A 45,591-nucleotide genomic window follows, 5' to 3' on the forward strand; every position below is an offset into this window, starting at 1 on the left:
GGCTGCGCCGGGGCAGCCGGGGCCGACGGCTGAGCCGGCGTCGCCGGGGACGGTCGCTGCGCGGGCGTGGCCGCCGCGGGCGCCTGCGTGGGCACCCCGGCCGGGGGGCTCACCGGTGCCCAGGCGGTCTGCCGGACGGCCGGCTGGCCACCGGGCGCGCCCCCGACCACCCCCGACGGCTGCCCGGCCTGCGGCGCGCTGCCCGAGCCGTCAGAGGGTGGAAATGCCATTGAGAACACTCTCCAAGACGCTCAGGGACAGGCCCGAGTGGTTGCTGCCGTGACCCGTGTGGACGTTGAGCGGGGTCGACGTGTGGACGGTGATGTAGTTGTCCTCCTGCAGGTCCGCGACGAGCACCTTCGTCACGCCGAGCGGCAGGCGCAGGAGCGCGGAGAGCTCGGCGATCGAGACGTACGTGTGCGCGGCGTGCTGGAGGATCGAGCGCTTCTCGGGCGGGAGCCCGAAGCTGTTCACTGCGCCCGGCATGACCTCGACGAGCGCCTCGAGCGGGAGGTCGGACGTGGCGGACCGGACGCGACCGCCGGTGACCGCGTACGGGCGGACCGTCGCCGCCTCGTACCCGTCGTGGGCGCCCATGCTGCCGAAAGGTACGTTCGTCATCGATCAGTCCTCATCCCACCGGGGCTCGCGTCGCGCCGTCGACGGGAAGGCTACCCCGCATCTCCGAGATGAGCTGCGGCGTCAGGGTCGCCTCGGTGCGCGAGACCAGGAGCGCCATCTCGTAGCCGATGAGGCCGATGTCGCAGTTGGCCTCGGCGACGACGCCCAGCACCGACCCGTTCGACACGTTCATGAGGAACAGGAAGCCGTTGTCCATCTCGATGATGGCCTGGCGGACGTTCCCCCCGTTGAGCTGGCGGGCCGCACCGCGGGTGAGGCTCGACATGCCCGAGACGATCGCCGCCAGCTGGTCACCGCTCGTGCGGTCCAGCTGGTCGGACATCGCCATGAGCAGGCCGTCCGCCGACACCACGAGCGTGTGCCGGCTGCCCGGGACGGTACGCACGAAGTTGTCGAGCAGCCACCCGAAGTTCGTTGCCTCGGTGCTGAGCGCGTTCACTCTTCCTCCTCGTCAGTTGCCGCAGACGGCAGTGGGTTACCGCGCCTGGGGCGCTGAATCAGGGACATAATCCACGGCCTGGGGGTCCCACGTCGAACTCGTCTCGTCCTGCCCCTCGACGCGGCCGCGTGCCGTCGCCGACTGGAACGCCGACAGACGGGCCCGCAGCTGCTCCGGGTCGCGGTCGATCCGCGCCGTGAAGCGGTCCACGTAGCCCTCGCGCTCCTCGCCGCGCGAGCGCCGGGCGAGGCCCGACGCCGTCGTCGCGTCGACCTTGAGGGGCTGGTAGATGCCGTCGTTCGAGTCCGCCAAGGTCGCTTCCTGGAAGTCGGTGCTGCCCTGCAGCAGGGTGGACATCTCCTCGTACAGCACCGCGGACGCCATCCAGTCCGACCGCGCCTCGACCGAGTCGCTGATGTACCCGGGCTCCAGAGGCTCGAGCGTCTCCGACACCGGCCGGCGCACCAGCGGGCTCGGCGGACCGTAGCCGGCCGGCTCCGTGGCGTCGGCCGGCTCCGGCGCCCAGGAGTCGCGCGCAGGGGCGGGCTCGCGCCCGGCCTCCGACGGCGCGACGTCGGGAGCGTAGGCCTGCTCCGGCGCCGCGTAGGACGGCTCGTACGACGGCTGCGGCGCGGCGGGCGCCTCGGTCGCGGAGTAGGCGGTCTCGAGCGGGGCGTACGCGGCCTCGTGCGACGCGGGGACCTGCTCCTCGGCCGGCGTCGTCGGCGGGGCGAACGACGCCGCGGGCGCGGGCTGGTCGGCGCGCGGCGCGAACGCCGAGGTGCGTGCGGGGGCCGCGGGCTCCTGCGGTGCGACGGGGATCGACGGCGCGACCGGGGCCGCCGTGGGCGTCGCCGCCGCAGCGGGGGCCGCCGGTGCGGGTGCCGACGGTGCGGGTGCCGACGGTCCTGCGGGTGCGGGCGCCGTCGCAGCGGGGGCCGCGGACGCGGACGTGCCGGCGGGACGCGCCTGGGGCGTCGCCGTCGTCCGCGGACGGCGGCCGAAGAGCCCGCGCTTGCGCGCCTGGCTCTCGCGCAGCGACCGACGCGTCGGGAGGTCCGCCATGAGCTCCTCGAAGCGCGGCAGCGCCTCGAACGTCAGCTCTGCCGGGATGTCCTCGGCCGGAGCCGCGGCGTTCGCGCTCTCGACGACCGGGACATCCTCCGCGGGCCGGGCCTCCGGAGCGGCCGGGGCGGACACGGCGGGCGCACGCTCGGCGAGCGGGACGCGCGCGACGGTCGCCTCCTCCGCGGGCTCGGCCGGGACCGGCGGCACGACGCGCGTCGCGTCCAGGGACTCGTCGCCCACGGACGACGGCGCCCAGGTGTCCGCGGCCTGCGCGGGCGCCCAGGACTGCTCGGCCGGCTGCTCGGGCGCCGCGGGGGGCTGCTCGGCCGCGACGGCAGGCTGCTCGGGAGCCCACGCCTGCTCCGGGGCCCAGGCCTGCGCCTCCGGCGCCGGCCAGGCCTGCGCGACCGGCTCCTCTGCCGGGGCGGGCTGCGGGCTCCACGCGTCCTGCGGGACCGGCGCGGAGCCGGTCGGGACCTCGGTCACGAGAGGGATGTCCGTGGCNCTCCGGCGCCGGCCAGGCCTGCGCGACCGGCTCCTCTGCCGGGGCGGGCTGCGGGCTCCACGCGTCCTGCGGGACCGGCGCGGAGCCGGTCGGGACCTCGGTCACGAGAGGGATGTCCGTGGCGGTCACGTCCGGGGCGGCCGGCAGCTCGACCGGGTTCTCCGCCGGGCGGTCGCCCATCGGGCGGAAGCTCGAGAACAGCGCGCTGCGCGTGCTCACGTCGAGCACCGGGATCTCGGCGGAGACCGGCTCGACCGGCGTGGCGGCCGGGCGCGCACGGCTCGGGAGCGCCGAGCCGGCGTCGGCGACCTCGGCGGGCGGGGTCCACGCCTCGTCGGCCGCGGGGAGCTGGTCCGGCAGCGCGGGGGTCGCGAGCGGCGGCAGGACGATCGCGCCGGTCTGCGGGCCGGACGCGAACGACGCGCTCGGCGCCGCGGCGGCCGGGTCGACCGTGCGCGAGCGACGGCGGGGCATGCCCGTCTGCGTCGTGCCGTCGGTCAGCGCGTCGATGTCGACCGGCACGGCCGCGGGAGCCTGGGGCTCGACCGCGGGGAAGGAGGCCGTCGCCGCGGGCGCCGCGGGCGCCGCGAACGGGGCCGGTGCCTCGGGCGCGGGGAGCGCAGGCGCGGCCGCCGGGCCCGCGAGCTGCTGCGCGGCGGCCTGCGTGCTCGTCTCGAGCGGGTCGGTCGGCTGCGGGAGCGGGACGCTCGAGTCCGGGACGAAGAGGACGGCCGGGAACGACACGACGACCTCGGTGCCCTGCTCGTCGCCGCCGGCGCTGAAGCGGACCTTCGCGCCGAGGCGGTCCGCGAGGCGGCCGACGACGAAGAGACCCAGGCGCTGCGCGCCGACGACGTCCGACGCCGCGTGCGTCGCGACCTTCCGGTTCGCGTCCGCGATCTCCTCGGGCGTCATCCCGAGGCCGTGGTCGCGGACCGTGACGTAGACGAAGTTCTCGTCCCGCCCGGTCGTGACCTCGACAGGCGTGTGCGGCTCCGAGAACATCGTCGCGTTCTCGAGGAGCTCGGCGAGCAGGTGCGCGGCGTTGAGCGCGTTGTGCCCGAGCATGAGCGGGTCGACCACGAGGTTGAGGCGCACGCGGTCGTACAGCTCGATCTCCGACGACGCCGTACGGATGACGTCGGAGGCCGGCATGGGCTGGCGCACGCGACGGCCGGAGTCGATGCCCGCGAGGACGAGGAGCGACTCGGCGTTGCGGCGCATTCGCGTCGCGAGGTGGTCGAGGCGGAAGAGGTTGGACAGCGTGCCCGCGTCCTCCTCGGAGCGCTCGAGGTCGTCGAGGAACGCGAGCTGGCGGTTGAGGAGCACCTGGTCGCGGCGGGCGACGTTGACGAACATCTCGGCGATCGAGCCACGCAGCGCGGCCTGCTCGCGGGCGACGCGGATCGTCGTCTCGTTCACGTCGTTGAACGCGGTCGCGAGCTGGCCGACCTCGTCCGTGGACTCCACGGCGATCGGCGCCAGGTCGATGCCCGGTCCCTGACCCGGGACGGCGACCTGCTCGACGAGCTTCGGGAGCTGGTCGCGGACGTCCTCGGCCGCGTCGGTGAGGCGGCGCAGCGGGTTGACGATCGCGCGGGCGATGAGGCCCGCGACGAGGACGGAGAGGATGACGGCGGCGAGGGTCACGAGGATCGTCACGACCGCGCGGGTCGTCGCGGCGGCGGCGAGGTCGGACGCCTTCTTCTCGGTCTCGACGCGGACCGCGTCACGCACCGGGGCCGTCTGGTCGCGGTCGGCCTGCGAGAGCGCCGGCCACTCGGCCGCCTGGCTCGCGGGGGTCGCGCCGGGGCGCGAGCCCATGAGGTTCTGGCGGATCTGGTTGTACGTCGCCGTCGGGGTCTCGAGGCGGAGCTCGCCGGGGAGCTGGCGCACCGCGGTCTGCGTGCGCTTGGCGAGCTCGTCACCGGTCGTCACGAGGACGGCGGCCTGCTGGTTGGTCGCGGTGCTCTCCTGGCCCACCTGCGCGGCCTGGAGCACCGCGCCGGCCACCGGCTGCTCGAGCGCCTGCTGGGCGAGCAGCTCGTCGAGGAGCACGTACGTGTCGAGGTACTGCGCGAGGCCGCGGTCGGGCGTCGTGTCGGCCAGCGTGCGAGGCACCTCGAGCGCGTCGTCGATGAGGTTCCCGTACAGCGAGTTGCGCTGCAGCTGGCCGAGGCCGGAGCGGTCGATGGCCTGGCGGACCGACTGCAGGTCCGAGCGGTCGGCGATCGTGTCGGCCAGGGCCTCGCGCACGCGGGGGTCGAGCGCCGACGTGTCGAGCCGCTCGTACGCGCGGTCGCGCACGTCGAGCGCCTTGTCGGTCTTCTCGCGCTGCGCCATCATCTGCGCCTCGGCGTCCTCGGTCGCGCCCCGCGCGTCGAGGAAGGCGTACGTGCGCTCGGCCGCGATCTCGGTCCCCGCGACGTCCTGCGCGGCGAGCGCCGCGACGAGCGCGCTCGTCTGGCTCGCGTCGCGCGCCGTCGAGATGGCCTGCGCGGAGATGATCGCGGCGGCCGCGAAGAGGACGAGGACAGGCACCGCGAGGGCCGCAAGGATCTTCCCGCGAACGCTCAACCTGCGGAGCATACGAACCTGCCTCCATCACCCTGGTCCACCCGGTTCGGCAGCGCGGTCGGCGCGCGGCAGCGGCGCCTCCCGGGCTCCGGTCCCCGGTCGTGCGTACTAACTATCGGTGCACATCTCCCGGACACCTAATCCGTGAGCAGCACGGCCACGCGTGCCGTTCCCCACGGCGCCCCCGTCGGCGAACCGGCGCCCCCGGGCCGCCCGCGTAGTCTCGGCGATGTGCGAGGCGTCACGATATCGGGCCCCGGTGGCCCTGAGAAACTAACGGTTTCCACGCTCCCTGACCAGACCCCCGGGACGGACGAGGTCGTGGTCCACGTCGCTTCCGCTGGCGTGAACCGCGCTGACCTGCTACAACGCGCCGGTTCGTACCCGCCGCCGCCCGGCGCGCCCGAGTGGCCGGGCCTCGAGGTGTCGGGGACGATCGCGGCCGTCGGCGACGCCGTGACGGGGTGGTCGACGGGCGACCGCGTCGTCGCGCTGCTCGACGGCGGCGGGTACGCGGAGCAGGTGCGCGTCCGCGCGACCCAGGTGCTCCCCGTGCCCGACGGCGTCGACCTCGTCGACGCGGCGGCGCTCCCCGAGGCGGTGTGCACCGCGTGGAGCAACCTCGTGGACGTCGGCCGCCTCACGTCGGGCGAGTGGCTGCTCGTGCACGGCGGGTCCGGCGGGGTCGGGACCGTCGCGGTGCAGCTCGGCGCGGCGCTCGGCGCCCGCGTCGCCGTGACCGCGGGCGGGCGCGCCCGCGCCGACCGGTGCGTCGCGCTCGGGGCGAGCGTCGCCGTCGACCACCGCGAGGAGGACTTCGTCGCGGCCGTGCGCGAGGCGTCGGGCGGGCACGGGGCGGACGTGGTGCTCGACGTCGTCGGCGCCGCGTACCTCCCGCGGAACCTCGACGTGCTCGCGACGGGCGGCCGGCTCGTGGTCATCGGGATGCAGAAGGGTCGACGGGCGGAGCTCGACCTCGGCCTGCTCCTGGCCCGCCGCGCGACCGTCGCCGGCACGACGCTGCGCTCCCGGCCGCCCGCCGAGAAGGCGCGGATCGTGCACGACGTCCTCACGCACGTCTGGCCGATGGTCGAGGACGGGCGCGTGCGCCCGGTCGTGCACGCGCGACTCCCCCTCGACGAGGCGGCGCGGGCCCACGAGCTGCTCGACTCGGGCGAGGTCTTCGGCAAGGTGCTGCTCGTCCCCTGACGCTCGCGCGGTCCGGGCGGCGCGCAGGCACCTCGCCGCGGCCACGTCGCCCACGGCCCGCGTCGGTGCGCGCGTCGGCGGCGCGCGCCAGACTGGACCCATGGCTGACGAACCGCGCGACCCCCGCCCCGACGAGCCCACCCCGCCCGACCCCCGGTCGGCCCCGGACGACGCGCCCGAGCGCGACGACCCCGGCCGCGCCACCGTCGTCATGCCGGACGGGACCGGGGTCGGCGTCGAGGGTGCCCCCTCGCAGGACGACGACGGCCCGACGACGGTGATCGAGGAGCCCGCCAAGGTCATGCGCATCGGCGGCATGATCAAGAAGCTCCTCGACGAGGTGCGCGACGCGCCGCTCGACGAGGCGGCCCGCTCGCGCCTCGCCGAGATCCACGAGCGGTCGCTCACCGAGCTCGAGGAGGGGCTCTCGCCCGACCTGGTCGACGAGCTGCACCGCATCACCCTGCCGTTCTCGGACGACGCGGTCCCCACGGACGCCGAGCTGCGCGTCGCGCAGGCCCAGCTCGTGGGATGGCTCGAGGGGCTGTTCCACGGGATCCAGACCGCGCTCGTCGCGCAGCAGATGGCCGCGCAGGCCCAGCTCTCCCAGATGCGCCGCGCGCTCCCGCCCGGGTCGCTGCCCGGCATGGCGCCCGGCGGTCCCGGCGGGATACCGGGCCAGCAGGGCGGGCGCCCCGACGAGCACGACGGACGGCCGTCGCCCGGCCAGTACCTCTGAGAACGGGCGGCGGCCCGGTCCCGCGCCTCAGGGGAGCGGCGGGTCGGGCGGGGCGTCGCCCGGCGGCGCCCCGCCCTGCCGCCGGTCCCGGGGCGCTGCCGTCATGGCGATCGCGCCCGAGACGAGCAGGAGGCCCGCCACCTCGGGGAGCGTCGGCACCTGGCGCAGCACGACGGCGCCCACGACGGCCGCCGACGCGGGCAGGAGCGCGAGGAGCACCGAGAACGTCGCGGCGCTGACGCGACGCAGGACGACCTGCTCGAGCGCGTACGGCACGACGGACGAGAACAGCGCGATCCCCGCGACGGCGGCCACGTGGCGCCAGTCGCCGAGCACGGGCAGCGCGTCCGGCGCGAGGACCGGGGCGAAGACGAGCGCGCCCACGGTCATCGCGACCGCGAGCGACGTGACGCCCGAGCCGGCGACCGCGACGCGCCGCCCGAGGAGGATGTAGGCCGCCCAGCAGGCCGCGGCCACCGTGATCGCGGCGAGGCCGTGCACGGCGTCCTCGCGCGGGAGGTCGGACTCGATCGTCACGCCCGCGAGGAGCACGACCCCGGCGCACGCGACCGCGATCGCGCCGCGCTCGCGCCACCCGCTGCCCGTGACCGCCGCGACGGCGACGGGGCCGAGGAACTCGATCGCGACGGCCGTCCCGAGCGGCAGGTGGTCGATCGCGACGTAGAACGCGAGGTTCATCGCGGCGAGCGCGACCCCGAAGACCGCGACCCCCACGAGCTCACGGCGCGTCCACCGTCGGCGCCACGGACGGCGCCACGCGAGCAGGAGCACCGCAGACGCCGCGATCCGCAGCCACCCGACCTCGATCGCGCCCGCGACGGCGAACAGCCCCACGGCGATCGCCGCGCCGAGGTACTGCGTCAGCCCCGAGACGACGAAGAGGACCGGGACGGGCACCCGCTCGAGAGCGGCGACGGGGCGACGGGACACCTACGAACTCTAGGCACGCGCGGGTCGACGTCCGCGCACGACGACGGCCCGCCCCCGGAAGGGGACGGGCCGCGTCAAGCGGTGCGCCGGGTCAGCCCTTGACGGAGCCGGCCAGGAGACCGCGCACGAAGTACCGCTGGAGCGCGACGAACACGATGAGCGGCACGATGATCGAGATGAACGCGCCGGCGGTGAGGATGTGCCAGTCGCCGCCGCGGGAGCCCGCCATCTCGGCCACGCGCACGGTGAGCGGGTAGGACGACGTGTTGGCGAACGTCAGGCCCACGAGCAGGTCGTTCCACACCCAGAGGAACTGGAAGATCGCGAACGACGCGATCGCGGGCACGAGCAGCGGCAGGAGCACCTGGAAGAAGATCTTCACGTGCCCCGCGCCGTCGACCCGGGCGGCCTCGACCAGCGACCGCGGGATGTCCTTCATGAAGTTGTGGAGCAGGAAGATCGCGAGCGGCAGCGCGAAGATCGAGTGCGACAGCCAGACCGTCCAGAACGTGCCGTTGAGGCCGACGGTGACGTAGTCGCGCAGGAGCGGGACGAGCGCGACCTGGAGCGGCACGACCTGCAGCGCGAAGATCGCGACGAAGAGGATCTCGCGGCCCTTGAACTCGATCCACGCGAACGCGTACGCCGCGAGCAGCGCGAGCGTGATCGGGATGACCACCGCGGGCAGCGTGATGACGAACGAGTTGACGAAGTACGTGGAGAGGTTGCTGCCGCTCCCGTACAGCGCCTGGTCGTAGTTGTCGAGCGTGAACTCGGCCTCGCCCGTGAAGATGCCCGGGATGACCGTCCACCAGCCGCTGCGGCGGATGTCGAGCTCGGGGCGGAACGACGTGACCAGCAGACCGACCGAGGGGATGGTCCACAGGAGGGCGATGAGGATCGCGAGGAACGACGCCCACGGGGAGCTGAGCTTGCCCTTGGCGGCGATCGCGCGCTTCTCGAGCCGGGTGAGCTTGCGGGGGCCTCGGGGGCCCTCGAGCTCCGCCTCGGTGGTGAGGTCGGTGTCCGGGACGACCGGGGGGATCGGCGTGCTGGTCATCGGATCTCCTCCGCGAGGCGCATCTGCCGGACGTTGTAGACGATGATCGGGATGACGAGCACGAACAGGATCACCGCGAGCGCGGAGCTCAGGCCCTGGTTGTTCTGCCGGAACGCCTGCGTGTAGAACTCGTTCGCCACGACCTGGGTGCCGAACTGGCCGCCCGTCATGGTCCGCACGATGTCGAAGATCTTGAGCGTCGCCATCGCGATCGTCGTCAGGACGACGACGAGGGCCGGGCGCACGCTCGGGATCGTGATGTAGCGGAACATGCCGAAGCCCTTGAGCCCGTCGAGCCGCGCGGCCTCGACGATGTCGTCGGGGATCGCCTTGATCGCGGCCGAGAGGATCGTCATCGCGAACCCGGTCTGGATCCAGATCATGACGACGATGAGGAAGAACGTGTTCCAGGGCTGGCCGATGAGGAACTGCTGCGGCGGGAGCCCGAGCCACACGAGCACCTGGTTGAGCAGGCCGATCTGGTTGACGCCCGGCTGGTCGGGGCGGAACTCGTAGACGAAGCCCCAGATGATCGACGCGCCGACCATCGAGATGGCCATCGGCAGGAAGACCAGCGCCTTCGCGAACTTCTCGAAGCGCGAGCGGTCGACGAGCACCGCGTAGACGATCCCGATGAACGTCGAGAGGATCGGCACCACGACGACCCAGATCGCCGTGTTGCGCAGGACGAGCTGGAACTGGTCCGTGGTGAACGCGGTGACGTAGTTGTCGAGCCCGACGAACTCGTTGCCGCGGCGGTCGAACAGGGAGTTCCAGATCGTGATGATCGCGGGGCGCACGAGGCCCCACGCGAGCCCGAGGACCGCGGGGCCCACGAACCCGAGGACGACGACCCAGCGCGGGATGCGCTTGGGGCGGTCCACCGCGAGCAGGATCGCGCCCATGACGACGACGAAGAGCAGGATCGCGAGGAACATCAGCCCGAACTTCTCCACGGGAGAGCTCGGGTCGGTCAACCAGTCCATGGTGGCCTCCGGTCTGGTCGCCCACGGCGTCGGGGGCGAACGTGGTCTACATCCTGGACCCGGGAGCGGGGGGTCCGCCACAGTGGGCGGACCCCCCGTCCGGTCGTGCGTGCGTCAGACGGGCTCGCGCCCGTCCGTCCGGGTCAGGACGACGGCCAGGACGCCTCGATCGTGTCGACGACCTCCTGCGTGTCGGAGCCGGTGAACCAGTTCACCATCCCGGTCCAGAAGGTCCCCGCACCGACCTCGCCCGGCATCAGGTCGGACGCGTCGAAGCGGATCACGGCGTCGGGGTCGGCCAGGATCTCCGCGGAGAGCTGGTCGAACGACGTCGCGAGGTTCTCCGGGTCGAGACCGTTGTTGGCGCTGACCCAGCCGCCCTGGGGCGTGGTGAGCGCCTTCGTGTTGGCCCAGTCCGCGCTCGAGAGGTAGGTCTGGAAGGCCTGCACCTCGGGACGGTCGTTGAAGGCCGCGACGAACTCGCCGCCGCCGAGGACCGGCTTGATGTCGGTCTGGTCGGTCGGCAGGTAGAAGGCGTAGACGTCGCCGTCCTCGGCAACCTCGGTGCCCTCGGGCCACTGCGTCTGGTAGAAGTTCGCGGCGCGGTGCAGCCAGCACGTGCCGTCGAGGATCGGGTAGCCCGCGTCGGTCCACGCGGTGGTCGCGATCGAGTCGACGCCGCCGAGGCCCGCGTTGACGAAGTCGGGGTTCTTGAGGATCTCGCCGGCCGTGTCGAACGCCTCGACGATCTGCGGGTCGTTGAACGGGATCTCGTGCGTGTACCACTGGTCGTACACCTCGGGACCCGCGGTGCGCAGGACGACGTCCTCGATCCAGTCGGTCGCGGGCCAGCCGGTCGCGTCACCGGACTCGACGCCGGCGCACCAGGGCATGCCGCCGTCCTCGACGATCTGCGCGGAGAGGTCCATCATCTCGGTCCACGTCGTCGGGACCTCGTAGCCGGCGTCCTCGAACATCGACGGCGAGTACCAGACGTACGACTTGACGTTCGACCCGAGCGGCGCGGCGTAGAACGTGCCGTCGACGGTGCCGTACTCCTTCCACGACTCGCTGAAGAACTCGTCGACGTTCGCGACGGTCTGCTGCGGCGCGGGGACGATCTGGTCCGGGAAGTCGTTGACGATCGTGTTGAGCAGGCCGGGCTGCGGCAGGTACGCGATGTCGGGGGCGTTGCCCGCCTGGATGCGGACGAGCAGCTGCGCCTCGAACTCGCGCGAGCCCTCGTAGTTGATCGTGACGCCCGTGCACTCCTCGAACGGGTCGTACGACGCCTCCTGCGTCGCCTGCTCGGGCTCGACGATCGACGTGTAGACGGAGACCTCCGTGCCCTCGAGGTCGCCGAACTCCTCGTAGGCGGAGCAGTCGATCTCCGGGGTCGCGGCGTCGCCGCCGCCGTCACCGCCGTCGCCGTCCCCGCCGCCGCCACCGCTGCACGCCGCGAGCACGAGCGCGAGGCTCGCCCCGCCGGCGGCGACCGCCAGCGTGCGGCGACGTGCCGCGCTGGTCCTCGTGGTCCTGGTCATCTCAGCCTCCACCTCGTCGTAGGTCCGGACGTCGGCCGCCCCGGTCAGGTACGGACCGGGCGCATCGCGACGTCGCGAGCGCGGGTGCGCTCTCGCCCCACCCCCCATGCAAGCGATTGCATCGCGCTGCCGCAAGCACAGCAGGGCGCGTTTGCGTAACGATTCCGTCACGCGGGGCGGGTGCGCGCTCTCTCGGGGCCGATCCCCTGGTCACGCTCCCACGGGGCGGGTCCGAGCGCGCGTCGAGCGGACGGACGGCTCCCTACGCGACAGGCCGCGGCGGCGCGGTCGAGCGACGGCGCACGAGCTCCGTCGGGTACGTGAGGCTCTCCGGCACCGGGGCTCCGTTGATCATGTCGAGGAGCAGCAGCGCGGCGTCGAAGCCCTGCTGGTAGGCGTCCTGGGCGATCGTCGTCAGGCCCACGAGCTCGCCGAGGTCGTGCCCGTCGACCCCGACGACGGAGAGGTCCTCGGGCACGCGCAGGCCCCGGTCGCGCGCGGCGAGGATCGCCCCCATCGCCATCTCGTCCGAGGCGGCGAAGACCGCCGTCACGTCCGGGCGCCGCCGCAGGAGGTCCGTGGTGGACTCCCGCCCGCCCGCGACGTCGAAGTCGCCGTTCACCTCGAGCCCCGGGTCCCGCGCCAGGCCCGCGCCCTCGAGCGCCTCGGCGTACCCCTGCGACCGCTCGACGGGCGGCGACCACGACGAGACGAGGTCGGGCACGCCCGTCACGTGGCCGATCACCCGGTGCCCGAGGTCGAGCAGGTGCTGCGTCGCCGCCCGGCCCGTCGCGACGTCGTCGAGCCGGACCGTCACCTGGTCGGCCGGGCCGGAGCCGACGAACGCGAGCGGGCGGCCGAGCCCGACGAGCGAGCGCACCTCGTCGTCGTCGAGCGGGAGGCCCACGACGAGCGTGCCGTCCACGCGGTGCCGCAGCACGCTCGGGTCCACGCGGCGCCGCGCCGCCGTGCGCCGCACGTCGAACGTGTAGAGCAGCACGTCGTAGCCGAGGTCGCGCAGGGCGCGCTCCGCGCCCTCGATGACGTTGGCGAAGAACCACCGGTTGACCCACGGCGTCAGGAGGCCGATCGTGCGCGTGCGGCCCGTGGCCAGCGACGACGCCGACGGCGTGGGGACGTAGCCGAGCCGGGCCGCCTCCGCGAGCACCCGGAGGCGCGTCGGCTCGGAGACGTTCGGCAGGCCGCGCAGGGCGCGCGACACGGTCGCCGTGGACACCCCGGCGGCCTGGGCGACGTCGTCGATACCTGCCACGACGGGTGATGCTGCCACGCCGACCGGTGCGTGGCGAGGCACCGTGCCACATCGTGAGCAGATCGATGCAAGCGCTTGCCCCCTCCGGGGGCCGACGGCGCCCCGCGCCCCGGCGGCGGGCCGGGCGGATATCGTGGTCGAGCCTGCGCGCCGCACGACCCGTGCCGCCGGGCGACACCACCACGAGCCGGAAGGACCACGATGATCGAGCTGAGGACCCCGCGGGAGATCGAGCAGATGCGGCCCGCAGGACGGTTCGTCGCCGACGTCCTCACGACCGTGCGTGCCGCGGCGAAGGTCGGCACGAACCTGCTCGAGCTCGACGAGATCGCGCACGCGATGATCCGCGAGCGCGGCGCGGAGTCCTGCTACATCGACTACCACCCGTCGTTCGGCGCGAGCCCGTTCGGCAAGGTCATCTGCACGTCGGTCAACGACGCCGTCCTGCACGGCCTCCCCCACGACTACGCGCTGCGGGACGGCGACCTGCTGAGCATCGACTTCGCGGCGTCCGTCGACGGCTGGGTCTCCGACTCGGCGCTGTCGTTCGTCGTCGGGACGCCGCGCGCCGGTGCGCTCGGCGAGGCGGACGCGAAGCTCATCGAGACGACGGAGCGAGCACTCGAGGCCGGCATCGCCGCGGCGCAGCCCGGCAAGAAGGTGGGCGACATCTCCGCCGCGATCGCCGACGTCGCGCACGCCGCGGGCTACTCGGTGAACACGGACTTCGGCGGGCACGGCGTCGGGCGCACGATGCACGGCGAGCCGCACGTGCCCAACGACGGCCGCCGCAAGCGCGGGTTCCCTCTCAAGCCGGGCCTCGTCATCGCGATCGAGCCGTGGTTCCTCGAGACGACGGACGAGATCTTCACCGACCCGGACGGCTGGACGCTGCGCTCCGCCGACGGCTCGCGCGGCGCGCACAGCGAGCACACCGTCGCGATCACCGAGGACGGCCCGGTCGTCCTCACGGCACGCGAGCCCCGCGACTGACCCCCTCCCCCCCGGCGAGGGAGTCCCCGGCACCGCGAGGTAGGGCCCCGGTCCGCCGAGGTAGCGCCCGGGTACCGCGAGGTAGTGGCGTGGTCATGACCACGCCTCTACCTCGGCGGAAGAACCTTCCGGAAGAACGCCGCCGACTCGTCGTAGCCCAGAGCCGCGTAGAACGGCGCGGCGCGCCGGGTCGCGAGAGCGACGTACGCCGCCCCCGCCGCGGCGGCCCACTCCTCGGCCGCTTCCATGAGCAGGCGCCCGGTCCCGCGGCGGCGCGCGGCGTCGTCGACCATGACCTCCTCGACCCACCCGACAGGAGCGTTGGCGAAGAGCGTCGCGTGTCGGTGCGCCACGAGGTAGCCGACGACGTCGTCCCCCACCTCGGCGACGAGCACCAGCGCGTCGTCGTCCGCGAGGAGCGACACGAACGACGCGTCGAAAGACGCACGCTCGGGGACGAACGACGTCGCGAAGGCGACGACGAGCCGCCAGACCCCGTCCGCGTCGTCGGGCAGCGCAGCCCGGACGGCCACGCCATCGAGTCGACGTCGAGGCCCGGTCACGACCACGCCTCTACCTCTCGGTACCGAGGCTCTACCTCGCGGTACCTGGCTTCTACCTCGGCGACCACGGCGCTGCCTCGCGGTCAGGGCAGGAGGCTGCGCAGGACGTCGGCCGCGCCGTCGTCGTCGATCGTGCCGGTGACCTCGTCGGCGGCCTCCTGCACGGCGGCGTCGGCGTGGCCCATCGCCACGCCGCGGGCCGCCCACTGCAGCATCTCGACGTCGTTGTGGCCGTCCCCGACGGCGACGGTCCGGTGGGGCTGGACGTGCAGCGCTCGCCGGACGAGCTCCAGGCCCGTCGCCTTGGTCACGCCGAGCGGCGCGAGGTCCATCCACGCGGTCCAGCCGACGGCGTACGTGACGTCGTCGAGGCCGAGGTGCTCGACGAGCTCGTGGAACTCCTCGCTCGTCGAACCCGGTGAGCGGACGATCACGCGCGTGACCTCGCCCGACCACAGCTCGTCGAACTCGACGACGCGGTGCACGCCGTCGAGCTCGCCGTCGGGGAAGAGCTCGTTCATGCGGAACCCGACGCCCACGTCCTCGACGGCGTACCGCGCGTCGGGCAGGTGCTCGCGCAGGAGCCGCAGGGCCGGGCCCGGGTCGAACGTCACGACGTCCTCGAGCGCGTACCCGTCCGGCTCCTCCGGGTCGAGCCGCGCGGTCACCGCGCCGTTCGACGCGACGACCCAGCCGCGGTCGATCCCCAGGATCTCCGCGACGGGCGTGATCGCGATGAGCGAGCGCCCGGACGCGAGCACCACGTGGTGACCCGCCGCGCGCAGGCCGGCGACGGCGTCGCGCACGTCCTCCGACAGCTCCTGGTCGTACGACATGAGGGTGCCGTCGATGTCGAGCGCGACGAGCATCGGCCCGGGCGCGTCGTCCGGGACGAGGGGACCCGTCACGCCACCACCGGCTCGAGCACCTCGAGGCCCCCGAGGTACGGACGCAGGCCCTCCGGCACGCGGACCGAGCCGTCGGCCTGCTGGTGGTTCTCGAGGATCGCGACGATCCAGCGCGTCGTGCCGAGCGTGCCGTTGAGCGTCGCGACGGTGCGCGTCTCGTTCTTGCCGTCGACCTCGACGCGCTCGCGCACGTTGAGGCGGCGCGCCTGGAACGTCGTGCAGTTCGACGTCGACGTGAGCTCGAGGTAGCGCTGCTGCGTGGGCAGCCACGCCTCGCAGTCGAACTTGCGCGCGGCGCTCGACCCGAGGTCGCCCGCGGCGGTGTCGATGACGCGGTACGGCAGGTCGACGAGACGCAGCATCTGCTCCTCCCAGCCGAGCAGGCGCTGGTGCTCCGCCTCGGCGTCCGCAGGGTCGCAGTAGGAGAACATCTCGACCTTGTGGAACTGGTGCACGCGGATGATGCCGCGCACGTCCTTGCCGTGCGAGCCGGCCTCGCGGCGGTAGCACGCGCTCCAGCCGGCGTAGCGCAGCGGCCCGGCCGACAGGTCGACGATCTCGTTCGCGTGGTAGCCCGCGAGCGCCACCTCGCTCGTCCCGACGAGGTAGAGGTCGTCCTTCTCGAGGCGGTAGATCTCGTCCGCGTGGGCGCCGAGGAACCCGGTGCCCTGCATGACCTCGGGCCGCACGAGCGTCGGCGTGATGACCGGCGTGAACCCGGCCGCGACCGCCGTGTCCATCGCGGCGTTGAGCAGCGCGAGCTCGAGGCGCGCGCCCACGCCCGTGAGGTAGTAGAAGCGGGCGCCCGAGACCTTGGCGCCGCGCTCGGTGTCGATCGCGCGCAGGCCCTCGCCGAGGTCGAGGTGGTCGCGCGGCGTGAAGCCCTCCGCGGCGAAGTCGCGGATCGTGCCCTCCTCGCGCAGCACGACGTAGTCGTCCTCGCCGCCCGCGGGCGCGCCCGCGACGACGTTCGAGATCTGGTAGAGCAGCGCGCGCAGCTCCTCCGCCGCGGCGTCGGCGTCGGCCTGGCGCGCCTTGACGTCGGCCGCGAGCTGCTTGGTGCGCGCGAGCAGCTCCTGCTTCTCCTCCCCCTGCGCCTGGGCGACCTGCTTGCCGAGGGACTTCTGCTCGGCGCGCAGGCTCTCGAACTCGCTCAGCGCGGCGCGGTGGCGGGCGTCGGCGTCGAGGGCGGCGTCCACCAGCGCGGGGTCGTCACCACGGGTGACCTGGCTGGCACGGACGATGTCGGGGTTGTCGCGCAGGAGGCGGAGGTCGATCACGCCAGCAGCCTAACGAACTGCGCGCTCCGAGGCCGCAGCCCTTTCCCGCCCCGGCCCCGCTACGGTGTCGCCATGTCCTGGACGCTCTGGCTCGCGATCGCGGCGCTCGCCGTCGCGGTCGTGGCACTCGTGGTCGCGCTGGGCCTGCGCGCGCAGCAGACCCGGCAGCGCCGTGCGCACGGCGACGCGCCGCCCGCCGGGGAGGCCCCGGTCGAGGACGACCCCCGCGAGCTCGTCGCGTTCGTCGCCAACCCGTCGAAGCCCGACGTCGCGGGACTGGAGACGGTCGTCCGTGCCGCGTTCGCGGACGCGGCCCTGCCAGACCCGCTGTGGTTCGAGACGACGGTGGAGGACCCGGGCGTCGGGCAGACGCGCGCGGCGCTCGCGCAGGGCGCGGACGTCGTCGTCGCCGTGGGCGGGGACGGCACGGTCCGTGCGGTCGCCGAGGGCATGGTGGGCAGCGGCCGCACCATGGGCCTCGTGCCCGTGGGCACGGGCAACCTCCTCGCGCGCAACCTCGACCTCCCGGTGGGCGACGCGCGCGCCGCGCTCGCCGTCGTGATCGCCGGGACGGACCGCCCCGTCGACGTGGGCTGGGCCACGGTCCTGCGCTGGGCCGAGGATCCCGACGGTGCCGAGGGGGCGGAGCCCGGGTCCACCAGGGACGTGCGCAAGGAGCACATCTTCCTCGTGATCGCGGGCCTGGGGTTCGACGCCGCGATGGTCGCCGACACGGACGACGACCTCAAGGCGAAGGTGGGCTGGGTCGCCTACTTCGTCGCGGGCATCCGGCACCTGCACGGGCGCCGCATGCGCGCGCAGCTCCAGCTCGACGACACGCCGCCCGTCGACGCGCGCCTGCGCTCGCTCCTCATCGGCAACTGCGGGCGGCTCCCCGGTGGCCTCACCCTCCTGCCCGACGCCGTCATCGACGACGGGATCCTGGACATCGCGGCGATCGACACGCGCGGCGGGGTCGTGGGCTGGGCGCAGCTCTTCGGGGAGGTCGTCATGCAGGGCCTCGGCGTGCGCAACGACCTCCCCGCCAAGATCGGGCGCATCGACCACGCGCGCGCCCGCCGCGTGCGCGTGCGGGTCGAGGGCGGCGAGCAGGCGCAGGTCGACGGCGACGTGCTGGGCCTCGCGGTCGAGATCGAGGCGCGCGTCGACCCCGGTGCCCTGGTGGTGCGCACGGCCTGACGCTCTGCGACGGGGGACGACGCACACCCGGTCCGCGCCGCGCGGTCGGTCCACGCGGTCAGTCCCCGCAGGCGGTCTCCGCGTCGATCGCCGACCGCATGACCGCCGCCGGGGGGACGACCTGCTCCCCGCCGACGCGGGTGAGGGCGGCGAGCCCGACACCGACCATGAGCAGGCGCCCCGCCGCCTCCCGGCGTCGCGCGTCACCCCGGTCGCCGAGGGCGTCCGCCAGGACGTCGGTCAGGAGCCCGAGCGTCTCCACGTAGGCCCGCGCGACGACGGGCCGCAGCTGCGCGTGCGCCCCGGCCTCCGCCCACCGGGCGAGCGCCTGCCCGTCACCCGCGGGCCCGAGCAGGTCCTCGAAGAAGAGCTCGAGCGCGGCGCGGGCGGTGCGACCACGGGCCGCGTCCTCGAACCGGACGATCTCGACGTCCGCGTACCGCCGCCACGCCTCGGCGACGAGCTCGTCCGTCGACGCGAAGTGGTGGTGGATCTGCCCAGGGGACCCGCCGAGCTCGTCGGCGACGACGCGCGCGGTGACGGCCCCGAGACCGTCGCGGCGCACGACGGCCGCGGCTGCGGCGACGATGGAGTCCCGACGCTCCGCGCGCGGCAGGTAGGCCATCAACGACTCCTCGTCCGCGCCGGGGGGGCGCCGTCGGTCAGGGTGTGCAGGAACGCGACGGTACGCGCCCGCAGGCCCTCCCGACGAGCTCGCACGACCTCACCGGGCGGGGGGTCGATCGGACCGCCCGACCGGACGGTCCGGACGTTGCGGTGGCAGTCGAGGTCGGTGCACAGCAGGAGGCCCACGCTGCTGAGCCGCTTCCTCGGGTCCCGCGACGGCCGGTGCGCCGCGAAGAGCGCGACCTCGTTGAACCGCCGCGAGAACCGGCACAGCGCGCACATCACGGCGCGCGACCCGACCTCGGCGTGGCTCGGGCTCTGGCGCAGGAGCGCCCCGACCGCGCGCCCGTCGACGTCCGCGACGAGGAACGCGCGCGAGGGCGCGCGCGGGTCGCGCCACCCGAGGTAGTCGAGCTCCTCCCAGCGCAGGTCGTCGAAGTGGCCGGGCAGGCGGACCTTCCCCTCCGCCGGGTCGACGTTGACGATCGCGGCCCGCGCCTCGGCGCGGGTCAGCGCGCGCACGGTCGGTCCTGGAAGTTGTACATGGATACAAGTTGTACACGGTGCCAAGTTGGTGCGTCCAGCAGATTGCGCGCAGCCGGCGTGGAGGCAGCGTGAGCGTCGCGCGCGGACCTGCGACGACGCTGCCGCCACGGTCGGGGGCGGTGTGACGCACCCCCGTAGGCTGGTCCGGTGACGTTCCCGGCCGCCGCGCTCCCCCCTGCCCGCACCCAGCCCGCCCGCCGGGGCCGGGGCCTCGGGCCGCGGACGACAGCGCTCGCCACGGCCGTCGCCCTGCTGCTGACGCTCCTCGCCACGGCCGGCCCGGCGGCGGCGACCGCCGCGGCCGGTTCGGCGGCGGCGGCGACCACCGAGGACACCGTCGCCGCCGGCCCGCTCGCCGCCGATCCCGCGCACGACCCGCGGCCCGTCGTGCTGGTCGCGGTGGCCGGCCTGTACTGGAGCGACGTCTCCCCCACCGCGACGCCCACGCTGTGGTCGATGATCCGCACGGGGTCCGTCGCCTCCCTCAACCTCGGGCGCACGGCGTGCACGACCGACGCGTGGCTCACGCTCTCGGCGGGGCGCATGGTGTCGGCGCAGGCGGACGAGCCGCCCGCGGAGCCGCTCCCCGCCGACGCCGAGGAGCCCGCGAGCGGCTGCCTCCCCCTGCCCGTGCCCGACGTCACGCCGACGGGGGCGACCACGCCCGACGCGCGCCCCGCCGACGTCCCCGGCTGGGCCGCGCTCACGGCACCGGCCGCGGAGGAGACGCCCGCGCAGGCGGCGCGGCACGACCCCGGGACGGCCGCGGCCCGGCTCGCCGAGACAGGGGTCTGCACGACCGCCGTCGGGCCGGGTGCCGCCGTGATGCTCGCGGACGCCGCCGGTCGCGTCGAGCGGTACGCGCCCTCGCTCGCCGCGCTCCCCGACGACGGCCTCGACGCGTGCGACGTGACGGTCGTCGACCAGGGCGAGATCGTCGACTCGGCCACCGGCCGCGGCGAGAGCCTCGACGAGCTCGACGAGGCGCTCGCCCGGGTCATGGACGAGGCCGACCGGGGCACGCGCGTCCTGGTGGCCGGCGTGTCGGCAGGACCGGTCGGCGAGACGGGGCTCCAGGTCGTCGTCGACTGGCGCAAGGGGCAGCCGACGAGCCGCTGGCTCCACTCGCCCAGCACGCAGAAGGACGGCATCGTCCAGCTCACCGACCTGACGGCGACCGTCGTGGAGTCGGCGGGCGGCAGCACGGAAGGGCTCGAGGGCGCCGCCCTGGAGCAGGGCGAGGTGCGGCGCATGGACGTCGCCCGGACGGTCGAGAACCGGCAGTACCTGAACGTCCTCACCAGCACCATCCCCACCCTCTACCCCGTGCTCGTCGGGCTCCTCGTCGGCACCCTGGTCCTCGCGCTCGGCGGCGCCCTGTGGGCGCGTCGCGCCGCCGTCCGCCGCGGGCGCGAGCCCGGCCCGGGGCCGCGCGGCCTGCGCGTGCTCTCCGCCGTGCTCATGGTGGTCGCGGCGGCGCCGGTCGCGGCGTCGCTCGCGAGCCTGTCGCGCTGGTGGGTGTGGAGCGCGCCCGCGCCGGCCCTCACGCTCGCGCTCGCGGTGAGCGCGGTCGTCGTCGCTCTCGTCGCGTGGGTCGTCTCGCGCCTCCTGCCGCGACGCCCGTGGGCACTGCCGTCGGCGCTCGCCGGGGTCACGTGGCTCGTGCTCACCGTCGACGGCGCGACCGGCACGACGCTCCAGCAGGCGTCCCTGCTCGGGACGTCGGCCGTCGTGGGCTTCACGCGCTTCTACGGCTTCAACAACGTCACCTTCGCCGTGTACGCCGTCGCCGGCCTCGTCCTCGCGGGCGGCCTCGCGTCGGCCGCGACCGCCCGCGGACGACGCCGCCTCGCGGCCTGGACCGTCGTCGCCGTCGGGGCGGTCACGGTCGTCATCGACGGCTGGCCCGCGTTCGGCGCCGACTTCGGCGGGATCCTCGCGCTCGTCCCCGCGTTCGCCGTCCTCGCGCTGCTCGTGGGCCGGGTGCGCATCACGTGGCTGCGCGCGCTCGTCGTCGCGCTCGCGACGGTGCTCGTGGTCGTGGTCGTCGCGGTCGTGGACTGGCTGCTGCCGGGCGGGAGGTCACACCTCGGCGGGTTCGTCCAGACCGTCGTGGACGGGGCCGCGCTCGACGTGATCGGCCGCAAGGCGCTCGGCGCGTGGGCCACCCTCGCGAACCCGCTGGGCGCGGTCGCGGCGGTCCTCGTGGTGCTGCTCGCCGTCGCCGTGCTGCGCCCCGAGCGGTTCCGCCTGCCGGAGGTCGCGCGGGCCTACGAGACCTGGCCGCTGCTGCGCCCGCTGGTCGTGGCGCTCGTCGTCGTCGCGGGCGTCGGCTCCGTCCTCAACGACTCGGGCGTCATCATCGCGGTCATGGTCGTGGTCGTCGCGACCGCGATGATCGTCCCCGGCTTCCTCGCGCGCCCCGCGCCCCCGCAGACCGTGCGGGCCGTGCCCGAGCCGGGGATCCGGCGCATGCCGACCATGCTCGCGACCGTGGGGGGTGGGCTCCTGCTCGTCCTCCTGCTCGCCTCGACGGTGCTCGCCTCGTCGGGGCTCCGGCCGGCGGCCAGCGCCGCCCCGGCGGGCGGCGAGGCCTCGGTGACCCGCTCGGACGCGATCGCGACGGACCGGCCGATCGTCGTCGTCGGCACCACGGGCGTCACGTGGGGCGACGTCACGTCGTCGGCCACCCCCACCCTCCACGCCTTGCTCACCGACGGCGCGGGCGCGGGCGGCGTCTCCCAGCCCACGGGGGCGGCGAGCCGCTGCACCGTCGGCGGCTGGCTCGCGCTCTCCGCCGGGCAGCTCGCCGAGGTCGCGACCGAGCGCGCAGCCGACGGCGCATGGGCGTGCCCGACGCCGCAGCCCGCCCCCGACGGCGCGGACGGGGCGCAGGTCGAGGGGTGGGACGACCTGGTCGCCCTCCAGCGCGGCTCGGGCTACCAGGCGCGCCTCGGCGTCCTCGGCGACGCGCTCGCCGCAGCCGGCGCCGACGGAGCGGTGTGCGCGACGGCGGTGGGCCCGGGCGCGGCGGTCGCCCTCGCGGACTCCACGGGCCAGGTCGCCCGCTACCGCGACCTCGCGGACGCGACGGCACCCGGCTCCGACGCGTTCGCGTGCCCCGTGACCGTCGTCGACGCGGGCGACGCGACCCCGCCGGTCGTCGACCCCGACCTCCCGGCGGACGAGCGCGCCACGCTGCGCAGCACCCTGCGCGCCGACCGCCTCACCGCGGTCGACGCGACCGTCGGCGCCGTGCTCGACGCGGCCCCGAGCGGCACGACCGTGCTCGTCGTGGACGTCGCCGGCACGCCCGGCACCCGACCCGCGCTCGGCACGACGCTCGTGCGCCCGTCGTCCGACGGCCCCGACCAGTCCCGCTACCTGACGAGCGCCGCCACCCGGACCGACGGCGTCGCGCGCGTGCTCGACGTCCCGGCGACGGTGCTCGATGCCGCGGGCGCCGCGACGCCGGCACGGATCCAGGACACACCGGTGGCATGGGGCTCGCCGCGCCCGGCCGACGCGACGTCGACCGCCGACGCCCTCGCCGACCTCACGACGCGCGACCACGTGCGCCGCGCCGTCTACACCGCGTTCGTCGACGTGCCGCTCTACGCGGGGCTCGTGATCGCCGGGCTGTGCCTCCTGCTCGCGCCGCGCGCCGCGCGCGCGACGGGCGACCGCGCGCGTGCCCGGTGGGCCCGGGCGGCGCACTGGGCCCGCGGGTCCGCGCTCGTCGTCGCCGCGGTGCCCACCGCCGCCTTCCTCGTGTCGCTCACGGGCTGGTGGCGGTTCGGGAACCAGACGCTCGCGATCGTCGTGTCCACGGTCCTCGCGACGGCAGCCGTCGCCGGCCTGGGCGCCCTCGCCCCACGCCGTCCGGTCTGGCTCGGCCCCGGCATCGTCGCAGGGCTCACGTTCGCCGTGCTCACGCTCGACGCGCTCGTCGGCACCCCGCTCAACCGGGCGAGCCCGCTCGGTTCGGCGCCCACGTTCGGCGCCCGGTTCTACGGGTTCGGGAACCCGACGTTCTCCGTGTACGCGGTCGCGGCGCTCGTCGTCGCCGCGGCGCTCGCGCAGTGGCTCGTCGCGCGCGGCCACCGGTACGCCGCCGCCGCGACGGTGGGCGTCATCGGTCTCGTGACGATGGTCGTGGACGTGTGGCCGACGCTCGGCGCCGACCTCGGCGGCGGTCTCGTCGTCGTGCCGGCGTTCGCCGTGCTGGGCCTCGCCGCCTCGGGCGCGCGCGTCACGTGGCGGCGCTTCCTGCTCGTCGCGGCGGCGGGCGTCGCGCTCGTCGCCGCCGTCGGCGTGCTCGACTGGCTGCGCCCGGCCGACGAGCGTTCGCACCTGGGCCGGTTCGTCGGGCAGGTGGTCGACGGGTCGGCGTGGGAGACGCTGCTCCGCAAGGCGGGCTACGCGGCGCGGTCCGTGCTGGGCGGGGTGCCGGTGTGGCTGACGATCGCCGTGCTCGTCGCGGCCGCGCTGCTGCTCTTCTGGCCCCGGCGCTTCACGCCGCAGTGGTTCGCGCGCACGGAGGCCGCGTGGCCGCTCGTGCGACCGACCCTGCTGGCGCTGTGGATCGTGGCCGTCGCGGGCTCGCTCGTCAACGACTTCGGCGTGCGGATCGCGCTCATCGCGCTCATCCCGGCCATCCCGCTGCTCACCGTCGCCGCGCTCCACGCGGCCGACGACGGCGGCGGCACGGGCGAGAGCGCGGACGACGACCCGGACGACCGCTCCGGCGCGGAGGGCCCCGCGGCGCGGGTTGGGAGCACCACGTCCTGACGCAGGTCAGTCCCGCACGTCGGTCGCGACGTCGTGCAGGACGAAGGTCGCGAACCCCAGCTCGCGTCGGGCACCGTCCAGCCAGGCGTCACGATTCCCGCGCGCGGCGGCGAGCGCCTGGGCACGGTCCTCGGCCGTCGGGGCCTCCCGGACCGCCCAGTCGACGAGCGACCCAGCCCAGCTGAGCTGGTAGTCGTCCCACTCGGCCAGGGTGCTGACGTGCCCGAACGACGGCTCGAAGCCGTGCGCACGGACGGCCCGCACGAAGCCGGCGAGATCGGGATAGGCGTCGGCGGGGACGTCGAGCGCCGCGAGCGCCGAGTCCGACGGGGTGCCCTCCCAGATGCTGTCACCGACGAGCGCCTGGCCGCCGGGGCGCAGTCGCTGCCGGACGGCGCCCAGCGTGGCGTCCAGTCCCCCGAAGGCGTGGCTCGCGCCGACGCACAGCACGACGTCGAACGCCCCGTCGTCCCAGGTGGCGGCGTCCGCCTCGATCCACCGCACCCGGTCGCTCAGCCCTCGCTCGTCGGTGCGCCGTGCCGCCGAGGCCGGGAGCATGTGGTCGATCCCGACGCCGGTGGTCCCGGGGTGGGCGAGCAGCAGCTCCTGCAGCCACTCGCCCTCGCCGCACCCGAGGTCGACGGCGCGGGCGCCGTCGGCCGGGCTCAGCCAGCCGACCAGCTCCCGCAGCCGCTCGGGCGCCACGGGCGCCCCGATCGGATGGCGCAGGTGGGCGATGTCGAAGATCTCGGACCGTTCCATCCCGCGACGCTACAGGCCGCCCACGCCGCGCCGGTGCCGCCCTCCGGGCCGCACCACCGGGTGGCTCACGCGCGGAGCGCGCCCTCGGTGAGCACGAGCCCGCTGCCGCTCGCCACGAGGTCGGCCATCGCGACGCTCCGGACCGCAGGGTCCTCGTACGTGTTCCAGTAGTAGGTCTGCGTGCGGGCGGAGAACAGGCCCGTGTAGACGGTCTTCTCGAACTCGCCGGACCCCATCGCCGCGCAGCCGTCGACCATCGCGACCTGCTGCAGCGTGTGGAAGGCGCGGCTCACGTTCTCCTCCTCGGTGCCCTTCGTCGGGTAGTGGGAGTTCACGTAGGCCGCGCGGACGAAGCGGGACGGCGAGTAGTAGTCGCCGGGGACGCCGCGCATGTGCGAGCCCGAGCCGAACGGGGCGAGGTGGGCCCGGCCCACGAGGGTGTCCTCGGGGAAGTCCGGCGAGACGTTGAGGTAGTTGCGCAGGTTCTCGTGGTGCCAATCGAACCCGGGCTGGTTCGTGAGGACGTCGACGTCGTCGTCGAACACCTGCATGCCCGCGCTGGTGTACTCCACCACGATCGCGCGGCGCGCGTCGCCGATGATCCAGTGGAGCAGCGAGCTCGGGTACCTGTCGTTGATCGGACGGTCCACGATCGCGACGTCGCGCAGCGCGGCCTCGACCTCGTCGACCGTCGCGAACTGCGCGCACACCCACAGCGGGAGCTCGAACGCGGCCACGTTGACCGCGCCGTCGACCGGGCCGGAGGCGTACTCCGCGTACCCGGGGAAGTTGAGGCCCGCGACGGCGAGACCCGCGTCGTTGCCGCAGTCGAAGTACAGCGGGGTGTCGTCCTCGACGATCCCCATGCCGAGGACCGCGTGCTCGATCCCGCGCACCGCGCCGAACGGCGACCGGGGCGTGTAGCCCGTCGGGGTCAGCAGCACCTGCTGCCCGTAGCCCGTCGTCCAGTCGAGGTTGCGGGCGAGATAGAGGTTGCCGTCGTCGTCCGTGAACCTGATCCCTGTGCACATGGCGCTGCCCCCGTCGTCGTCGGTCCAGCTCGCGCGGCGAGCCGCCCGGGCACGCCGTCGTGCCCGCCCTCCCATGGTGCGTCCGTGCGGGCTCCGGGGCCACTGCCGGCGCCGGCCGGTCAGGGCTGGAGGTACACCGAGACGTGGGCCTCGATCGCGCGCTCCGCACGGCCGGGGTCGCCCGAGCGGAGCGCGTCGAGCAGCTCACGGTGCTGCTCGACGACGGCGTGCGGGTCCTCGTGGTGCGGCGCGTCGCGGACGAAGTACGCGCGGACGCGCGGCTGGATGAGCCGCCAGATCTGCAGCGACTGCGTGTGGCTCGCGGCGGCGATCACCGCCTCGTGGAACTCGAGGTCCAGGTCGGCGAGGCGACGGGCGTCGAGCGGGTCCGCCGCGCGCTCCATCGCCGCCACCGTGCGGTCGAGCGCGTCCAGGAGCGCGGGGTCCTGCGCGCGCGCCGCCGCGCGGAACGCGACCTTCTCGATGACGGTCCGCACCGGGACGAGGATCTCGGCGATCTCCTCCTGGGAGACGTCCACCACGACGGCGCCGCGGTAAGGGTGGGAGACGACGAGCCCTTCCTGCTCGAGCACCATGATCGCCTCCCGCACCGGGCCGCGGCTGATGCCGTAGGAGGCGGAGAGGTCACGCTCGACGAGGCGGTCGCCGGCGGCGAGGTCGCCGGAGGCGATGCGTTCGCGCAGGTGGCGCAGGACCCAGTCGCGCCGGGACTCGGGCGGCGATGCGGGCAGGACGGGCACGACGGCGACCCTCTCACTCGGAATGGCCCCACCCTAATAGATGGCCGATGGTTGACCATCTACCATCGGCCCACCTAGAGTCACGGTCCACGGCACCGACGAGAGGACACCCATGAGGATCACCGCCATCACCGCCGCCGGCCTGCGCGGCGCCACCCCCGAGGGCGGCTGGCAGGAGGAGCTGCGCCAGGACGACGTCGTGCACACCCTCGTCGCCGTCCACACCGACGAGGGGCTCGTCGGCGTCGGCAGCGTGTTCACGACCGAGGACCTCGTGCGCGGCGCGCTCGACGTCCTGCGGCCCCTGCTCCTGGGCGCGAACGCGCTGGAGCCGGAGCGCACGAGCGAACGGCTGCACCGCACGACGTTCTGGATGGGGCGCGGCGGGTCGATCACGCACGCGATCAGCGGCGTCGACACCGCGCTGTGGGACCTCCTCGGCCAGGCGACGGGACAGCCCGTCGGGCGCCTCCTCGGCGGGCGGTACCGCGACCGGGTGCGCCCGTACGCCTCGCTGCTCATGGACCAGCCCGACGCGCTGCGCGACCACCTCGCCGCGCTGCGCGCCGAAGGATGGACCGCGTTCAAGATCGGCTGGGGCCCCTTCGGCCGGGTCGACGAGCGGCTCGACGAGCGCATCGTCGCCGCGGCGCGCGACGCCGTCGGCCCCGACGCGATGCTCATGGTCGACGCCGGCGGCAGCGACAGCGCGTGGAGCCAGGGCTACAAGTGGGCCCTGCGGACCGCCCGGATGCTCGACGCGTACGGCGTCGCCTGGTTCGAGGAGCCGCTGCCGCCGGACGCGATCGAGGACTACACCCACCTGCGCCGGCGCTCGCCCGTGCCCATCTCGGGCGGTGAGGTGCTCACGCGCCGCCAGGCGTTCCAGCCGTGGATCGAGGGCGGCGCCCTGGACATCGTGCAGCCCGACGTCACGAAGGTCGGCGGGACGAGCGAGCTGCGGCGCATCGCGTGGTCCGCGCACGACCACGGCGTCAAGCTCGTGCCGCACGGGTGGAACACCGCCGTCGGGCTCGCCACCGACCTCCAGCTCGCCTCCGCCCTGCCGGACACGGACCTCGTCGAGTACGTCACCGGCTCGCCCTACATCGACGACCTGACGACCGACCGCTGGACGCTCGACGAGGACGGGATGCTCCCGATCCCGGACGGCCCGGGCCTCGGCGTCACGCTCGACCGCGAGCGCCTCGCGCGCTACTGCGACGTCGACGCGCTGCTCGGGAGCGCGGCGTGAGCCCCCGGTCGCTCGTCGTGACGGGCGCGGCGTCGGGGATCGGCCGCGCGGTCGCCGTGGGCGCCGCCCGGGACGGCTGGTTCGTGCACGTGCTCGACCTCGACCCCGACGGCGCCGCGGCCACCGTGGACCTCGCCCGGGAGTCGGGTGGGGACGGGCGCGCACACGTGCTCGACGTGACCGACGCTGCCGCCGTCGCGGCGGCGGTCGGGACGGTCGCGGACTCCGGGCCGCCGCTGCGCGGCCTCTTCGCGGGCGCCGGGATCGACGTGGGCGGGGCGGCGCACGAGCTCGAACCGGCCACGTGGCGCCGCGTGCTCGACGTCAACGTGACGGGCACGTTCCTCGTCGTGCGCGAGGTGCTGCGCACGATGGTCGCCGACGGCGGCGGGAGCGTCGTGCTGTGCGGCTCGCCGGCCGCGACGGTCGGCTTCGCGGCCGGGGGCGCGACGGCGTACGGCGCCTCGAAGGGGGCGATCTCGTCCATGGTCCGCACGCTCGCGGTCGACTACGCGCGCCACGGCGTCCGGGTGAACGCGATCGTGCCCGGCCCGACGGAGACCCCGCTCATGTGGGCCAACGTGCCCGCCGACGAGGTGGACGCGACACGCGCGCAGATCGAGCGCGAGGTCCCGCTGGGCCGGCTCGCGCGGCCCGAGGAGATCGCCGAGCCCGTGCTCTGGCTGCTGTCGGACCGCTCGTCGTACACGACCGGGTCGCTCGTCGGGTGCGACGGCGGCGTCCTCGCCAAGTCGTCGATCAGCGTATGAGCGCGCCGGGCGCCCCGGCACGTCGCCCCCAGGTCGGGGCGACGTGCTGGGCGATCGGCGACGGCTGGATCCCGCCGTACGGCACGGGCGAGGACCCGACCCTCGCGAGTCACGAGAGCCTGTGCCTGCTCAACGCCGGTCCCGACGACGCGCGCGTCGAGATCCGGCTCTACTTCGCCGACCGCCCGCCGGCCGGCCCCTACGTCGTGGTGGTGCCCGCCGAGCGGGTGCGCCACGTGACGCTCAACGACCTCGACGACCCCGAGCCCGTGCCCCGCGGCACCGACTACTCGGCCGTCGTCGTCGCGTCGGCGCCCGTCGTCGTCCAGCACACGCGGCTCGACTCGCGGCAGGCCGCCAACGCCCTGTTCAGCACGATCGCCCATCCCGTCGACACCTTCCGAGAGGACCTCCGATGACGCAGACCTCCACCCCGACGACCTTCCGCCGGGGCACGCCGTGAACGCCGCGACGGGCCGCCTGGGCCACGGCGCCCTCACCCCGCTCGTCGTCGCGTCGACCGTCGGGGCGGCGCTGGGCGGGTTCATGTTCGGCTTCGACACGGCCGTGGTCAACGGCGCCGTCGACGCCCTCAAGGCCGAGCTCGGCGTCGGGAGCGCGCTCGTGGGCGTGATCGTCGCGAGCGCGCTCCTCGGCGCGGCGGTGGGCGCCTTCTCCGCGGGCACGATCGCGGACCGCTTCGGACGACGGCGCCTCATGATGGTCGCCGGGACCCTGTTCGTCACCACGTCGGTGCTGTGCGCCGTCGCGCACGACGGCCCGACCCTCGCGCTGTGGCGCTTCCTGGGGGGCGTCGGGGTGGGCATGGCGTCCGTCGTCGCGCCGCTCTACATCGCCGAGATCGCGCCCGCCCGGCTGCGCGGGCGGCTCGCGACAGCGCAGCAGATGTCGATCGTCCTGGGCATCTTCGCCGCGCTCGTCTCGAACGCGTTCCTCGTGCGCGCCGCGGGCGGGGCCGAGGCGGAGCTGGCCCTCGGCCTGCCTGCCTGGCGGTGGATGTTCCTGGTCGCGGTCGTGCCGTCGGTGGCGTACGTGGTCGCGGCGGTCCTGCTGCCCGAGTCGCCGCGGTACCTCGTGATGCGCGGCGACCGCGACGGCGCCGCCCGCACGCTGCGGCGCCTCCACCGCGTCCCGGAGGGCGACGCGCTCCTTGCCGTCGCGACCATCGAGGGGACGCTCCACGAGGCGCGGCCGGCGTGGTCCCACCTGTTCTCCGGGCCGGGCCGCCTCAAGCCCATCGTCTGGCTGGGGATCGCGCTCGCCGCGCTCCAGGCGCTCGTGGGGATCGACGTCATCTTCTACTACTCGACGTCGCTCTGGGCGCAGGTGGGCTTCGGCGAGCAGCAGGCCTTCTGGCTCTCGGCCCTGACGTCGCTCGTCAACGTCGCGGCGACCGTCGTCGCGATCTTCCTCGTCGACCGCGTGGGGCGGCGTCGCCTGCTGCTCGTGGGGTCGGTGGGCATGACGGTCGCCCTGGCCGTCATGGCGACCGGGTTCGCCCAGGCGCGGCAGACCGCGGACGGCGTCGTGTTCGTCGACGCGTGGGGCGTCGTGACCCTGGTCGCGGCGAACGTCTTCGTCGTGGCCTTCGCCGTCTCGTGGGGTCCGGTGGTGTGGATCCTCGTCGGGGAGATGTTCCCCAACCTGATGCGCGCCCGCGCCGCCTCGCTCGCCGCCGCCGCGAACTGGGCGGCGGGCATCGCCGTCAACCTCACGTTCCCCTCGCTCCGGGACCTGTCGCTCCCCGGCAGCTACGCCCTCTACGCGGTGTTCGCGGCCGCGTCGTTCGTGCTCGTGCTCCGCGCGCTGCCCGAGACGGCGAACCGCCCGCTCGAGGAGATGCGGGAGGAGACGGCGTCGGGTGGACATCGATCACTTTAGGAGTGTTAAAGTGATTGCATGATCCAGAACTCCATCACCCCGGAGCAGGCCCGTCGTCAGCTCGGCCAGGCGGAGGAGGTCGCCGCCCAGGCCCACCGCGCGACTCGCTGGTACCCCTGGCTCAGCGTCGGGCACGCCGTCACCGCCCTCGCGTACACGATCGCGATCGACGTCCTCGACGCACCGTGGTGGCCTGCCACCACGGTGCTCGTGGTCGTCCTCGCCCTGCTGTGGTCCGCCGTCGCGCGGCACCACCGGACGGCGCCGCGGCACTGGGTGCGCGACATGGGCATCGCCCTGATCACCTGGGCGGTGCTGTACTTCGCGATGCTCGACCCGGCGCTCCAGCTCGTCGGCGCGGCGTCGCCGGCCTGGTGGGTCCTCGCCGGCGTCGTCGCCGCCTCCCCTTTCGCGGCGTGCGCGTTCGCGAGCGCACGCCGGTGAGCCACCCGCGCAAGGGCCTGGACGCGCTCATCCACTCGCCCGTGCGCTTCTCGATCCTCGCCGCCCTGGCGAACGTCGAGAGCGCGGACTTCCGCTTCCTGGCCGACCTGGTCGAGCTGAGCGACTCGTCCCTCTCCCAGGCCCTCACCGCCCTCTCCGACGCGGGTCTGGTGGAGATCCGCAAGGAGGCCGCCGGGCGCCGGACGCGCACGTGGGTCCGCATCAGCGACCGCGGGCTCGACGCGTTCCGGCAGCACGTGCGCACCCTCGAGCAGATCGCCCGCACCGGCGCGATCGAGCCGCGACCCGACCCGACCCCGAGAGACACCGCACCATGACGCCCACGTTCCGTCGAGCCACCGCCGCCGACGTCCCCGCCGCGGCCCGCACCCTCGCCGCCGCGTTCCACGACTACCCCTGGACCCGCTGGGCCGTCCCGGAGGACGGCTACCCCGAGCGCCTCGCCGCGCTCCAGGAGATCTACCTCGAGCACGCCCTCGCGCACGGGATCGTCGTCGTCCACGAGCCGGTGGACGCCGTCGTCGCGCTCATGCCGCCCGACGCCCCCGCACCCCCCGACGACGTCCAGGAACGGGTCGCCGCGCTGCACGGCCCGCGCCTGCAGGCCGTGGCAACTGCGGAGCTCCCGCCGCCCCGCCCGGACGCCTGGGTGCTCGCGACGGTAGGGGTCCTGCCGTCGCTCCAGGGCACCGGGCTCGGCACCGCGGTGTGCCGGGCGGCGCTGCGCGAGCCCGCACTCGGGGACGCGCCCGTCGCGCTCGAGACCTCCGACGCGCGCAACGTCACCTTCTACGAGCGGCTGGGCTTCGTGCGCACCGCGACCACGCAGGTGCACGACGGCCCCGTCGTGCACGGCATGGTCCGCACGCGGACGCTCTGAGCCCCGCCGCCGAGCCGCCGCGCCGATCGGCCTGCCGTGCCGGGTCGCCCGGTGCGGCGGCCCCGCGTGGCTAGTGGTCGCCCGCGCGCACCCGGTCGACGGCGGAGCGCATCTTGCGCGCGTTCACGGCGAGCAGCACGTCCCGGTACTGGGCGGCGCGGTGGAGCTGGCCCTTGAGGTCGTTCGACGACGCGCGGTGGCGCAGGTCGCACGGCACCTCGACCGCGACGTACCCCTTGCGGAGCAGGTCGATCGTCATGCCGGTCTCGACGCCCCAGCCACGCGCGAGCGGGGTCGCGGCCTCGAACGCCTCGCGCGTCAGGCAGCGCATGCCGGAGAGCGGCTGCGTCGGCGTCCAGCCCGTGAGGGACTGGATCGCGCGGCGCGCCGCGCCGACGACGATGCCGCGGCCGCCGGCGCCCGGCTGCGGCGGCAGCAGCGCGATCGCGAGGTCCGCGAAGCCGTCGAGCACGGGCGGGACGAGAGGCGCGGTGTTCACGGCGGTCTCGCCGAGGTCGCCGTCGATGAAGAGCAGGAGGCGCGGGGGGCGGTCGGCCGCGTCGCGCATGGCGACGACCGCGGCGCCGGTCTCCATCGCCGCGGCCTTGCCGCGGTTGTGCGAGTGTCGCACGACGACGGCGCCCGCCTCGCGCGCGACGTGCTGGGTGTCGTCCTCGCTGCCGTCGTCCACGACGAGCACGAGGTCGACGTGCGGGATGGCCTTCGCGGCGCGGACGGTCGCCGCGATGCGCCGCGACTCGTCCTTGGCGGGGATGATGACCGCGACGCGCTGGCGCACGGCGCGGGCGCTGCGCCCCTCGCCCACGACGGGGCGCGGGGTGCGTGCGCGCGTGCCGGAGGCCGAGAGGTACGTCGGCGGCGCGCTCGCCGTGTCCGCGGGGCCAGTCCCCGCTCTGTTCCCCGACTCAGTCGACCGATGGTCCGCGTTCACGCCGCCCAGCCTAGTAGTGCAAAGAGTTGGCCGCAGAAGTGTCGTCGTTCCACCAGGAGATCCGCTCGGGATCTTCGCAGGGCGACCGGGCTGCGTTCCCGGGTCCCCCGGATCCTACTCGACGCGAGCGCCCGCCGACAGGGAGCCGGCGGGCCGCCGACGTCAGCGCAGGGTCACCTGGCGCGAGACGATCCCGGCGCGCGCCCGGCGCTCGTTCGCGTCGAGCGGCTCGGTGACCGCGAGGGCCTCCGCGAGGCGCGCGTCGAGCTCGGCGACCGGGCCCTCGAGCTCGTCCGCCTCCGTGCCGCGCGGCAGCTCCCACACCGGGACGAGCAGGCCGCTGGACCGGAACGCGCCGACGAACCTGCCGTCCGCGAGGCCGGACTCGCGGCGCGCGTGCAGGCGCGAGATCGCGTCGATGAGCGCGTCCTCGGGCTCCGGGCGCGCCCACCGCAGGAACTCGCGCGACATGCGGCACCAGTAGGCCGACGGCACCGCGTCGAGCTTGACCGTGGGGACCATGGACTCGGCCGCCTGGTCGAGCGACGCGCGCAGGTCCGGCGTGACCTCCGTGGACGGGTCGAGCCAGAACGAGAAGTCCTCGTGGACCGTGACGTCGAACGGCACGGACAGGTCGAGGACGTCCTGGAGGCGCGGGCCGGCCTCCGGCAGCGCGCTCAGCTCGATCGACGTGCCCGGCTCGGCGTCGATCGCCTCCAGGAGCGCGGCGGCGAGGTCGCGGCTCGTGTCGCCCGACCCCGCGAGCGTCTGCACGGCGAGGAGGATCGTGCCGTCCTGGCGGTGCAGCGCGGCCCACCCCGCGGGCAGCACCGTGACGACGAGGACGTCGCGCGCGCCGTGCTCGGCGGTCGTGCGGGCGGTCGCGGTGGCCGAGGGCACGACCTCGCGCATCGCGACCCAGTCGGTCTCGCCGGGGAGCCCCTCGAACGGGCGCAGCACGAAGTCGGGCGTGGAGTTCTTGGCCATGCGCGGCAGTCTACTGGCGCGCGGTCGGCGGCCCCGGCGGCGCGGGGCGCGTGCGCGGGCGCAGCCGGACGTCGGGGAGCGCGGGCGCCGGGAGGGGACCGCCGTCGTACCCGACGACCTCGCCGAAGCGGCCGTCCCGCGCGCCCTCCGCATAGCGCGTCCCGCCGTGGTTCGGCCCTCCGCCGCCGGTCGTCACGAGCTGCGCCTGCCAGTCCTCGCGGGCGCGCGCGACGTCGTCGTGCGACCGCCCGACGAAGTTCCACCACATGACGATGTCCTCGCCGAACGGCTCGCCGCCCACGAGCACGGCGCGCGCGGGCTCGTTCGCACCCGCCTCGACCGTGAGGGTCGCGCGACCGGGGGCGACGTACCCGAGCGACGACGCCGGGACCGGCGCGCCCTCCAGCCGCACGGCGCCGTCGTCGACGAGCAGGCCGTGCTCGAACGCCGGGTCCACGTCGAGCACCACGCGCGCGCCCGGCTCGAGGTCCACCTGCGCGCCGACGAGCGGGGTGTATGTGGTGGCGGGCGACCGCAGCACCGTCCCGGCGACGCGCAGGCCGCCGACGAAGACCTGGACGCGCGCGCCGCCCGCGGTCGCGACGGGCAGGTCCGCGTGGTGCTCGAACGCGGGCGGGTCGTCGAGCCGGTCCCCGGGCAGCGCGACCCAGAGCTGGACCCCGTGCAGCACGGGCGGCCGGACGCCGCGCGGCGACTCCTCCGAGTGCGAGATGCCGCGGCCCGCGGTCATGAGGTTGAGCTCGCCGGGGCGGACCGTCCGGAGCGAGCCGACCGCGTCCCGGTGCAGGATCTCCCCCGCAAAGAGCCACGTGACCGTCTGGAGGCCGGTGTGCGGGTGCGGGGGCACCTGCATGCCGTCGGTGCCGTCCCCGATCTCCGGCAGCGGGTCCGGGCCGTAGTGGTCGAGGAAGCACCACGCGCCGACGAGCGAGCGCGCGCGCTGCGGGATCGTGCGCCGCACGCGCATCGCGCGCGTGCCGCCGAGCGGGACGTCCCGGTGCTCGAGGATCTCGACCACCCCGGCCGCGCCGCCCTGCGGGTTCGCCCCGGCGGAGCACACGCGCTCCTCGGGACGGGTCTCGAGGTTGCTCATGCGTCGAGCGTAGGCGCTGCCGGTTCGCGCGGGGAGGTCTCGCGCGCCACCCCGGCGCTCCCCCGGTCGGGCCCCGGCCCCGCGCTCAGCCTCGCGCGTACTCGGCGAGCACGACGCCGGACTCGAATGGCGTGACCGCCACGGGACGCAGCGCCGCCGGACGGTACGGCCGGTCGCCGAACAGCCGGACGCCGTCGCCGAACAGCACGGGGTTGATCTTGAGCACGAGGCGGTCGATCTCGTCGGCGAGCACGGCGGCGAGCGCGCCCCCGCCGCAGAGCCAGATGCCGGCGCCGTCCTCGGCCTTGAGCTCGCGGACGACCTCGACCGGGTCCCGGTCGGTCAGCTCGACGCCCGCGGCGCCGTCGGGCGCCTCGTGCTCGCGCGAGAACACGATCTGGCGCAGGTGCCGGTAGGGGTCCGGCTGGGCCGGGAGCCCGACGGCGTAGGTGTTCCACCCCATGAGGACGGTGTCGAACGGGCCGCCGTCCACGGCGAGCCCCGCGGCGGCCGCGAGGTCCGTGGGGGCGGTCCCGCGGTACTTCTCCCAGATCCCCGCCATGTGGTCGCCCTCGAAGAGGAACGCGTCGAACTCGCCCGACGGGCCGGCGATGAAGCCGTCCGCGCTCACGGCGACGTAGTAGGTCAGGTCTCGCATGCTGCCTCCTGGCACAACGGGTGTAGTGGTTGGAACCATAACAGGTGTCGTGGTCGGGCGGGTACCCTGAGGCCATGGCGAAGAACGACGCACGCCGCCAGGCCCTCGCGGACGCGGGGATCGCGGTGCTCGCGCGCGAGGGCTCCCGCGGCCTCACGCACCGGGCGGTCGACGCGGAGGCGGGCGTCCCCGTGGGCACGACGTCCAACTACTTCCGCAGCCGGGAGGCGCTCGTCACCGGCCTCTTCGACCGCATCGGCGCGCGGCTGGCGCCCACCCCGGAGGACCTCGCCGCGCGGGCCGACGAGCCGCCGAGCCGCGCGCTCTTCGCCGCGTACGTGCGCGACATCGTGCGCCGCCTCACCACCCACCGCGAGGTGACCCTCGCGCTCTACGAGCTCCGCCTCGAGGCCGCCCGACGGCCCGACCTCGCGCGCTCGCTCGGGGAGTGGCAGCGCGCCGGGCTCGACGCCGACGTCGCGTTCCACGAGGCCGCCGGGCTCCCCGGCGGGCGGCGGGAGGTCGCGCTGTTCCACTACGCGATCGAGGGGCTCGTCCTCGACCGCCTCGTCGCGCCCGTCGACCCGGAGACGTCCACCGACGAGATCGTCGACGCGCTCGTGGCCGGCCTGCTCCCGTAGCCGTCGCCCGGGGCGGCGCGCACCGCACGTCGCGGTGGACGGCCTTCGCACGGCGCGGATCCCGCGGGAAGATGGCAGCGAGGCCCCTCGGAGCAGGATTCCGAGGGGCCTCGCCGTTCCGCGCGACCCCGGGGCGGTCGGGCCGAGGCCCGTCGGGGCGCCGCTCGCGACGAGGCGGCCCGGCGCCGTCGTCGTGGCCCGGGGTGCCCGGGCGGGCGGTGGCGCCGATCGCGGTCGGCCTTCCGGGTCCGTCGGAACCTGCGTCGTCGCACGCAGCCCGCAGCAGGGGGCGCGGGTCGTCCACCGTTCTCCGGTCGGCCGTGCCCTCGCGTTCGCCCGAGGACGTCGTGCGCTCCTGGCGGGGCCCTGGGGCCCCTGGGTGTGCGTGCCGGAACGTCGTCGTCCGCGTGCGGCCGTCCGGGCCGTTAGGCACGTTTGTAGTCCTCGCCCCGGGGGTCTGCAAGGGTTCCGACCGATGTCATTCGGGCGCCCCCGAAGGCCACAGGTTCGTCCACAGGCCGCCCCGCGCCGTTCCCACGCGACCCACAGCCCTGTGGACGAATTCTGTGGACGACCGCGCGGCTCGCCGCGCCCCGCGACGCGCCCGTGCGCACGTCGTGCGCACGGCCTTCGGACGCGTCAGACCCAGAACTGCGTCGTCGGGGTGGCGGCCGGCGTGAGCCGCTCCTCGAGGTCGAGGTCGCGCACGACGAACCCGCCGTCGTCCACGAGGGCCCCCGCGAGCCGGCCCTGGAGCATCGCCGCGAGCCGTGCGACGAGCACCCGGGCGCGCGAGCGCGCGATGACGTGCAGCCCCGACGGGCGCTCGACCTCGAGCTCGAACGGGTCCGGGGGCACCCACGTCACGCCGTAGGCGTGCGGGCCGTGCTCGCGCCAGTCGAGCGCCCCGAGCGCGAGCGGCACCTGCGGCACGCGCCGCGCCCAGAGGCGGACCGCGCCGTCGTACGGGGTCTCGCCGGACAGGACGTACTCCGCGAGGCCGTCGGGGCGCGGGTGGACCGCGACGACGCGCGCGCTCGGCACGGTCGTGCGCAGCACGCCCAGCGCGTCGTCCGGCCCGAGCACCTGCGCGCTGTACAGCGTGAGGTCGACGCCGGACGCCGCGTCGGGCGTGAGGACCGTGCGGCCGTCGGCCACGACCGCTCCCCCGACGCGGCGCGCCGCGGCGACGGCCCAGCCGAGCACCTGGAGCTCCAGCCCCTGCGGCAGCCCCGCGGCGAAGGCGCGCGCGAGGCCGTCGCGGTCGTCGGCCACGGCCGGCACCTGGCGCGGCGCCGGGTCGTCGACGTGGAGCGCGAACGCCTCCGCGGCGCCCGCCGCGAGGTCGAGCGCCTGCGTCTGGGCGGGCGTGAGCGGGAACGGCCCGACGGCGCGCGCGCCGTCGGCGAGGCGCAGCTCCCCGGGCGCGACGACGCCGTCGGGCACGACACCGCGGAACCGTGCTCCGGCCATCGGGCGGGCCGCTCCCCCGCCGCCGGGCGGGGACGTCCAGGCGGCGTCGGCGAACCACGCGCGCGCGAGCGCGTCCACGGGCGTGCGCGCCGCGCCGCGCGAGCGGGGCAGCGCGAGGAGGTGGGCACCGGCGTGCGCGTCTGGCACGAGACCGGCGACGGTGGCGTCCATGACCGGAGCGTAGTTGGTCCGGAATGCCGGGATGTTACGCGCGTGTCACGGGATCGGGTCAGGCGCGGACGTCGTGCAGGTGGTGGACGACGTCGTGGACGAAGTACTGCCCGAGCGTGCGGACGGTGAACACCGACCCGTTCGAGCGCCGCCCGGGGCGCTCCCACTGGTCGGGGACGAGCGCGTCGAACCGACCGGCGACCCGCTCGCCGGCGACCCGGAGCTCGCGCGCGACGGCGGCCGGGTCCTGGTGCGCGTAGTCCTCCTCGACCGCGGTCGCGTCCTGGTCCCAGTTCGCGAACTGCGGGTCGTCGCCCTCGACCATGGACTGCACGCGCACGTCGAAGACCGAGAACACGTCGCGCACGTGCGCGGCGTACTCGAGCACGGACCACGTCGTCGGGGCCGGACGGTCGCGCACGTCGTCGCGGCCGAGGGCGGCGACGTAGCGCGGGATCGCGTCGCGCACGGCCGCGCCGACCTGGTCGGGCGTCACCTCGGCGGCCACGAAGCCGCACTCGGGACAGGGGCGCTCCATGACCCACGTCCAGTCCTTGGTGTCCGCGGGGACGGGCGGGAACTGCGGGTCCGGCGCGGCGGCGGGCACGCCCTCGGGCGAGGCGGTCGGGTCCATGGCGGCAGTGTGCCAGACGGCGCCGACCAGGCGATTAGCGTTCTGACACGACCTCCCTATGATGTCAGCATGCCCAAGATCATCGGAGGGTCCCTCCACGAGCACCGCGCCCAGACCCGGCAGAAGCTCTTCGCGGCGCTCTCGACCCTCATGACGGACCGGGGCTTCGACGCGATCTCGCTCGCCGACATCGCGGCGGCCGCCGGCGTGGGCCGCACGGCGGTGTACAACCACTTCCCCGACAAGGAGGCGCTCCTGCTCGGGTTCATCACCCACGAGACGGAGCAGTACGTGGGCACGCTCGAGCGCGCGCTCGAGGACGTGGACGACCCCGTGGAGCAGCTGCGCACGTACATCCGCCAGCAGGCGCAGCTCAAGCGCGTCTTCCACCTCGCCCCGGGGCCGGACCTGCGGACGGTGCTCTCTCGGTCCACGCGGCAGCGGCTGCGCGAGCACGCCGAGCTCGTCGAGGCGATCCTGCGCCGCATCGTCGGCTCGGGGATCGAGGCGGGGGAGTTCCCGGCGCAGGACATCGACACGACGGTCCAGCTCGTCAACGCGTGCCTCTCGGGCCGGCTCGTCCCCGACGACCCGGCCGCGCGCGAGCAGGCGATCGAGGCGACCGAGGCGTTCGTGCTGCGCGCCGTCGGCGCCGACGTCCCGTCGCCCGCGCTCTCGCGCTGACACCCGCCCGGCCGGGCGCCCTTCTCGGCCTTCTGCTGCGTGCGGAAGAGCCGGGAATCACGGTGCTGCCCGCGGCAACCGTCACCTAGCCTCGGGGGATGCCGACCGTCCGCCGCCGCACGCGCCCCCGCACGACCGCGCGGACGCGTGCCGGGCTCGGGGTCCCGTTCCGCAACGTCTTCACGGCGAACCTCAGCTCCAGCCTCGGCGACGGCGTCGCCCGGGTCGCGGCACCGCTGCTCGCGGCCCGGCTCACCGACGACCCCCTCCTCGTCGGCGGCGTCGCCGCTGCCTCACTCCTCCCGTGGCTCTTCCTCGCGATCCCGGCCGGGGTGCTCCTCGACCGCGTGGACCGCCGCCACGCGCTCGCGCTCGCGAACGGCGCGCGCACGCTCCTCGCGCTCGGCCTCGTGGCGCTCGCCGCGACCGGCACGCTGACGATCTGGTGGCTGTTCGCCGTCGTGTTCCTCTACGGCGCGCTCGAGACCGTGTACGACGGCGCGATCCGGGCGGTGCTCCCCTCGATCGTCGCGCCCGCCGACCTCCCGCGCGCCAACTCCCGCATCGAGGCGGGCGAGATCACCGTCCAGAACTTCCTCGCGCAGCCCCTCACGTCGGCGCTCTTCGCCGTCGCCGTCGTCGTGCCGCTGGGCACGGGCGCGGCCGCGTACGCGGTCGCCGGGGCGCTCGCGCTCTTCCTCCCCGCCGTCGCCGCGGGCGAGCACCGCACGCCCGGTCCCGACGGCGCCGAGGCAGCCCCCGCGTGGTTCCGCCAGCTCGGCGACGGCTTCCGCTACCTGTGGGCCCACCCCACGCTGCGCCCGCTGTGGATCCTGTCGACCGTCGTCGCGCTGTGCTTCTCGGCAGCGACCGCGACGACCGTGCTGTACGTGCTCGACGTGCTGGGCGTGCCCGAGGCCTGGTACGGCACGTTCCTGCTCGTCGGCGCGGTGGGCTCTCTCGTCGCGGCGGCCGTCGTGAACCGGGCGAAGGAGCGGTTCGGGACGGGCCGCTCCATGGCGGCGGCCAACCTGCTGTCGCCCCTGACCGTCGCGCTCCTCGGCCTCGTGCCGCTCCTGCCGTCGGGCGGCGTCGCCGTCGCGGCCGCGCTGCTCGCCGTGGGGTTCGGCGCGGTGACGCTGTGGAACGTGCTCGTCATGTCGCTGCGCCAGGCGATGATCCCGGGTCGGCTGCTCGGGCGCGTGCACGGGACGTGGCGCACGCTGCTGTGGGGCGTCATGCCGCTCGGGTCGTTCCTCGGGGGCCTGCTCGCGCGGGTCGACCTCACGACCCCGCTCCTCGTCGGCGGCGGGCTCGGCACGCTGGCCGCGCTCGTCGGGTACCGGTTCGTCGCCGGGCTCCCCGACCCGGAGGACGTCGACCAGATCCCGGAACGAGGATAGGCAAGCCTCACCTGAGTGGGCTACAGTTCGTGACGCATCGTCATGACAGGACGTCACGACGTGCGAGTCCCACCCCCCACGCACGCAGGAGCCACCGTGACTGCTCTCACCCACGACCTCGACCGCACCGACGAGACCGTGCCGCTGTCCCAGCGCCTGCGCGAGGGCACGCGCCCGGAGCACGAGCAGGCCGAGGCCTCGGGGTTCGTCGAGCGGCTGATGTCGGGACGGCTCGACGTCGCGGCGTACGCCGACCTCGCGGCGCAGCAGTGGGCGATCTACGGCGCGCTCGAGGACGCGAGCGCCGCGATGCGCGAGGACGCCCAGGGCGCCACGCTCGTGTTCGACGAGCTCACGCGCACGCCCGAGATCGAGAAGGACCTGACGTTCCTCGTCGGCCCGGACTGGGCCGAGCGCATCACGATCCACCCCGCGACCGAGCGCTACGTGGCCCGGCTGCGCGCCGTCGGCGCGTCCCTGCCCGCGTACGCGGCGCACGCGTACACGCGCTACCTCGGCGACCTCTCGGGCGGGCAGATCATCAAGCGCATGCTCGAGCGGCACTACGGCCTCTCCGGCGACGGCCTCGCGTTCTACACGTTCGTCGAGATCCCCAAGTCGAAGCCGTTCAAGGACGTGTACCGAGAGCGCCTCGACGCGCTCGTCCTGTCGCCGGAGCAGCTCGACGAGACCGTGGCCGAGGCCAAGCACGCGTTCCGCCTCAACAGCGACCTGTTCGCCGACCTCGGCGCCGCCCACCCCTGACCCCCAGCGCCGAGCATGCGGTTGTGGCTCGTCGGAGGCGGCTGACGAGCGAGAACCGCATGCTCGGCGGGGGCCGGGTCCGCGTGTGCGTGAGGCGCGTTACTCCCGCGAGGGTCGAGACGCCACGCGCGGTCAGGTTAGGCTTCGCTTATCTGGGCGGCGACGACCCGTCGGGTCCGCCCGCCCCGCACCGCTCCCTGGAGACCGTCCATGCCTCACGCTGCCCGCACCACGCCGCCTCCCGGCCCGTCGACGCACCCGGCGCCGCCGCCGGCGACGACGTTCGGCCCGGCCGCGCGCGGCCCGCGGAGGGTCGTGACCGCGCTCGCGGGGGCGGGCGCCGTCGTGCTGCTGGGCCTGGTCGCCGCGTGCGCGCCGCTCCCCTACGAGCCGCCCGCGGAGCCGGCCCCCGACGCGACGCCCGCCGCCGCGCCCGCCGAGGCGACGCCCGCCGAGGCGCCGACGGGCGCCCCCGCGTGCACGACGCTCGACGAGTCGCGCGCCGCAGGAGGCGGGACGGACGTCGACCCCGCGACGTTCCCCACCGGCCCGACGTCCGCGACGTTCGCCGACGACGCGATCCACCCCGTCGCCGACGCCCCGACCCCGCAGCTCCCCGTCACGGTCGAGTCCGCCGACGGTCGGCAGGTCGAGGTCACGGACGCGAGCCGCATCATCCCGGTCGACCTCTACGGCACGCTCGGCGAGATCGTCTACAGCCTCGGGCTGGGCGACAACGTCGTGGGTCGCGACCTGCCGACCGGCTTCCCCGAGGCCGCGGACGTCCCCGTCGTCACCGGCGCCGGGCACGCGCTCGACGTCGAGGCGATACTCGGCCTGAACCCCTCGGTGATCCTCACCGACGCGACGATCCTCACGGACGACGCGCGCGCCCAGCTCGAGAGCTCGGGCATCGCCGTCGTCTACTTCGACGACGCGCGCACGCTCGACGGCGTCGACGACCGGATCCGGGCCGTGGCGACCGCCCTCGGCGTGCCCGAGCAGGGCGAGGCGCTGGTCGAGCGCACCGACCGGCAGATCTGCGCCGCGCTCTCGGCCGTCCCGCGCGACACCGGCGACCCGCTCGTCGCGTTCCTCTACCTGCGCGGCTCGAACATCAAGATGCTGTTCGGGCCCGGCTCGGGCGCCGACGACCTGATCCGCGAGATCGGCGGCGAGGACGCGGGCACCGCGATCGGCCTCACGCAGCAGTACGCGCCCGTGACGAGCGAGGCGCTCATCACCGCCGCGCCCGACGTGTACCTCGTCATGACGGACGGCCTGGAGTCCATGGGCGGGCTCGACGCCATGCTCGCGGTCCCCGGCCTCGCGCAGACGCCCGCGGGCGAGTCGCGCCGCGTGGTCGACATGGACGGCGCGCGCCTCCTCACGTTCGGCCCCCGCACAGGGCACACGATCGCGTCGCTCGTCGAGGCGTTCTACGGGGTGCCCGCGCCGGAGCTCCCGGCGTCGTGAGCGCGCCCACCACCCGCCCCCTCGGCACGCCCGAGGACGCGCCCGTCCCCGAGGACGTGCGCGTGCCCGACGACGCCCCGCGCCCGGGCGGCCGGCCCACCCGGGCGGTCCCCGCAGTCGCGCAGCAACGGCGACGCGCCGCGCGCTGGCTCATGGTCGGCCTGGGCGTCGCCCTCGCGGTCCTCACCGTGCTCTCGGGCATGACCGGCCAGGTGCCCGTCTCGCCCGCGGAGGTCCTCGGGTCGCTCGCGCACCACCTCGGGCTCGACTGGGGCCCGATGCCGTCGCACCCGCAGGGCGAGAACGCGCTGTGGGTCGTGCGGTTCCCGCGCGTCGTCATGGCGATCGTCGTGGGCGGCGCGCTCGCGTGCTCGGGCGCGCTCATGCAGGGCGTGTTCGGCAACCCGCTCGCCGAACCGGGTGTCATCGGGGTCTCGTCGGGCGCGGCCGTGGGGGCGTGCGCGGTCATCGTCACCGCGGGCGCGCTCGTGCCGGGCACGTGGGTCGCCGCGGCGGCGTTCCTCGGCGGGCTCGTCACGACGTTCGTCGTCTACGCGCTCGCGCGCGCCGGCGGCCGCACCGAGGTCGTGACGCTCGTGCTCACCGGCATCGCGGTCAACGCGTTCGCGGGCGGGCTGCTCGCGTTCTTCACGTTCGTCGCCGACCCGGCCGCGCGCGAGCAGGTCGTCTTCTGGCAGCTCGGGTCGCTCGGCGGCGCCACGTGGCAGTCGGTGTCGATCGTGCTGCCGATCGCCGTCGTCGGCGTCACGGGCGCGATGCTCGTGCGCCGCAGGATGGACCTGCTCTCCCTCGGCGAGCGCGCCGCGCAGCACCTCGGGGTGGACGTCGAGCGGCTGCGTCAGGTCGTCATCGTGCTCGTCGCGCTGCTCGTCTCCGCGGGCGTCGCGTTCACCGGGATCATCGCGTTCGTCGGGCTCGTCGTGCCGCACCTCGTGCGCATGGTCTGCGGGCCGAGCCACAGGACGCTCGTGCCCGCCTCGGTGCTGGGCGGCGCCGTCGTGCTGCTCGCCGCCGACCTCGTCGCACGCAGCGCCGTCGCGAACGTCGAGCTGCCGCTCGGCATGATCACGTCGCTCGTCGGCGGGCCGTTCTTCTTCTACCTGCTGCGCCGCACGCGCTCGCGCCAGGGAGGCTGGGCATGAGCGACCTGCGCCAGGAGGGGACGTCGTTCCTCGGCGCGCTGCGCACCGCCGTCACCGGTGCCCGACGCCGGTCCCGCCTCCCCGGGCCGACCTCGCCCGGCGACGTGGTCACCGCGGCGCACGACGTGTCCCTCACGCTCGGCGACGCCCCGATCCTGCGCGACGTGTCCGTCGACGTGCGCGCGGGCGAGGTGCGCGCGCTGCTCGGCCCCAACGGCGCGGGCAAGTCCACGCTGCTCGCCGTGCTCACCGGCGACCTGCGCCCCGACGCGGGCACGGTCACGGTCGACGGGCGGCCCCTCGGGTCGTGGTCCCCGACCGAGCTCGCGCTGCGCCGGTCCGTCATGCTCCAGCAGGTCTCGCTCAGCTTCCCGTTCACGGCCGCCGACGTCGTCCGCATGGGCCGCACCCCCTGGCGCGGCACCCCCTCCGAGGACGAGGACGACGCCGCGGTCGCCGAGGCGATGGCCGCGACCGACGTCGAGCACCTCGCGGAGCGGCACTTCACGTCGCTGTCGGGCGGGGAGAAGGCGCGCGTCGCGCTCGCGCGCGTGCTCGCCCAGCGCACCGCCCTGCTCATGCTCGACGAGCCGACCGCCGCGCTCGACCTCAAGCACCAGGAGCTCGTGCTCCAGCTCGCGCAGGCGCACGCCGCCGTCGGGGGTGCCGTGGTCGTCGTCGTGCACGACCTCTCGCTCGCCGCCGCCTACGCCGACCAGGTGACCCTGCTCGCGCACGGGCGCGTCGTCGCCGACGGCCACCCGCGCGACGTCCTCACCGCCGACCTGCTGAGCGGCGTCTACGACTACCCCGTCGAGATCGTCGACCACCCCGGCGGCGGCGCGCCGATCGTCCTGCCGCGCCGGTGACCGCGGTCGGGCACCGTCGACCGCTCAGTGAGGACGTACGCGCGTGCCTCGTCGTGCTCGACGCCCGCATCGGCGCATGGCTCCTCGCCGTCGTCCGCCAACGAGGGCGACTTCTTGTGCACGATGCCGGCACGGTGCGGCCAGCCGACGGCCTGTTGCCTCTGCTACACGCTCAAGAGACCGAGCGCTCGCTTCGAGGACGTCTCGGTTCGACGTGAGAATCCCCGGATGGTCAAAGGCGCTCGACGGAACGCGACGCATGATCGCCTGTCGTAGAAACGACGGCGGTCTCAACCCACCAACGCACCGCTGCGGGACGATGCTAGGAGACGTGGCCGCCGGTCGGTAGCGTCCTGCTCGTGAGAGTCGCGCGCATTCTGTTCGTCGGAGTGGTTCTGAGCGTTGGAACACTGCACTTGAGCGCCTGCGGCTCTGAGGGGGTCACGGTGCCGCCGGGCTCAGATGCGTTGAGCGACTGCGAGGTCCAGCAGCTCAACGTCGTTGAGCTTGAGTCAGTCGGCGAGCCAGGCTGTGACCTCGAAGGATCGTCGTTGCTCTTCCCGGACGGCACGACGTTGGAGATCGCTCCTGTCGGGAACGCAACCAGCTACCAGGACAGCAGGTCGGAGGGAGTGGAGTTCTCAATCGTGAATTGGGGCGTCCCTGGTGTGGGCGCCTCGGTCATTGAGGACGGAGAACTCATCGACGTGTGGGCGAGTACTCCGGAAGCGCTGGACCTGCAGCGAGAGCAGATGCGCATCGAAGGCGTAGACACGGCGTAATCCCGTCTTACGTACTGGCCGGCCGCGAGGAACGCCCCACCGCGCGGTAGACGGAGGCGCGAGAGACGCCGAAGAGTTCGGCAATCTCGGCG

General features: G+C 74.8%; 42 protein-coding genes and 1 pseudogene. 20 read left to right on the plus strand and 23 right to left on the minus strand.

The features are described 5' to 3' along the window. Positions 1 to 210: 210 nt before the first annotated feature. The 4 genes and pseudogenes from GJV82_RS12850 to GJV82_RS20880 form a co-directional block, all read right to left on the minus strand. Positions 211 to 621 carry a DUF742 domain-containing protein gene (locus tag GJV82_RS12850; RefSeq protein ID WP_021483501.1) on the minus strand — a complete coding sequence of 137 codons (411 nt, stop codon included), beginning with the start codon at positions 619 to 621 and terminating at the stop codon, positions 211 to 213. 10 nt (positions 622 to 631) lie between these two features. Next, the gene (locus GJV82_RS12855; RefSeq protein WP_024839165.1) at positions 632 to 1,081 is read right to left on the minus strand and encodes a roadblock/LC7 domain-containing protein; all 450 of its coding nucleotides are present in this window, start codon (positions 1,079 to 1,081) and stop codon (positions 632 to 634) included. Positions 1,082 to 1,117: 36 nt separating this feature from the next. Then, positions 1,118 to 2,635: a hypothetical protein gene (locus tag GJV82_RS20490; protein ID WP_263971405.1), complete on the minus strand. Its 1,518-nt coding sequence runs from the start codon at positions 2,633 to 2,635 to the stop codon at positions 1,118 to 1,120. Between the two features lie 808 nt (positions 2,636 to 3,443). Beyond that, positions 3,444 to 5,243 (minus strand): annotated as a pseudogene (locus GJV82_RS20880) (nitrate- and nitrite sensing domain-containing protein); the annotation flags it as partial. Positions 5,244 to 5,462: 219 nt separating this feature from the next. Here GJV82_RS20880 and GJV82_RS12865 point away from each other — a divergent pair. Beyond that, complete coding sequence (locus tag GJV82_RS12865; RefSeq protein ID WP_318657607.1) at positions 5,463 to 6,440, plus strand: NAD(P)H-quinone oxidoreductase; 978 nt, start codon at positions 5,463 to 5,465, stop codon at positions 6,438 to 6,440. A gap of 100 nt (positions 6,441 to 6,540) precedes the next feature. Then, positions 6,541 to 7,179 (plus strand): bacterial proteasome activator family protein, encoded by a 639-nt coding sequence (locus GJV82_RS12870; RefSeq protein WP_024839168.1) that lies wholly within the window; start codon positions 6,541 to 6,543, stop codon positions 7,177 to 7,179. A gap of 27 nt (positions 7,180 to 7,206) precedes the next feature. On the opposite strand, the gene GJV82_RS12875 is transcribed toward GJV82_RS12870, so the two are convergent. The 5 genes from GJV82_RS12875 to GJV82_RS12895 form a co-directional block, all read right to left on the minus strand. Beyond that, positions 7,207 to 8,097 (minus strand): EamA family transporter, encoded by an 891-nt coding sequence (locus tag GJV82_RS12875; RefSeq protein WP_115943496.1) that lies wholly within the window; start codon positions 8,095 to 8,097, stop codon positions 7,207 to 7,209. Between the two features lie 124 nt (positions 8,098 to 8,221). Further along, the gene (locus tag GJV82_RS12880; RefSeq protein WP_024839170.1) at positions 8,222 to 9,190 is read right to left on the minus strand and encodes a carbohydrate ABC transporter permease; all 969 of its coding nucleotides are present in this window, start codon (positions 9,188 to 9,190) and stop codon (positions 8,222 to 8,224) included. After that, complete coding sequence (locus GJV82_RS12885; RefSeq protein WP_024839171.1) at positions 9,187 to 10,176, minus strand: carbohydrate ABC transporter permease; 990 nt, start codon at positions 10,174 to 10,176, stop codon at positions 9,187 to 9,189. Before GJV82_RS12885 ends, GJV82_RS12880 begins: the two co-directional genes overlap by 4 nt. A gap of 143 nt (positions 10,177 to 10,319) precedes the next feature. Further along, entirely contained in the window at positions 10,320 to 11,720 is a 1,401-nt protein-coding gene (locus tag GJV82_RS12890; RefSeq protein ID WP_024839172.1) for an ABC transporter substrate-binding protein, read from the minus strand. Between the two features lie 262 nt (positions 11,721 to 11,982). After that, on the minus strand, positions 11,983 to 12,993 hold the full coding sequence (locus GJV82_RS12895; RefSeq protein ID WP_318657608.1) for a LacI family DNA-binding transcriptional regulator: 1,011 nt from the start codon (positions 12,991 to 12,993) through the stop codon (positions 11,983 to 11,985). A gap of 201 nt (positions 12,994 to 13,194) precedes the next feature. On the opposite strand from GJV82_RS12895, the gene map reads away from it, so the two are divergent. After that, positions 13,195 to 13,986 (plus strand): type I methionyl aminopeptidase, encoded by a 792-nt coding sequence (map, locus tag GJV82_RS12900; RefSeq protein WP_024839174.1) that lies wholly within the window; start codon positions 13,195 to 13,197, stop codon positions 13,984 to 13,986. A 107-nt stretch (positions 13,987 to 14,093) separates the two neighbouring features. Here map and GJV82_RS12905 read toward each other — a convergent pair whose 3' ends face one another. From GJV82_RS12905 to serS, 3 genes are all read right to left on the minus strand, one after another. Further along, on the minus strand, positions 14,094 to 14,519 hold the full coding sequence (locus tag GJV82_RS12905) for a GNAT family N-acetyltransferase (protein ID WP_024839175.1): 426 nt from the start codon (positions 14,517 to 14,519) through the stop codon (positions 14,094 to 14,096). A 113-nt stretch (positions 14,520 to 14,632) separates the two neighbouring features. Further along, the gene (locus GJV82_RS12910) at positions 14,633 to 15,418 is read right to left on the minus strand and encodes an HAD family hydrolase (RefSeq protein WP_155099523.1); all 786 of its coding nucleotides are present in this window, start codon (positions 15,416 to 15,418) and stop codon (positions 14,633 to 14,635) included. A gap of 35 nt (positions 15,419 to 15,453) precedes the next feature. Beyond that, positions 15,454 to 16,737 carry a serine--tRNA ligase gene (serS, locus tag GJV82_RS12915; RefSeq protein WP_318657609.1) on the minus strand — a complete coding sequence of 428 codons (1,284 nt, stop codon included), beginning with the start codon at positions 16,735 to 16,737 and terminating at the stop codon, positions 15,454 to 15,456. A 72-nt stretch (positions 16,738 to 16,809) separates the two neighbouring features. Between serS and GJV82_RS12920 the strand changes: the two genes are divergently transcribed. Then, positions 16,810 to 17,937, plus strand: a complete 1,128-nt coding sequence (locus GJV82_RS12920; RefSeq protein WP_115941795.1) for a diacylglycerol/lipid kinase family protein — start codon at positions 16,810 to 16,812, stop codon at positions 17,935 to 17,937. 58 nt (positions 17,938 to 17,995) lie between these two features. Here GJV82_RS12920 and GJV82_RS19475 read toward each other — a convergent pair whose 3' ends face one another. Together GJV82_RS19475 and GJV82_RS19480 are read right to left on the minus strand one after the other, a co-directional pair. Then, positions 17,996 to 18,562 carry a TetR/AcrR family transcriptional regulator gene (locus GJV82_RS19475; protein ID WP_034603319.1) on the minus strand — a complete coding sequence of 189 codons (567 nt, stop codon included), beginning with the start codon at positions 18,560 to 18,562 and terminating at the stop codon, positions 17,996 to 17,998. Then, positions 18,562 to 19,086: an FBP domain-containing protein gene (locus GJV82_RS19480; RefSeq protein WP_318657610.1), complete on the minus strand. Its 525-nt coding sequence runs from the start codon at positions 19,084 to 19,086 to the stop codon at positions 18,562 to 18,564. The genes GJV82_RS19475 and GJV82_RS19480 overlap by 1 nt, the downstream gene beginning before the upstream one ends. Positions 19,087 to 19,257: 171 nt before the next feature. Here GJV82_RS19480 and GJV82_RS12930 point away from each other — a divergent pair, with 171 nt between their 5' ends. Continuing rightward, positions 19,258 to 23,901: a RodZ family helix-turn-helix domain-containing protein gene (locus GJV82_RS12930; protein WP_155099512.1), complete on the plus strand. Its 4,644-nt coding sequence runs from the start codon at positions 19,258 to 19,260 to the stop codon at positions 23,899 to 23,901. 6 nt (positions 23,902 to 23,907) lie between these two features. On the opposite strand, the gene GJV82_RS12935 is transcribed toward GJV82_RS12930, so the two are convergent. From GJV82_RS12935 to GJV82_RS12945, 3 genes are all read right to left on the minus strand, one after another. Then, on the minus strand, positions 23,908 to 24,663 hold the full coding sequence (locus tag GJV82_RS12935; RefSeq protein WP_024839180.1) for an SAM-dependent methyltransferase: 756 nt from the start codon (positions 24,661 to 24,663) through the stop codon (positions 23,908 to 23,910). 65 nt (positions 24,664 to 24,728) lie between these two features. Beyond that, the gene (gene bsh, locus GJV82_RS12940; protein ID WP_024839181.1) at positions 24,729 to 25,694 is read right to left on the minus strand and encodes a choloylglycine hydrolase; all 966 of its coding nucleotides are present in this window, start codon (positions 25,692 to 25,694) and stop codon (positions 24,729 to 24,731) included. Positions 25,695 to 25,813: 119 nt separating this feature from the next. After that, complete coding sequence (locus GJV82_RS12945; protein ID WP_024839182.1) at positions 25,814 to 26,455, minus strand: GntR family transcriptional regulator; 642 nt, start codon at positions 26,453 to 26,455, stop codon at positions 25,814 to 25,816. 112 nt (positions 26,456 to 26,567) lie between these two features. On the opposite strand from GJV82_RS12945, the gene GJV82_RS12950 reads away from it, so the two are divergent. The 7 genes from GJV82_RS12950 to GJV82_RS12980 are packed head-to-tail and all read left to right on the plus strand — an operon-like array spanning position 26,568 to position 31,727. Continuing rightward, a complete protein-coding gene (locus tag GJV82_RS12950; protein ID WP_024839183.1) occupies positions 26,568 to 27,710 on the plus strand; it encodes a mandelate racemase/muconate lactonizing enzyme family protein in 1,143 nt (380 codons plus the stop codon). After that, positions 27,707 to 28,480, plus strand: a complete 774-nt coding sequence (locus GJV82_RS12955; RefSeq protein ID WP_318657611.1) for an SDR family NAD(P)-dependent oxidoreductase — start codon at positions 27,707 to 27,709, stop codon at positions 28,478 to 28,480. Before GJV82_RS12950 ends, GJV82_RS12955 begins: the two co-directional genes overlap by 4 nt. Further along, positions 28,477 to 28,899, plus strand: coding sequence for a sensory rhodopsin transducer (locus GJV82_RS12960; protein WP_024839185.1), 423 nt, complete (start codon positions 28,477 to 28,479; stop codon positions 28,897 to 28,899). The genes GJV82_RS12955 and GJV82_RS12960 overlap by 4 nt, the downstream gene beginning before the upstream one ends. A gap of 40 nt (positions 28,900 to 28,939) precedes the next feature. Next, positions 28,940 to 30,382: a sugar porter family MFS transporter gene (locus GJV82_RS12965; RefSeq protein WP_312028629.1), complete on the plus strand. Its 1,443-nt coding sequence runs from the start codon at positions 28,940 to 28,942 to the stop codon at positions 30,380 to 30,382. Positions 30,383 to 30,400: 18 nt separating this feature from the next. Beyond that, positions 30,401 to 30,826, plus strand: a complete 426-nt coding sequence (locus tag GJV82_RS12970; RefSeq protein ID WP_024839187.1) for a hypothetical protein — start codon at positions 30,401 to 30,403, stop codon at positions 30,824 to 30,826. Continuing rightward, positions 30,799 to 31,164, plus strand: coding sequence for a transcriptional regulator (locus GJV82_RS12975; RefSeq protein ID WP_318657612.1), 366 nt, complete (start codon positions 30,799 to 30,801; stop codon positions 31,162 to 31,164). Before GJV82_RS12970 ends, GJV82_RS12975 begins: the two co-directional genes overlap by 28 nt. After that, complete coding sequence (locus GJV82_RS12980; protein ID WP_024839189.1) at positions 31,161 to 31,727, plus strand: GNAT family N-acetyltransferase; 567 nt, start codon at positions 31,161 to 31,163, stop codon at positions 31,725 to 31,727. Before GJV82_RS12975 ends, GJV82_RS12980 begins: the two co-directional genes overlap by 4 nt. 70 nt (positions 31,728 to 31,797) lie before the next feature. Here the strand turns inward: GJV82_RS12980 and GJV82_RS12985 are convergent, their stop codons facing one another. From GJV82_RS12985 to GJV82_RS13000, 4 genes are all read right to left on the minus strand, one after another. Continuing rightward, on the minus strand, positions 31,798 to 32,679 hold the full coding sequence (locus tag GJV82_RS12985; RefSeq protein WP_024839190.1) for a glycosyltransferase family 2 protein: 882 nt from the start codon (positions 32,677 to 32,679) through the stop codon (positions 31,798 to 31,800). A 162-nt stretch (positions 32,680 to 32,841) separates the two neighbouring features. Then, on the minus strand, positions 32,842 to 33,666 hold the full coding sequence (locus GJV82_RS12990; RefSeq protein ID WP_024839191.1) for a DUF5926 family protein: 825 nt from the start codon (positions 33,664 to 33,666) through the stop codon (positions 32,842 to 32,844). Between the two features lie 10 nt (positions 33,667 to 33,676). Further along, positions 33,677 to 34,780 carry a pirin family protein gene (locus GJV82_RS12995; RefSeq protein ID WP_155099514.1) on the minus strand — a complete coding sequence of 368 codons (1,104 nt, stop codon included), beginning with the start codon at positions 34,778 to 34,780 and terminating at the stop codon, positions 33,677 to 33,679. 85 nt (positions 34,781 to 34,865) lie between these two features. After that, complete coding sequence (locus GJV82_RS13000) at positions 34,866 to 35,438, minus strand: dihydrofolate reductase family protein (protein ID WP_155099515.1); 573 nt, start codon at positions 35,436 to 35,438, stop codon at positions 34,866 to 34,868. Positions 35,439 to 35,512: 74 nt separating this feature from the next. Between GJV82_RS13000 and GJV82_RS13005 the strand changes: the two genes are divergently transcribed. After that, complete coding sequence (locus tag GJV82_RS13005) at positions 35,513 to 36,079, plus strand: TetR/AcrR family transcriptional regulator (protein WP_155099516.1); 567 nt, start codon at positions 35,513 to 35,515, stop codon at positions 36,077 to 36,079. A 639-nt stretch (positions 36,080 to 36,718) separates the two neighbouring features. On the opposite strand, the gene GJV82_RS13010 is transcribed toward GJV82_RS13005, so the two are convergent. Both GJV82_RS13010 and GJV82_RS13015 read right to left on the minus strand, forming a co-directional pair. After that, complete coding sequence (locus GJV82_RS13010; protein ID WP_225873330.1) at positions 36,719 to 37,723, minus strand: hypothetical protein; 1,005 nt, start codon at positions 37,721 to 37,723, stop codon at positions 36,719 to 36,721. 58 nt (positions 37,724 to 37,781) lie between these two features. After that, the gene (locus tag GJV82_RS13015) at positions 37,782 to 38,357 is read right to left on the minus strand and encodes a DinB family protein (protein ID WP_024839196.1); all 576 of its coding nucleotides are present in this window, start codon (positions 38,355 to 38,357) and stop codon (positions 37,782 to 37,784) included. A 69-nt stretch (positions 38,358 to 38,426) separates the two neighbouring features. Between GJV82_RS13015 and GJV82_RS13020 the strand changes: the two genes are divergently transcribed. The 7 genes from GJV82_RS13020 (at position 38,427) to GJV82_RS13050 (ending at position 45,499) form a co-directional block, all read left to right on the plus strand. Then, on the plus strand, positions 38,427 to 39,041 hold the full coding sequence (locus tag GJV82_RS13020) for a TetR/AcrR family transcriptional regulator (protein ID WP_024839197.1): 615 nt from the start codon (positions 38,427 to 38,429) through the stop codon (positions 39,039 to 39,041). A gap of 98 nt (positions 39,042 to 39,139) precedes the next feature. Beyond that, positions 39,140 to 40,444, plus strand: a complete 1,305-nt coding sequence (locus GJV82_RS13025) for an MFS transporter (protein WP_155099517.1) — start codon at positions 39,140 to 39,142, stop codon at positions 40,442 to 40,444. A gap of 96 nt (positions 40,445 to 40,540) precedes the next feature. Beyond that, entirely contained in the window at positions 40,541 to 41,209 is a 669-nt protein-coding gene (locus GJV82_RS13030; RefSeq protein ID WP_318657613.1) for a biliverdin-producing heme oxygenase, read from the plus strand. A 210-nt stretch (positions 41,210 to 41,419) separates the two neighbouring features. Further along, complete coding sequence (locus GJV82_RS13035; protein ID WP_155099519.1) at positions 41,420 to 42,685, plus strand: heme/hemin ABC transporter substrate-binding protein; 1,266 nt, start codon at positions 41,420 to 41,422, stop codon at positions 42,683 to 42,685. A gap of 152 nt (positions 42,686 to 42,837) precedes the next feature. Beyond that, positions 42,838 to 43,848 carry a FecCD family ABC transporter permease gene (locus tag GJV82_RS13040; RefSeq protein ID WP_155099529.1) on the plus strand — a complete coding sequence of 337 codons (1,011 nt, stop codon included), beginning with the start codon at positions 42,838 to 42,840 and terminating at the stop codon, positions 43,846 to 43,848. After that, positions 43,845 to 44,717: a heme ABC transporter ATP-binding protein gene (locus GJV82_RS13045; protein ID WP_196217245.1), complete on the plus strand. Its 873-nt coding sequence runs from the start codon at positions 43,845 to 43,847 to the stop codon at positions 44,715 to 44,717. The genes GJV82_RS13040 and GJV82_RS13045 overlap by 4 nt, the downstream gene beginning before the upstream one ends. A 359-nt stretch (positions 44,718 to 45,076) precedes the next feature. After that, complete coding sequence (locus GJV82_RS13050) at positions 45,077 to 45,499, plus strand: hypothetical protein (protein WP_024841853.1); 423 nt, start codon at positions 45,077 to 45,079, stop codon at positions 45,497 to 45,499. Positions 45,500 to 45,591: the final 92 nt, after the last annotated feature.

This window comes from Cellulosimicrobium composti, from assembly GCF_009711085.1.
GTDB lineage: Bacteria > Actinomycetota > Actinomycetes > Actinomycetales > Cellulomonadaceae > Cellulosimicrobium > Cellulosimicrobium composti.

What these genes read in the sequence shown, in the direction of transcription:
- GJV82_RS12850 (WP_021483501.1), bottom strand. Translation starts at nt 621, where the DNA reads ATGACGAACGTACCTTTCGGCAGCATGGGCGCCCACGACGGGTACGAG.
- GJV82_RS12870 (WP_024839168.1), top strand. Translation starts at nt 6,541, where the DNA reads ATGGCTGACGAACCGCGCGACCCCCGCCCCGACGAGCCCACCCCGCCC.
- GJV82_RS12880 (WP_024839170.1), bottom strand. Translation starts at nt 9,190, where the DNA reads ATGACCAGCACGCCGATCCCCCCGGTCGTCCCGGACACCGACCTCACC.
- GJV82_RS12885 (WP_024839171.1), bottom strand. Translation starts at nt 10,176, where the DNA reads ATGGACTGGTTGACCGACCCGAGCTCTCCCGTGGAGAAGTTCGGGCTG.
- GJV82_RS12890 (WP_024839172.1), bottom strand. Translation starts at nt 11,720, where the DNA reads ATGACCAGGACCACGAGGACCAGCGCGGCACGTCGCCGCACGCTGGCG.
- map (WP_024839174.1), top strand. Translation starts at nt 13,195, where the DNA reads ATGATCGAGCTGAGGACCCCGCGGGAGATCGAGCAGATGCGGCCCGCA.
- GJV82_RS12910 (WP_155099523.1), bottom strand. Translation starts at nt 15,418, where the DNA reads ATGCTCGTCGCGCTCGACATCGACGGCACCCTCATGTCGTACGACCAG.
- GJV82_RS12920 (WP_115941795.1), top strand. Translation starts at nt 16,810, where the DNA reads ATGTCCTGGACGCTCTGGCTCGCGATCGCGGCGCTCGCCGTCGCGGTC.
- GJV82_RS19475 (WP_034603319.1), bottom strand. Translation starts at nt 18,562, where the DNA reads ATGGCCTACCTGCCGCGCGCGGAGCGTCGGGACTCCATCGTCGCCGCA.
- GJV82_RS12935 (WP_024839180.1), bottom strand. Translation starts at nt 24,663, where the DNA reads ATGGAACGGTCCGAGATCTTCGACATCGCCCACCTGCGCCATCCGATC.
- bsh (WP_024839181.1), bottom strand. Translation starts at nt 25,694, where the DNA reads ATGTGCACAGGGATCAGGTTCACGGACGACGACGGCAACCTCTATCTC.
- GJV82_RS12950 (WP_024839183.1), top strand. Translation starts at nt 26,568, where the DNA reads ATGAGGATCACCGCCATCACCGCCGCCGGCCTGCGCGGCGCCACCCCC.
- GJV82_RS12960 (WP_024839185.1), top strand. Translation starts at nt 28,477, where the DNA reads ATGAGCGCGCCGGGCGCCCCGGCACGTCGCCCCCAGGTCGGGGCGACG.
- GJV82_RS12970 (WP_024839187.1), top strand. Translation starts at nt 30,401, where the DNA reads ATGATCCAGAACTCCATCACCCCGGAGCAGGCCCGTCGTCAGCTCGGC.
- GJV82_RS12980 (WP_024839189.1), top strand. Translation starts at nt 31,161, where the DNA reads ATGACGCCCACGTTCCGTCGAGCCACCGCCGCCGACGTCCCCGCCGCG.
- GJV82_RS12990 (WP_024839191.1), bottom strand. Translation starts at nt 33,666, where the DNA reads ATGGCCAAGAACTCCACGCCCGACTTCGTGCTGCGCCCGTTCGAGGGG.
- GJV82_RS12995 (WP_155099514.1), bottom strand. Translation starts at nt 34,780, where the DNA reads ATGAGCAACCTCGAGACCCGTCCCGAGGAGCGCGTGTGCTCCGCCGGG.
- GJV82_RS13000 (WP_155099515.1), bottom strand. Translation starts at nt 35,438, where the DNA reads ATGCGAGACCTGACCTACTACGTCGCCGTGAGCGCGGACGGCTTCATC.
- GJV82_RS13005 (WP_155099516.1), top strand. Translation starts at nt 35,513, where the DNA reads ATGGCGAAGAACGACGCACGCCGCCAGGCCCTCGCGGACGCGGGGATC.
- GJV82_RS13010 (WP_225873330.1), bottom strand. Translation starts at nt 37,723, where the DNA reads ATGGACGCCACCGTCGCCGGTCTCGTGCCAGACGCGCACGCCGGTGCC.
- GJV82_RS13015 (WP_024839196.1), bottom strand. Translation starts at nt 38,357, where the DNA reads ATGGACCCGACCGCCTCGCCCGAGGGCGTGCCCGCCGCCGCGCCGGAC.
- GJV82_RS13020 (WP_024839197.1), top strand. Translation starts at nt 38,427, where the DNA reads ATGCCCAAGATCATCGGAGGGTCCCTCCACGAGCACCGCGCCCAGACC.
- GJV82_RS13025 (WP_155099517.1), top strand. Translation starts at nt 39,140, where the DNA reads ATGCCGACCGTCCGCCGCCGCACGCGCCCCCGCACGACCGCGCGGACG.
- GJV82_RS13035 (WP_155099519.1), top strand. Translation starts at nt 41,420, where the DNA reads ATGCCTCACGCTGCCCGCACCACGCCGCCTCCCGGCCCGTCGACGCAC.
- GJV82_RS13040 (WP_155099529.1), top strand. Translation starts at nt 42,838, where the DNA reads ATGGTCGGCCTGGGCGTCGCCCTCGCGGTCCTCACCGTGCTCTCGGGC.
- GJV82_RS13045 (WP_196217245.1), top strand. Translation starts at nt 43,845, where the DNA reads ATGAGCGACCTGCGCCAGGAGGGGACGTCGTTCCTCGGCGCGCTGCGC.